The 56,077-nt window shown below is 62.5% G+C and carries 57 protein-coding genes, 1 tRNA gene and 1 pseudogene (2 of these 59 running past the window's edge); 30 read left to right on the top strand and 29 right to left on the bottom strand.

Annotation, left to right across the window (positions count from 1 at the left end; translation table 11 throughout):
- The 8 genes from AC1RM7_RS21885 to flbD all read left to right on the top strand — a co-directional run.
- Window positions 1-989 carry the 3' portion of a flagellar hook-length control protein FliK gene (locus tag AC1RM7_RS21885; protein ID WP_492837332.1) on the top strand. Its footprint begins 556 nt before the window's first position, so only the last 989 of its 1,545 coding nucleotides appear in the window; the start codon falls outside the window, past its left edge; its stop codon occupies window positions 987-989.
- Window positions 990-999: 10 nt separating this feature from the next.
- Window positions 1,000-1,704: a flagellar hook assembly protein FlgD gene (locus AC1RM7_RS21880; protein WP_006018897.1), complete on the top strand. Its 705-nt coding sequence runs from the start codon at window positions 1,000-1,002 to the stop codon at window positions 1,702-1,704.
- A 201-nt stretch (window positions 1,705-1,905) separates the two neighbouring features.
- The gene (sciP, locus tag AC1RM7_RS21875) at window positions 1,906-2,181 is read left to right on the top strand and encodes a CtrA inhibitor SciP (protein ID WP_002714638.1); all 276 of its coding nucleotides are present in this window, start codon (window positions 1,906-1,908) and stop codon (window positions 2,179-2,181) included.
- 173 nt (window positions 2,182-2,354) lie between these two features.
- Window positions 2,355-3,971, top strand: a complete 1,617-nt coding sequence (gene fliF / locus AC1RM7_RS21870; RefSeq protein ID WP_024919477.1) for a flagellar basal-body MS-ring/collar protein FliF — start codon at window positions 2,355-2,357, stop codon at window positions 3,969-3,971.
- 6 nt (window positions 3,972-3,977) lie between these two features.
- Window positions 3,978-5,078, top strand: coding sequence for a flagellar motor switch protein FliG (gene fliG, locus AC1RM7_RS21865; protein ID WP_006018891.1), 1,101 nt, complete (start codon window positions 3,978-3,980; stop codon window positions 5,076-5,078).
- The gene (locus AC1RM7_RS21860) at window positions 5,078-5,725 is read left to right on the top strand and encodes a FliH/SctL family protein (protein ID WP_006018890.1); all 648 of its coding nucleotides are present in this window, start codon (window positions 5,078-5,080) and stop codon (window positions 5,723-5,725) included. Before fliG ends, AC1RM7_RS21860 begins: the two co-directional genes overlap by 1 nt.
- Window positions 5,722-6,075, top strand: a complete 354-nt coding sequence (gene fliN, locus AC1RM7_RS21855; RefSeq protein WP_006018889.1) for a flagellar motor switch protein FliN — start codon at window positions 5,722-5,724, stop codon at window positions 6,073-6,075. Before AC1RM7_RS21860 ends, fliN begins: the two co-directional genes overlap by 4 nt.
- 68 nt (window positions 6,076-6,143) lie before the next feature.
- The gene (flbD, locus tag AC1RM7_RS21850; RefSeq protein WP_024919478.1) at window positions 6,144-7,520 is read left to right on the top strand and encodes a sigma-54-dependent transcriptional regulator FlbD; all 1,377 of its coding nucleotides are present in this window, start codon (window positions 6,144-6,146) and stop codon (window positions 7,518-7,520) included.
- A gap of 166 nt (window positions 7,521-7,686) precedes the next feature.
- On the opposite strand, the gene AC1RM7_RS21845 is transcribed toward flbD, so the two are convergent.
- From AC1RM7_RS21845 to AC1RM7_RS21830, 4 genes and pseudogenes are all read right to left on the bottom strand, one after another.
- Window positions 7,687-8,238 carry an SRPBCC family protein gene (locus AC1RM7_RS21845; protein WP_024919479.1) on the bottom strand — a complete coding sequence of 184 codons (552 nt, stop codon included), beginning with the start codon at window positions 8,236-8,238 and terminating at the stop codon, window positions 7,687-7,689.
- Between the two features lie 5 nt (window positions 8,239-8,243).
- Window positions 8,244-9,483: pseudogene (locus AC1RM7_RS21840) on the bottom strand (aminotransferase-like domain-containing protein).
- A 118-nt stretch (window positions 9,484-9,601) separates the two neighbouring features.
- Window positions 9,602-9,763: a hypothetical protein gene (locus AC1RM7_RS21835; protein WP_006018885.1), complete on the bottom strand. Its 162-nt coding sequence runs from the start codon at window positions 9,761-9,763 to the stop codon at window positions 9,602-9,604.
- Between the two features lie 20 nt (window positions 9,764-9,783).
- Entirely contained in the window at window positions 9,784-10,176 is a 393-nt protein-coding gene (locus AC1RM7_RS21830; RefSeq protein ID WP_024919481.1) for a DUF4345 domain-containing protein, read from the bottom strand.
- 194 nt (window positions 10,177-10,370) lie between these two features.
- Between AC1RM7_RS21830 and AC1RM7_RS21825 the strand changes: the two genes are divergently transcribed.
- The 4 genes from AC1RM7_RS21825 to AC1RM7_RS21810 all read left to right on the top strand — a co-directional run bounded on the left by AC1RM7_RS21825 (window position 10,371) and on the right by AC1RM7_RS21810 (window position 15,373).
- Window positions 10,371-11,480, top strand: a complete 1,110-nt coding sequence (locus AC1RM7_RS21825; protein WP_024919482.1) for an ATP-dependent DNA helicase — start codon at window positions 10,371-10,373, stop codon at window positions 11,478-11,480.
- 144 nt (window positions 11,481-11,624) lie between these two features.
- On the top strand, window positions 11,625-13,310 hold the full coding sequence (locus tag AC1RM7_RS21820; RefSeq protein ID WP_024919483.1) for a hypothetical protein: 1,686 nt from the start codon (window positions 11,625-11,627) through the stop codon (window positions 13,308-13,310).
- A gap of 177 nt (window positions 13,311-13,487) precedes the next feature.
- A complete protein-coding gene (locus AC1RM7_RS21815) occupies window positions 13,488-13,898 on the top strand; it encodes a BA14K family protein (protein WP_006018881.1) in 411 nt (136 codons plus the stop codon).
- A gap of 146 nt (window positions 13,899-14,044) precedes the next feature.
- Window positions 14,045-15,373, top strand: a complete 1,329-nt coding sequence (locus AC1RM7_RS21810; RefSeq protein ID WP_024919484.1) for a serine hydrolase domain-containing protein — start codon at window positions 14,045-14,047, stop codon at window positions 15,371-15,373.
- Window positions 15,374-15,602: 229 nt separating this feature from the next.
- On the opposite strand, the gene AC1RM7_RS21805 is transcribed toward AC1RM7_RS21810, so the two are convergent.
- The 3 genes from AC1RM7_RS21805 to AC1RM7_RS21795 all read right to left on the bottom strand — a co-directional run bounded on the left by AC1RM7_RS21805 (window position 15,603) and on the right by AC1RM7_RS21795 (window position 19,947).
- Window positions 15,603-15,806 (bottom strand): hypothetical protein, encoded by a 204-nt coding sequence (locus AC1RM7_RS21805; protein WP_006018879.1) that lies wholly within the window; start codon window positions 15,804-15,806, stop codon window positions 15,603-15,605.
- A gap of 837 nt (window positions 15,807-16,643) precedes the next feature.
- A complete protein-coding gene (locus tag AC1RM7_RS21800; protein ID WP_024919485.1) occupies window positions 16,644-18,131 on the bottom strand; it encodes a sensor domain-containing diguanylate cyclase in 1,488 nt (495 codons plus the stop codon).
- A gap of 154 nt (window positions 18,132-18,285) precedes the next feature.
- Window positions 18,286-19,947, bottom strand: coding sequence for an outer membrane beta-barrel protein (locus AC1RM7_RS21795; RefSeq protein ID WP_444826143.1), 1,662 nt, complete (start codon window positions 19,945-19,947; stop codon window positions 18,286-18,288).
- Between the two features lie 249 nt (window positions 19,948-20,196).
- On the opposite strand from AC1RM7_RS21795, the gene AC1RM7_RS21790 reads away from it, so the two are divergent.
- Complete coding sequence (locus AC1RM7_RS21790; protein WP_006018875.1) at window positions 20,197-21,210, top strand: KpsF/GutQ family sugar-phosphate isomerase; 1,014 nt, start codon at window positions 20,197-20,199, stop codon at window positions 21,208-21,210.
- 99 nt (window positions 21,211-21,309) lie between these two features.
- Here the strand turns inward: AC1RM7_RS21790 and AC1RM7_RS21785 are convergent, their stop codons facing one another.
- From AC1RM7_RS21785 to AC1RM7_RS21760, 6 genes are all read right to left on the bottom strand, one after another.
- Window positions 21,310-21,753, bottom strand: coding sequence for an NfeD family protein (locus AC1RM7_RS21785; protein WP_024919487.1), 444 nt, complete (start codon window positions 21,751-21,753; stop codon window positions 21,310-21,312).
- Between the two features lie 5 nt (window positions 21,754-21,758).
- Window positions 21,759-22,739 (bottom strand): SPFH domain-containing protein, encoded by a 981-nt coding sequence (locus tag AC1RM7_RS21780; protein WP_006018873.1) that lies wholly within the window; start codon window positions 22,737-22,739, stop codon window positions 21,759-21,761.
- Window positions 22,740-22,917: 178 nt separating this feature from the next.
- The gene (gene hemH / locus AC1RM7_RS21775; protein ID WP_024919488.1) at window positions 22,918-23,955 is read right to left on the bottom strand and encodes a ferrochelatase; all 1,038 of its coding nucleotides are present in this window, start codon (window positions 23,953-23,955) and stop codon (window positions 22,918-22,920) included.
- 49 nt (window positions 23,956-24,004) lie between these two features.
- Window positions 24,005-25,135: a nickel/cobalt transporter gene (locus tag AC1RM7_RS21770; protein WP_024919489.1), complete on the bottom strand. Its 1,131-nt coding sequence runs from the start codon at window positions 25,133-25,135 to the stop codon at window positions 24,005-24,007.
- The gene (locus tag AC1RM7_RS21765; protein ID WP_034459920.1) at window positions 25,135-25,782 is read right to left on the bottom strand and encodes a DUF1007 family protein; all 648 of its coding nucleotides are present in this window, start codon (window positions 25,780-25,782) and stop codon (window positions 25,135-25,137) included. Before AC1RM7_RS21765 ends, AC1RM7_RS21770 begins: the two co-directional genes overlap by 1 nt.
- Before the next feature lie 12 nt (window positions 25,783-25,794).
- A complete protein-coding gene (locus tag AC1RM7_RS21760) occupies window positions 25,795-27,879 on the bottom strand; it encodes a M3 family metallopeptidase (RefSeq protein ID WP_492837340.1) in 2,085 nt (694 codons plus the stop codon).
- A 130-nt stretch (window positions 27,880-28,009) separates the two neighbouring features.
- On the opposite strand from AC1RM7_RS21760, the gene AC1RM7_RS21755 reads away from it, so the two are divergent.
- The 7 genes from AC1RM7_RS21755 (at window position 28,010) to AC1RM7_RS21725 (ending at window position 34,016) form a co-directional block, all read left to right on the top strand.
- Window positions 28,010-28,270, top strand: a complete 261-nt coding sequence (locus tag AC1RM7_RS21755) for a hypothetical protein (protein ID WP_006018868.1) — start codon at window positions 28,010-28,012, stop codon at window positions 28,268-28,270.
- Between the two features lie 633 nt (window positions 28,271-28,903).
- Complete coding sequence (locus AC1RM7_RS21750) at window positions 28,904-30,046, top strand: type III PLP-dependent enzyme (RefSeq protein ID WP_006018867.1); 1,143 nt, start codon at window positions 28,904-28,906, stop codon at window positions 30,044-30,046.
- Between the two features lie 166 nt (window positions 30,047-30,212).
- Entirely contained in the window at window positions 30,213-30,815 is a 603-nt protein-coding gene (locus AC1RM7_RS21745) for a GNAT family N-acetyltransferase (protein ID WP_024919491.1), read from the top strand.
- A gap of 73 nt (window positions 30,816-30,888) precedes the next feature.
- Entirely contained in the window at window positions 30,889-31,275 is a 387-nt protein-coding gene (locus AC1RM7_RS21740) for a RidA family protein (RefSeq protein ID WP_024919492.1), read from the top strand.
- A 290-nt stretch (window positions 31,276-31,565) separates the two neighbouring features.
- Window positions 31,566-32,042, top strand: coding sequence for a GreA/GreB family elongation factor (locus AC1RM7_RS21735; protein WP_492943918.1), 477 nt, complete (start codon window positions 31,566-31,568; stop codon window positions 32,040-32,042).
- An 11-nt stretch (window positions 32,043-32,053) separates the two neighbouring features.
- Window positions 32,054-32,458, top strand: coding sequence for a nucleoside diphosphate kinase regulator (gene rnk / locus AC1RM7_RS21730; protein WP_024919494.1), 405 nt, complete (start codon window positions 32,054-32,056; stop codon window positions 32,456-32,458).
- 163 nt (window positions 32,459-32,621) lie between these two features.
- Window positions 32,622-34,016: a homospermidine synthase gene (locus tag AC1RM7_RS21725; protein ID WP_051054983.1), complete on the top strand. Its 1,395-nt coding sequence runs from the start codon at window positions 32,622-32,624 to the stop codon at window positions 34,014-34,016.
- A 75-nt stretch (window positions 34,017-34,091) separates the two neighbouring features.
- On the opposite strand, the gene AC1RM7_RS21720 is transcribed toward AC1RM7_RS21725, so the two are convergent.
- From AC1RM7_RS21720 to AC1RM7_RS21655, 14 genes are all read right to left on the bottom strand, one after another.
- Window positions 34,092-34,832, bottom strand: a complete 741-nt coding sequence (locus AC1RM7_RS21720) for an acetoacetate decarboxylase (RefSeq protein ID WP_006018861.1) — start codon at window positions 34,830-34,832, stop codon at window positions 34,092-34,094.
- Between the two features lie 108 nt (window positions 34,833-34,940).
- Complete coding sequence (locus tag AC1RM7_RS21715; protein WP_006018860.1) at window positions 34,941-35,273, bottom strand: hypothetical protein; 333 nt, start codon at window positions 35,271-35,273, stop codon at window positions 34,941-34,943.
- A 133-nt stretch (window positions 35,274-35,406) separates the two neighbouring features.
- The gene (locus AC1RM7_RS21710) at window positions 35,407-36,123 is read right to left on the bottom strand and encodes an MgtC/SapB family protein (protein WP_024919495.1); all 717 of its coding nucleotides are present in this window, start codon (window positions 36,121-36,123) and stop codon (window positions 35,407-35,409) included.
- Between the two features lie 16 nt (window positions 36,124-36,139).
- Window positions 36,140-37,159, bottom strand: coding sequence for a WD40 repeat domain-containing protein (locus AC1RM7_RS21705; protein ID WP_024919496.1), 1,020 nt, complete (start codon window positions 37,157-37,159; stop codon window positions 36,140-36,142).
- Window positions 37,159-38,214, bottom strand: a complete 1,056-nt coding sequence (locus AC1RM7_RS21700; protein ID WP_024919497.1) for a CobW family GTP-binding protein — start codon at window positions 38,212-38,214, stop codon at window positions 37,159-37,161. The genes AC1RM7_RS21705 and AC1RM7_RS21700 overlap by 1 nt, the downstream gene beginning before the upstream one ends.
- Window positions 38,215-38,265: 51 nt before the next feature.
- Complete coding sequence (locus AC1RM7_RS21695; protein ID WP_024919498.1) at window positions 38,266-39,168, bottom strand: metal ABC transporter substrate-binding protein; 903 nt, start codon at window positions 39,166-39,168, stop codon at window positions 38,266-38,268.
- A gap of 9 nt (window positions 39,169-39,177) precedes the next feature.
- Window positions 39,178-40,047, bottom strand: coding sequence for a metal ABC transporter permease (locus tag AC1RM7_RS21690; RefSeq protein ID WP_024919499.1), 870 nt, complete (start codon window positions 40,045-40,047; stop codon window positions 39,178-39,180).
- Window positions 40,048-40,054: 7 nt separating this feature from the next.
- The gene (locus AC1RM7_RS21685) at window positions 40,055-40,810 is read right to left on the bottom strand and encodes a metal ABC transporter ATP-binding protein (RefSeq protein ID WP_024919500.1); all 756 of its coding nucleotides are present in this window, start codon (window positions 40,808-40,810) and stop codon (window positions 40,055-40,057) included.
- A gap of 2 nt (window positions 40,811-40,812) precedes the next feature.
- Window positions 40,813-41,010 carry a hypothetical protein gene (locus AC1RM7_RS21680; protein ID WP_034459916.1) on the bottom strand — a complete coding sequence of 66 codons (198 nt, stop codon included), beginning with the start codon at window positions 41,008-41,010 and terminating at the stop codon, window positions 40,813-40,815.
- Window positions 41,011-41,143: 133 nt separating this feature from the next.
- Complete coding sequence (locus AC1RM7_RS21675; RefSeq protein ID WP_024919501.1) at window positions 41,144-41,641, bottom strand: hypothetical protein; 498 nt, start codon at window positions 41,639-41,641, stop codon at window positions 41,144-41,146.
- On the bottom strand, window positions 41,638-42,231 hold the full coding sequence (locus AC1RM7_RS21670) for a permease (protein WP_024919502.1): 594 nt from the start codon (window positions 42,229-42,231) through the stop codon (window positions 41,638-41,640). Before AC1RM7_RS21670 ends, AC1RM7_RS21675 begins: the two co-directional genes overlap by 4 nt.
- A 13-nt stretch (window positions 42,232-42,244) precedes the next feature.
- Window positions 42,245-42,619, bottom strand: coding sequence for a fluoride efflux transporter CrcB (gene crcB, locus AC1RM7_RS21665; protein WP_024919503.1), 375 nt, complete (start codon window positions 42,617-42,619; stop codon window positions 42,245-42,247).
- 75 nt (window positions 42,620-42,694) lie between these two features.
- Window positions 42,695-43,291, bottom strand: coding sequence for a superoxide dismutase (locus tag AC1RM7_RS21660; RefSeq protein ID WP_006018849.1), 597 nt, complete (start codon window positions 43,289-43,291; stop codon window positions 42,695-42,697).
- Window positions 43,292-43,477: 186 nt separating this feature from the next.
- On the bottom strand, window positions 43,478-44,719 hold the full coding sequence (locus AC1RM7_RS21655) for an MFS transporter (RefSeq protein ID WP_006018848.1): 1,242 nt from the start codon (window positions 44,717-44,719) through the stop codon (window positions 43,478-43,480).
- A 107-nt stretch (window positions 44,720-44,826) separates the two neighbouring features.
- Between AC1RM7_RS21655 and AC1RM7_RS21650 the strand changes: the two genes are divergently transcribed.
- The 3 genes from AC1RM7_RS21650 (at window position 44,827) to AC1RM7_RS21640 (ending at window position 47,310) form a co-directional block, all read left to right on the top strand.
- Entirely contained in the window at window positions 44,827-45,351 is a 525-nt protein-coding gene (locus tag AC1RM7_RS21650) for a GNAT family N-acetyltransferase (protein WP_024919504.1), read from the top strand.
- Window positions 45,352-45,461: 110 nt separating this feature from the next.
- Window positions 45,462-45,947 carry a cupin domain-containing protein gene (locus AC1RM7_RS21645; protein ID WP_006018846.1) on the top strand — a complete coding sequence of 162 codons (486 nt, stop codon included), beginning with the start codon at window positions 45,462-45,464 and terminating at the stop codon, window positions 45,945-45,947.
- 301 nt (window positions 45,948-46,248) lie between these two features.
- Window positions 46,249-47,310 (top strand): ketopantoate reductase family protein, encoded by a 1,062-nt coding sequence (locus tag AC1RM7_RS21640; RefSeq protein WP_006018845.1) that lies wholly within the window; start codon window positions 46,249-46,251, stop codon window positions 47,308-47,310.
- 67 nt (window positions 47,311-47,377) lie between these two features.
- Here AC1RM7_RS21640 and AC1RM7_RS21635 read toward each other — a convergent pair.
- Window positions 47,378-47,454 (bottom strand) — tRNA-Met (locus AC1RM7_RS21635).
- A 324-nt stretch (window positions 47,455-47,778) separates the two neighbouring features.
- Between AC1RM7_RS21635 and AC1RM7_RS21630 the strand changes: the two genes are divergently transcribed.
- From AC1RM7_RS21630 to AC1RM7_RS21600, 7 genes are all read left to right on the top strand, one after another.
- The gene (locus AC1RM7_RS21630; RefSeq protein WP_024919505.1) at window positions 47,779-49,209 is read left to right on the top strand and encodes a coniferyl aldehyde dehydrogenase; all 1,431 of its coding nucleotides are present in this window, start codon (window positions 47,779-47,781) and stop codon (window positions 49,207-49,209) included.
- A 63-nt stretch (window positions 49,210-49,272) separates the two neighbouring features.
- The gene (locus AC1RM7_RS21625) at window positions 49,273-50,880 is read left to right on the top strand and encodes a GMC family oxidoreductase (RefSeq protein WP_024919506.1); all 1,608 of its coding nucleotides are present in this window, start codon (window positions 49,273-49,275) and stop codon (window positions 50,878-50,880) included.
- A gap of 111 nt (window positions 50,881-50,991) precedes the next feature.
- Window positions 50,992-51,777 carry an SDR family oxidoreductase gene (locus AC1RM7_RS21620; RefSeq protein ID WP_006018842.1) on the top strand — a complete coding sequence of 262 codons (786 nt, stop codon included), beginning with the start codon at window positions 50,992-50,994 and terminating at the stop codon, window positions 51,775-51,777.
- A gap of 88 nt (window positions 51,778-51,865) precedes the next feature.
- Window positions 51,866-52,723, top strand: a complete 858-nt coding sequence (locus tag AC1RM7_RS21615) for an MBL fold metallo-hydrolase (RefSeq protein WP_024919507.1) — start codon at window positions 51,866-51,868, stop codon at window positions 52,721-52,723.
- 106 nt (window positions 52,724-52,829) lie between these two features.
- On the top strand, window positions 52,830-53,672 hold the full coding sequence (locus tag AC1RM7_RS21610) for a fumarylacetoacetate hydrolase family protein (RefSeq protein WP_024919508.1): 843 nt from the start codon (window positions 52,830-52,832) through the stop codon (window positions 53,670-53,672).
- A 72-nt stretch (window positions 53,673-53,744) separates the two neighbouring features.
- Entirely contained in the window at window positions 53,745-54,362 is a 618-nt protein-coding gene (locus AC1RM7_RS21605; RefSeq protein ID WP_024919509.1) for a glutathione S-transferase family protein, read from the top strand.
- Between the two features lie 13 nt (window positions 54,363-54,375).
- A complete protein-coding gene (locus AC1RM7_RS21600) occupies window positions 54,376-55,467 on the top strand; it encodes a hypothetical protein (protein ID WP_024919510.1) in 1,092 nt (363 codons plus the stop codon).
- Window positions 55,468-55,781: 314 nt separating this feature from the next.
- On the opposite strand, the gene AC1RM7_RS21595 is transcribed toward AC1RM7_RS21600, so the two are convergent.
- On the bottom strand, window positions 55,782-56,077 hold the 3' portion of the coding sequence (locus tag AC1RM7_RS21595; RefSeq protein ID WP_152544121.1) for a DUF5996 family protein. 628 nt of this gene lie beyond the right edge of the window; only the last 296 of its 924 coding nucleotides appear in the window; its start codon lies beyond the right edge, outside the window; it ends in the stop codon at window positions 55,782-55,784.

Raw genomic sequence — 56,077 nt, 5'->3', positions numbered from 1 at the left:
GTACATCGGCCGTTATCACGCCCGCCGACGCATCGGCCGCGCAGGCAGCGGCAGTTGCGGAGGCCGCGATCACCAGTGCAACCACCGCAGCCGATCCGTCAGCTCCAGCGGTCGCCGCCACGCCGGGAGCAACAGCCGCGACCGCTGCGGCAACCACCGTCATCAAGTCCGACGGCGGCAAGACCGAAATCCCGGCAAAGACGACGGAGACCGCGCCCGCAAAGGATGGCAAGGACGGCAAGCGGGCTGCCGATCCATCGGCCAAGCCGGTGCCGGATCAGACCGTCAAGCCGGAGACCGCTGCATCGAATGCAGACGACAAGCCGGCGCAGCATGACAAGGCGGCTGCGGAATCCGGTACGGCCGATGCCGAGCCAACGAAACACGCTGCCAAGGCAACGCCGCAAGCCGAGCACCGCACTGCTGCTTCCGCGCCTCAGCCTGCGCTGCAGACCGAACCTGGTTTGCAGCCACCTATCGCGGGTCAATCGTTGGTTCAGGTCCACGCCGCCAATCTCACGGCGATCCCCGTACCCGCGGCGAATACAACGCTCGCCGACAGCGCGCCGGTGCCGCTGAACGGCCTTGCCGCTGACATCGCGCTGCGCGCGGCGGGCGGCAACAGCCGCTTTGAAATACGTCTCGACCCGGCGGAGCTCGGCCGCATCGATGTGCGCCTCGACGTCGACAAGCACGGCAATGTCACCTCGCACCTGACGGTGGAACGGCCGGCGACGCTCGACATGCTGCGCAACGACGCGCCGAGGCTCCAGCAGGCGCTGGAGGACGCGGGCCTGAAGACCGGCGACTCGGGATTGCAGTTCAGCCTGCGCGACCAGTCGTCCTCAGGCCGCGATGGCGATAACGGCTCCGGCCGCAATTCGCAGCGCGTTGTCATCACCGAAGAAGACGCCGTCCCCGCACAGGTCGCAGGACGAACCTACGGCCGCATGCTCGGAGCGAGCAGCGGCGTCGACATCAGGATTTGAGGAGACCATCATGGCGGTCGATGCAGCAACCATGCCGACGATACCGACGTCGGCGCCCGCGACAAACAATTCGTCCGGTTCGAATTCGAGCAACACCAACAGCAGTTCGACCGGCATCGCGGATAATTTTCAATCCTTTCTGATGCTGCTGACCACGCAGTTGCAGAACCAGAACCCGCTCGATCCGCTGGATACCAACCAGTTCACCCAGCAGCTCGTGCAGTTCGCGCAGGTCGAACAGCAATTGAAGTCGAACAGCCAGCTTGAATCGCTGGTCAAGATCGAACAGAGCGCACAGTCGACGCAGGCGCTGGTGTTCGTCGGCCAGACCGTGGCCGTCGACGGCAGCACCGCGCATTTCGACGGCAACGCGACCTGGAATTTCAACGCGCCGCAGAATTCGAGCGCGACCATCACCATCACCAACTCAGCGGGTCAGACCGCTTACACCGGCAGCTTCGCCATCGGCTCCGGAAATTCCAGCTTCGTCTGGGATGGCAAGGGCAATGACGGCACCAAGTGGCCGGTCGGTGACTACAAGATGACAGTCACCGCCAAGGATGCCGGCGGCAAGGACGTTGCGATCTCGACCGAGGTTCAAGGTACCGTTGATTCCGTCGACCTCACCGCAAGCCCGGCGCTGCTGTCGATCGGCGGCAAGAACTACACGGTCGATCAGATCAAGCGTGTCGTGAAACAGGCCGCGTCGAGCTGACGATGTGACAATCCGCTGACGCGGCGCAATTCCTGACCGAGACTTTTCATATCCACAGGCTGGTCCCTCACGGGACCGGCCTGTCCCGTTTTGGGCAGATCGAAGGAGAATCGTATTGGAGGCTTGGGTTTAGGTAAATTTTAAGCCGCCGGGGGTAGCTTGTTCCCACGAGTTCAGTTGTTTCGAGTTTGTGAGTACACCATGACAGAACCCCACCGCCCGAGGGTGAAGTACGTCATCGGGCCCGATGGCAGTCCGCTGACGATCGCGGATCTCCCCGCGCCCGGTACCAAACGGTGGGTTATCCGCCGTAAGGCCGAGGTTGTGGCCGCGGTCCGCGGAGGTCTCCTCTCCCTTGAGGAAGCCTGCAGCCGTTACACCCTGACAGTTGACGAATTCCTGTCCTGGCAGTTCTCCATCGACCAGCACGGTCTGGCCGGATTGCGCACCACCCGCATCCAGCAGTACCGCCAGTAAGTCTTTCTCCCCGATTTCATCGCAATTTTCCGAAAACCGGCTCCCTTACGGGAAGCCGGTTTTTGGCATTTCCGCTTTTTCTCCTCACCCGTTAACCGTCGTTAACCATATGGAAACCATAGATAGGCAAATTCTGCCCAGTCGGCGTGTGAGCCGAATCTCTGGGGTGGTTCGTGCAGGGTTTGTTTTCCTTCCTGAAAGGTCTGGGCGCAGCGCGAATGGCGGCTATGGCCGCCGTAACGCTGGCTCTCGTCGGTTTCTTCGGCTTTGTCATCATGCGCGTCACCACGCCGCCGATGGCCACCCTCTTCACCGACCTCACCTATGAAGACTCCTCGGCGATCATCAAGGATCTGGAACGCCAAGGCATTCCCTATGAAATGAAGAACGACGGCGCCGTCATCCAGGTGCCGAAGGACAAGATCACCCGGCTGCGCATGAAGCTGGCCGAAGGCGGCCTGCCCAAGGGCGGCGGCATCGGTTACGAGATTTTCGACAAGTCCGACGCCCTCGGCTCCACCAGCTTCGTCCAGAACATCAACCACCTGCGCGCCCTCGAAGGCGAACTGGCCCGCACCATCAAGGCAATCGACCGGATTCAGGCCGCGCGCGTGCATCTGGTGCTGCCGGAGCGGCCGCTGTTCTCCCGCGAAACCCCCGAGCCGTCCGCCTCGATCGTGCTGCGGGTCCGCGGCGCACTCGAACCGCAGCAGGTCCGCGCCATCCGTCATATCGTCGCCTCCGCCGTCAACGGCATGAAGGCGCAGCGGGTCTCCATCGTCGACGAAGCCGGCCAGTTGCTGGCCAACGGCGCCGCCGGCGACGGCGCAGGTGACGGCGGCAGCGGCGACGAGCGCCGCGCGTCGTTCGAGAAGCGCATGCGCGACCAGGTCGAAGCCATCGTCTCCTCGGTGGTCGGCTCCGGCCGCGCCCGCGTCCAGCTCACCGCCGATTTCGACTACAACAAGATCACCCAGACCTCGGACAAGTTCGACCCCGAGGGCCGCGTGCTGCGCTCCAGCCAGTCCCGCGAAGAATCCGCCGCGACTGCGGGCGCCAACGACGGCCAGGTCACTGTCAACAACGAGTTGCCCGGCGCCCAGGGCCAGGGCGGCGGCGCCACCGCGAAAGACCAGAGCAAGAAGAGCGAGGAAATCAACAACTACGAGATTTCCCGCGTCACCAAGACGGAAGTCACCGAAGCCGGCCGGGTCAACCGCATCTCGGTCGCTGTGCTGGTCGACGGCAGCTACAGCAAGAACGACAAGGGCGAGGTGGTTTACGCGGCCCGCGCGAAGGAAGACCTCGACCGCATCGCTGCACTGGTCCGCTCCGCCATCGGCTTCGACCAGAAGCGCGGCGATCAGGTCGAGATCGTCAACCTGCGCTTCGCGGACGTCCCGTCGGTGATCCCGGCCGAGGCTCCGAAGGGCCTGCTCGGCATGTTCCAGTTCACCAAAGATGACATCATGTACTTCGTGGAGCTCGGCGTGATGTTCGTGCTGGGCGTTATCGTGGTGTTCATGGTGGTGCGCCCGCTGCTCAAGCGCGTGCTCGCCGCAGATGCCGCCGCCGCCCATGCTCCGCTCCCGGCCCTGCCGGAAACCCCGCCGGCGCCGACCAATCCGCAGCCGCAGATCGCCAGCAACGCGACCGCGCAGATGATCGACGTCGCGCAGGTGCAGGGCCAGGTCCACGCCCAGTCCGTGCACCGCGTCGGCGAACTCGCCGACCGCAACCCGAACGAAACAGCTTCCATCATTCGTCAGTGGCTTTCAGAACCGGCCTGATCCGACATGGCAAACGCACCCGCGCTCACCAACAACAACGCCCAGAACACCAGCGACATCGCCGGTGTCGTCGCCACCCTGGCCAGCCGCCAGAACGGCCGCGCCAAGACCAAGCCCATGTCGGGACCGAAGCGCGCCGCCATCATGATGCTGGCGCTCGGCGAACAGTACGGCGGCAAGATCTGGTCGATGCTGGACGACGACGAGGTCCGCGAGCTGTCGCTGGTGATGTCGTCGCTCGGCACCGTCGAAGCCGATGTGGTCGAAGACCTGATGCTGGAATTCGTCTCGCGGATGTCGGCATCCGGCGCGCTGATGGGCAACTTCGACGCTACCGAGCGGCTGTTGCAGCAATACCTGCCCTCGGACCGGGTCCACGGCATCATGGACGAGATCCGCGGCCCGGCCGGCCGCAACATGTGGGAGAAGCTCTCCAACGTGCAGGAAGAGGTTCTCGCCAACTACCTCAAGAACGAATACCCGCAGACCATCGCCGTCGTGCTGTCGAAGCTGAAGCCCGAACATGCCGCGCGTGTGCTGGCGATCCTGCCCGAGGACATGGCGCTCGACGTCGTCAACCGCATGCTGAAGATGGAAGCGGTGCAGAAGGAAGTCATCGAACGCGTCGAACAGACCCTGCGCGTCGAATTCATGTCGAACCTGTCGCAAACCCGCCGCCGCGACGCCCATGAGGTGATGGCGGAAATCTTCAACAATTTCGACCGCCAGACCGAAACCCGCTTCATCACCTCGCTCGAAGAAGACAACCGCGAAGCCGCCGAGCGCATCAAGGCGCTGATGTTCACCTTCGACGACCTCGTCAAGCTCGATGCCGGATCGGCCCAGACGCTGATGCGCCATGTCGACAAGGACAAGCTGGGCATCGCGCTCAAGGGCGCCAACGAGACCGTGCGCGACTTCTTCATGGGCAACATGTCGAGCCGCGCCGCAAAGATGCTGCTGGACGACATGGCGGCGGCAGGCCCGGTACGCCTGCGCGACGTCGACGAGGCGCAGGCGCTGCTGGTCAACCTTGCCAAGGATCTCGCGGCCAAGGGCGAAATCATGCTGCAGAAGAACCGTGCTGACGACGAGCTGGTGTACTGATGGGCGCACCCGCAAAATTCCTGTTCGATCTCGACTTCGCCGCACCGGACGTCGCGAAGGAACGCGCGGCCACCGCCGCCGAAGTCGCCCAGCAACTGGCGGACGCGGAAGCACGCGCCTATCGCGCCGGTTATGAGGCTGCGCGGCATGAAGCCAAGGCGGAAAGCGACCGGCGCGCGGCGCTGGCGCTGGAGGAAATCGGAATATCGATCAGGGCCATCGCCGGCCGGTTCTCGACCATTGAGGAGCGGATGGAGACCGAAGCCGTCGATGTCGCGCTGTCGGTCGCCCGCAAGCTGTGCGCGGAGATGATCGCCGCCGAACCGCTCACCGAAGTCATGGCGCTGGTCAGCGACTGCTTCCGGCACCTGACCTCGACCCCGCACATCGTGGTGCGGATCAACGACGCGCTCTACGACGCCGCCCGTGTGCAGATCGAACAACTGGCGAAGCGCAATGGCTTCGAAGGAAAGCTCGTGATCCTGGCCGAGCCGGACATCGCCAGCGGCGACTGCAAGATCGAATGGGCCGACGGCGGCGTGACGCTCGATCGCGCCACCATCGATGCGAAGATCAATGAACTCGTGGGGCGCTATCTCGCGTCCCGCAATCAGGCCGTGCTTCCCGGCCATGAGGACCGACCATGAGCGACACAGACAGCACCGTCCCGCTTCCCGATCTCAACGCCGCCGATACGCCGGTCGCCAATGATCAGAACTATTACGATGACGACGATCATGCCGGGCGAATTGCCGCCGACCTCGAGGCGGTGTTCGACGTTCCGGTTCAGGTGTCCGCCGTGCTCGGCCGCTCCAAGATGGACGTCGCCGATCTGTTGCGGCTCGGCCCCGGCACCGTGCTCGAACTCGACCGCCGCGTCGGCGAATCCATCGATATCTACGTCAACAACCGGCTGGTCGCGCGCGGCGAAGTCGTTCTCGTCGAAGACAAGCTCGGCGTCACCATGACTGAAATCATCAAGGCGGAACGCGCCTGATCCATTTGAGCAAACCGAGGCCGAAAATGGCCCGGACCACTCGCAAGACTTAATAACAGGAGACCACCATGCGGCTTCTCATCGTTGGCACACTCAAGGGCCAGCTTACCACCGCCACCAAGATCGCCATGGACAATGGCGCGACGGTGACCCACGCCGAAGACAGTGAACAGGCGATGCGTGTGGTGCGCGGCGGCAAGGGCGCCGACCTGCTGCTGGTCGATGTCGCTCTCGACATCCGCGATCTCGTGATCCGCCTGGAGGCCGAACATATCCATGTTCCGATCGTCGCCTGCGGCATCACCACCGACGCGCGCGCCGCGGTCGCCGCCATCCATGCCGGTGCGAAAGAGTACATCCCGCTGCCGCCCGATCCGGAACTGATCGCGGCGGTGCTGGCCGCGGTCGCCAACGACTCGCGCGATCTCATCTACCGCGACGACGCCATGGCTCGCGTGGTGAAGCTGGCGCAGCAGATCGCAGGCTCCGACGCTTCGGTGATGATCACCGGCGAATCCGGCACCGGCAAGGAGGTGCTGGCGCGCTATGTCCACACCCGCTCCAACCGCGCCCGGAAGCCTTTCATCTCGATCAACTGCGCCGCGATCCCGGAACACCTTCTGGAGTCCGAACTGTTCGGCCACGAGAAGGGCTCTTTCACTGGAGCGATCGCACGGCGCATCGGAAAGTTCGAGGAAGCCACCGGCGGCACGCTGCTGCTGGACGAAGTCTCGGAAATGGACGTCCGCCTGCAGTCGAAGCTGCTGCGCGCGATTCAGGAGCGCGTCATTGACCGCGTCGGCGGCACTCGCCCCGTGCCGGTGGACATCCGCATCATCGCAACCTCGAACCGCAATCTCGCCGACGCCGTCAAGGAAGGCAAATTCCGCGAGGACCTGCTGTTCCGTCTCAACGTCGTGAACCTGAAAATTCCGGCGCTGCGTGACCGCCCCGCCGATATTCTCGAACTGGCGCAACATTTCGCCAAGAAGTATGCCGACGCCAACGGCGTGCCGCTGCGGCCGATTTCGGCGGAAGCGCGCCGCGTGCTGACCACCAACCGCTGGCAGGGCAACGTCCGCGAGTTGGAGAACACCATGCACCGCGCGGTGCTGATGGCGAGCGGCGACGAGATCGGGCCCGACGCCATTCTCTCGCCGGACGGCGATCGCCTCGACACGGCGAAGACGCCGCCCGCCGTGGCACATGCGACCTTCGCCGCCGAGCAGGTGACCCGCGCGCTGGTCGGCCGCACCGTAGCCGACGTCGAGCGTGACCTGATCCTTGAAACGCTGAAGCATTGCCTCGGCAACCGCACCCATGCCGCTAACATTCTAGGCATCTCGATCCGCACCCTGCGCAACAAGCTCAACGAATACGCCGACGACGGCCAGCCGATCCCGCCGCCGGGCTCCGGCGAACTGCGCGGTGTCGCAGCGGCCTGAATAATCGAAGGATGTCATGCGCGGGCTTGACCCGCGCATCCATCATTCTTCAAAAAAATGCGTCCATAAAGATAGATAGCCGGGTCAAGCCCGGCCATGACGATTCTAAAATGAACCCCGCTTTCGCGGAGACGACGCGGAGGGAAAGCCATTTTGCCGGCGCGGATTAATTCTGCGCCGGCTTTTTCGCGGTCGCTTCCGCGATCCGCTTGATTCCCGCGAGTCCCTTCGCCATCTCGGCGCCCAGCACCTTGTCCATGCTGACAAAGAGACAGATCGCCTTGCCGATAAAATCGTTCTGGCCGGACATGCTCCACGTCAAAGAGGTGCCCTCGCCTTCCCCCTTCAATGTGAAGTCGGAATAACTGGAGCCCACGAACGGCTTCACAAAATCGGTTCTGATTTTCACGAGCGCGCCGGGCTGGCTTTCCACCAGCGTCATGCGTCCCTCGCCGACCTCGTTGTTGCCCGACCAGGCGAACACCGCACCCTTGCCGCTGGCGGGACCGTCGAACCAGACCTTTGCCTTTGGATCGCGCTCCGCCCAGGGCGACCACGCCTGCCAGCGATGGAAATCGTCGATCTGCGCGAAGACATCCTGCGGAGGCGCGGAGATCGTTGTCGCCCGCGTAATCTGGTAGTCTGACGGTTGCAGCAGGATCAGCCCGAGAAACGATCCGATCATCGCAATCAGACCGATCAGAATCTTTTGCATCATGAGAGTTAACTCGTCCGTTCCACATTCGCGCTGCGGCTGGGCACGCCGAATTCCCTGCGGCACACCTCGGCCAGAGCCGCAACGCCGTCGCGGATCTCCCGCACCGACGGACTGGCGAAACACAGCCGCAACCGGCTCTTGCTGTATCCCGCGTTGACCGACCATTCTGTACCCGGATTGATCGCAATGCCCGACGCCAGCGCCGCCTGATAGAGCTTCATCGTATCGACGTTATCGGGCAGCTTGACCCAGAGAAAGATTCCGCCCGGCGGATCGTCGAATTCGGCGGCAGTGCCGAATTGCTCGGCCAGCGCCTCCATCATCGCTTCCAGCTTGACGCGCAGGCCCCGCGCCAACTTCCGCACGTGATCGTTGAAATGCGCCGTGCAGAATTCCGCGAGCACCATCTGCTCAAGCGCGCCGGAGCCCGCATCGGTCTTGATCGGCAGAATGCGCGACAGCACCGCCCAAGGCGCCACAATGTAACCGACACGCAACGCCGGCGCGACCGACTTGGAGAACGAGCCGATATGGATGACGCCGCCGGTCTTGCTCATGGCGTAGAGCGCGGGCGGGCGCTTGCCGTTCCAGATCAGATCGGCGTAGCAATCGTCTTCGAAGACCGGCACGCCGTACTCTTCGGACAGTTTCAGCAGTTCGGCGCGCCGCTGCTCGCTCATGATGGTGCCAGTCGGGTTCTGCACCGTCGGAATGGTGTAGATGTATTTCGGCCGAATGCCTTTCGCTTTCAAATCCGCAAGCGCCGCGGCGACGGCATCGATCCGCATGCCGTCATCATCAAGCGGAATGCCGACGATTGACGCCGCGCCGCACCAGCCGCGTGATCGAACCCTGATAGCACTCCTGCTCGATCAGCACGGTATCGCCCGGCGATGTGAGAAGCGCATTGACCAGATCGAGGCCCTGCAGCGAGCCCGACGTGATCAGGATCTCATCGGCGGTGCAGGTAATGCCCGCATCGCGCCTGAGCTTGCCGACAAGGAATTCACGCAAGGGCCGATAGCCGAGCGGTCCGCTGTTGAGCCCATAGGTCGCGAGTGTCGCACCTTCCCGCGTCAGCACCGCGGTCGATGCCGCCAGCAGCCGGTCGACCGGCACCTGATCGGCGTCATTGTTGCCACCGACGAAATTGTACTTCGGGAAGCCGTTCCATTTCGCAGCCGCAGGCGGCAATCCGCTGGCCAGCAGCGGCGTGAAGTCGAACGAATTTTCAGCAGAACTCATGGCGCGTCTCCCCGTTTATTGTTGTTTCGGGGACACCCCCATCGCCAGCTAGGCGCAGCGTGGCGTTAACTTACAGATATGGACTGTCGGGGCGCAACCGGCATCGCGCCGCAGCGCTTCAGGCGCGGGACGGCCGGTTGGAGCGCTCGTAGATCACCGGCGGCGCGGGATCGTCACCCGCCGTGGATCGGAGATAGAAATTGTAGGCGAACAGACCGAACACCACCGCAACAAATGCGACAACAAGTCCGATAAACACGCGCTTGAAGATTCTCGCCATGTGCGTTCGTTCTGCGCCTGTCAGTGCGCACCCGGTGCAGCGCGTCTGGCGACATGCCGTTGCAGCAGCCACAGCAGCGGCGCGTAAATCAATGACATGAACAGGCCGAACATCGCGCCGACGCTCGGAACGCCGTGCAGCACCACCGCATAAAGCTCCGCCAGACCGCCGAGCATGATCATGAAGGTCAGAATTCCGAACCGCTCGCGATACCGCTCGACATGAGGGATCGAGGCCAGAAGCACGACACCCATTCCGGCCATCATTCCCGAGAGAAGCCGGAAGTAATTATCGACCGTGATGGTGCCGACGCCATGCAGAAACTGAACACCGAGAGCCACCCCGCACAGTCCAAGACCAAGCAGCACCAGCGCGCTGAAAGCGGTGGCAATCTGAAGAAAAAGCCGTTCCATGGCGCACCGGTCGATTTGGGATCTTCAGGCCGAACCATATATGAGAAGCGGCGGCGATGGCGACGGATGTTTCGTCACGAAACGCCGCATAATTTGTCATCATAAGGGCCGCGAGTCAGGTATGCACATCTGCCCCGCCAGCGGTGCCTTATCCGCTTGCGGTTCGTCTTATTTGAAGTATCCAGCACATCACGATGACCTCCTTCACGCCGCATCAGGATCAGGCGCTTCGCGCCGTCGCCGACTGGCTCAAGGCCAAGCCGGGCAAGAACGGCACGCCGCCGGTGTTCCGGCTGTTCGGCTATGCCGGCACCGGCAAGACCACCCTGGCGCGGCATATTGCGGAGGGCGTCAACGGCAATGTGAAATACGCAGCCTTCACCGGCAAGGCCGCGCTGGTGATGCGCAACAAGGGTTGCGACAATGCCTCCACCATTCATTCGCTGATCTACCGCACCCGCGAATCCGGCGAGGAGCAGCCGAGCTTTGAATTGTGGGACGACGCGCCCGCCTCCAAGGCCAAGCTGATCGTGATCGACGAATGCTCGATGGTCGACGCGGAACTCGGCCGCGACCTGATGTCGTTCGATTGCCCCTTGCTGGTGCTGGGCGATCCGGCGCAGTTGCCGCCGATCCAGGGCGGCGGCTTTTTCACCGATGCCGAGCCGGATGCGATGCTCACCGAAGTGCACCGTCAGGCGCAGGACGACCCCATCGTGCGGATGTCGATGGCGGTGCGCGAAGGCCGCAGCCTCGATCTCGGCACCTTTGGCGAAAGCGAGGTCGTGCGGCGCGACGCGCTCGATCCGGACCGCGTCATGGGCGCTGATCAGGTTCTGGTCGGCCGCAACAACACACGGCGCGCGTACAACATGCGCGTTCGGCAGAAGCAGGGCATCGAGGATCCGTTTCCGGTGGCCGACGACAAGCTGGTCTGCCTGCGCAACAACCGCAAGAAGGCGCTGTTCAACGGCGGACTTTGGCGCGTGAAATCGCGCACACCGTCGAAGTCGAAGATTCTCACCATGCGGCTGTCGCCGGACGAGGAATTCGGCGCGAAGGTCACGAAGGTTTCGGTGCGGCAGGACTGCTTCAGCGGCGGGATCGAGGATATCCCGTGGGAACAGCGCCGGCCCTATGACGAGTTCGACTACGGCTATGTGCTGACCGTGCACAAATCCCAGGGCTCGCAGTGGAACGACGTCGTGCTGTTCGACGAAAGCTTCGCCTTCCAGGACAGCCGCGCGCGCTGGCTCTACACCGGCATCACCCGCGCCGCGAAACGGTTAACGGTGGTTGTCTGATACTTTTTTCCGATGCTCCATCTCGCATCGCAAAATGCAATTTTCTTGAGCGGTCCTATCATTAGCACCTATGGTCAACCCAAGCCGGCCACAGACGCCGGCATCGTCATGGGGGCATGGCGAAGGGGCTGAGGACGCAGGGGGATGACCGATTCCGTAAGTGGCGGGCTGGATATTTCCGGCCGCAATCTCGCCGGCGCCGGCCTTGGCGAGCGGCTGAAGCGTTATGCGCTCTGGATCAGCCGCCGCAATGTCTTCGATCTCGCCTCCTGCACGGCACTGACAGCCCTTGTCGTCGTCGCGATCTGGACCTTCCAGGATTACGCGATCTCCAACGACGAAGGCGTGCAGCATCGGTACGGCGAACTGATCATCGCCTATTACAAGAGCGGCTTCACCGATCAGTCGCTGTTCAAGCTCGACAATCTTTATCTCTACGGCGGATTGTTCGATCTCCTGGGGCTTGGCTTAAGCGCCATCATCCCGGTCGATCAGTATGAACTGCGCCATCTGCTGTGTGCGCTGATCGGCATTGGCGGGATCGCCGCCGCGGGCGCCACCACACGGCTGATCGCCGGGCCGCGCGCCGCCTTCTTCGCCATCATTGCGCTTGCGCTGTGCGGCTCATGGTATGGCGCGATGTACAACCACACCAAAGGCATCCCGCTCGCCTCCTTCATGGCCGGCGCGATGTTCTTCCTGATCCGCGCCAGCCGCGACCTGCCGACGCCGCGTATGCGCGACGTGATCGGCTTCGGCATCATGACCGGCGCTGCGCTCGGCATCAGATCGCTCAGCCTGCTGATGGTGGGATATCTCGGCCTTACGATCCTGATCAATCTGCCGCGCCCTGTGATCGGTCACTGGCAGGAGCGCACACGGTTCGCATTGCGCTCGCTGCTCTGGTTCATGCCTGCGCTGGTGATCGCCTATCTCATCATGATCGCGACATGGCCGTGGGCTGCGCTGTCTCCGCTCAATCCGGTCCGCGGGCTGATGTCGTTCGGCGAATTTCACTATCACATCCGCACCATCCTGTTCGGCCAGGTCTACGAGATGGCCGATGTGCCGCGCGCCTACGTGCCGACCTACATCGCCATCCGGCTACCGCTGCTGACGCTCGGTGGCATGCTCCTTACGCTCGCACTGCTGGCGTTGCCGGTGCGGGCCGGCGGTTTCCCGGGCCGCCGGCGCCGTGAGATCGGCATCATCGCTTTCACGGCGTTTTTCCCGGTGGCCTGCCAGGTCGTGGTGGAAGGACCGGCATTCGACGGCTGCCGGCACTTCCTGTTTGTGTTTCCCGCCATCGCCATCCTCGCAGGCATCGGCCTGAGCACATCCATCGGCGCGCTCGCGCGTCTGCATCGCAATGTCCTGATCGTGTGGCTGGCGGTCGTTGCGACCTGTTTCACGTGGACTGCGGGCAAGCTGTATCATCTGCACCCGTACGAATACCTCTATTACAACCAGCTCGTCGGCGGGCTGGAAGGCGCGTCGCGCCGCTTCGTCACCGACTACTGGGTCAACAGCATGCCGGAAGCCGTCGAAGAGCTTCACGACTTCCTCGACCGCACCGAGCCCGCGACCGCGCAGACCAAAACCTATCGCGTCGCCGTATGCGGCGAGCGCGTCTCCTATGAGGAGTATGCGCGGCCGAACCTGCAATGGATCAAGATGAGCGATTGGCGTCTTGCCGATTTCTACATCGCGCCGACGCACATGAACTGCGATCGCATTCTCGCAGGAAAAGTCATCGCCAGGGTCGAGCGCATGGGCGTCACGATCGGTGTCGTGAAGGATCGCCGCCGCATTCGCGAACCGGAAGAATGACCCGTTCGCAGAGAGGGCACACGGACTTGTGTCCGGCCCTCGCCATCGAGGTGCGATGATACGGAACCTTTTGGACCACAAAGGGTTACCATCTCCCACCCCAGAGACAGTCGCGCCTCGCGACGTCGCATTTTCAAATATCCACCTCACCTCCTTACGCGCATTGAAGGAAAATACATGCGAACAACAAAACTTCTCGCAGCCGCACTTCTTGCCGGTTCGGCAGCCCTCGCCGTCGCGCAGCCCGCAGCCGCGGCACCGCTGATGAACAACACGATGCTGTCCGGCGCGGCCTCAGGCAACGTTGAGAACGTTCAGTACTATCCGGTTCGCCGTGGCTACGGCCCGCGTTACGGCTACGGTCCCCGTTATGGCTATCGCGGCGGCTACTATCGGCGCGGCTACGGCAGCACGGCGGCAGGCGTCGGCATCGGCCTCGCCGCGGGTGCGATCATCGGCGGCGCCATTGCGTCGTCGCAGGCGCAGGCCCAGCAGAATGCAGCCTATTGCGCGCAACGCTATCGCTCCTACGATCCCGCATCGGGCACCTATCTCAACAACGACGGCAACCGCTATCCCTGCCCGTAAGTTTTTCGCCCTGAGCGATCACGACCAACCGCGAGACATTCGTCTCGCGGTTTTTTTGTTGCACGCAACGCCCCAATATATGTGGTTTGCGATGAGGTGCTCGGTTAGGCTTCGCCGCCAACAAGAATAACTGCCGGGGAAATGCCATGACCATCCGCACGCACGCCGCACGATATGCCGCCGCCCTGCTCGCGCTCACGGGAGCAGGCACACTGTTTTCGACGGCCCTGAACGCGCAAACCGCCCAGCCGCTTCCGACGGCGGCGCAGACCGATCCGAAAACGCTCGGCCTGATGCAGGGCTTTCCGCCCCCGCCGGACAAGGCCATCCGCTTTATCGATGGGTCGTCGTCACGTTTCCCGAACACGCGCTGGTCGTTCAGCCACTTCCGCGAGCTGGTGCCGACCGCGACAGTGTCGCGCGGCGAAGGACCCGTCGTGCCGCTGCCGCGCGCCGAAAAGGATCTCGGCGCCGTCGCCATCACAACGATGGACGGCAAGGCGATCACCTTCAACGACGCAATGCAGTTGACCTATACCGACGGCATCGTCGTGCTCCACAAGGGCAAGATCGTCTATGAAAAGTATTTCGGTGAAGGCAGCCCGCAACTGCCGCACATCGCGTTCTCGGTGACGAAGTCGTTCGTCGGCACGCTGGCGGCGGTGCTCGCGGCCAACGGCAAGCTCGATCCCGCGGCCCCTGTCACGAAGTATGTGCCCGAACTGAAGGACACCGCCTATGGCGATGCCACCGTGCGCCAGGTGATGGACATGACCATCGGCGTGAAATTCTCGGAGAACTATTCCGATCCGAACGCCGAGGTGTTCGACTATGCCCGCGCCGGCGGCATGATGCCGATCGCGCCCGGCTATCAGGGGCCGCGCAGTTTCTACGACTTCCTCGTCAAGCTGAACAAGGAAGGCGAGCACGGACAGGCTTTCGCCTACAAGACGGCGAACGCCGAAGTGCTGGCCTGGATCGTCAAGCGCGCCTCGGGCCAGTCTCTGGCGGCGCTGCTGTCGTCGGAAATCTGGTCGAAGCTCGGCGCCGAGCAGGACGGCTACTTCATGGTCGACAGCGTCGGAACCGAATCCGGCGGCGGCGGCTACAACACCGCGTTGCGCGACCTCGCGCGTTTCGGCGAAATGATGCGCAACAAGGGCAAGTTCAACGGACAGCAGGTCATTCCTGAAGCCGCCGTCGCCGACGTGACACAGGGCGGCAAGAAGGAGGACTTCGCCAAAGCCGGTTACACGCTGCTGAAGGGCTGGTCCTATCGCGACATGTGGTGGATCACCCACAACGAGCACAACGCCTACACGGCGCGCGGCATCTACGGCCAGAGCATCTATGTCGATCCGACCGCGGAGATGGTGATCGCCCGCTACGCCTCGCATCCGATGGCGGCCAACGCCGCCAACGATCCGGTCTCGCTGCCGATGTACATGGCGCTGGCGAAAGAGCTGATGAAGTAGGCGTCTGTCCTTAAGATCGCCAGTCGCGCAATTCTGCACGCGTCTTGATGCAACAACAGTGTCGTCCCCGCGAAAGCGGGGACCCATAACCATCAAATGCCGAGATCGTGGCGGGATGATCGCTCAGGCATCTCTCGCAAAATGGAAAGCTCAGTGATGATGGATCCCCGCTTTCGCGGGGATGACATCATAATCTTGGATAGCTCCCTCGTTGTCTGCCGGAGCCTTACTAAGCCACTTCCCTACGCGGCATCGCGCTCACGGCATGCGCCTCGACCGCATCCAGCACCTGCCGTAACTCCTCCTCCAGATATTCATTGGCGATGATCAGCGCCTTGAGCGCGCCGCGCAGATCGCCGCCGCAGGTCGCGATCGCACTGTCGACGGCCCGGTCGTAACGGTCGATGTCCTGCTGGGTGGCCGGTGTGAACATGATGGCTCTCCGATGCTGGCAGAGATTCCGCCACACCGGACACATCGCCCGGCGAGTCGCGGTCTGATTTTATGTTCCCTATTTGTTCTTTTGGCGATCGTGATGTCAAGAGCCGGTCCGGTTTACACACCGCTTGACGCGATGGCCGCAACGCATGCGATGAATACGTGAACGCAGCGATGTCCCACCCGTCATTCCGGGATGCGCCACTTGGCGCAGGCCCGGAATCCATGACTGCTTTGAATCACGATATGGACTCCGGGTTCGCGCGAAGCCGCGCGCCCCGGAGCGACGAGTGGGGAAATCCGACCTCGAAACATTTCGTGATGGGGATACGCGTCCCCGTGTTCTGAAGCGCGCTTATGTTCGGCACGTCCTGGTCGTGAGGGGCGCTTCTCGAGGGCGCTTTGAAGCGGAGCAGGATGCGGCGCCTGCGCGCGTGTCTCGCAAACACGCGCCCGGGAGGCTGGGGTCACCGTCCGGGCCAACTATGTGGCTCTGCCGTTCGCCGGCTGGACGCGGAGCGGACGAAGGCGGCGAAAGCCGTCCGGATCAGGGGTCGAGTACCCTCCCCCGTCCGCACCCGGAAGTACGGTCCCCTCGCCCAAAATCGCCGCAATGGAGCGCCGCAAGGCGATGCGCTTCCGGAGACCATCGCCTCGCACGCGATGCCGGAAGCGAAACGATACACAGGTGCGCCTTGCGGCGCTCCATGCCCCTCGTTGTCCGGGGCAACTAACAGATCAACTCGCGCAATGCGCGAGAGCGAATGCGCACGCCTTTCGTTGGCGCGAATGGAGCAAGCCCCACGCGCATGCTGTTTGAAAATTGAATCCGTTACGCGACGCGCGACAGATGCACTCTCGGCGTCACCACCGACTGATTACGGCCGCGCGACTTGGCTTCGTACAGGGCCTTGTCGGCCGCTTCGATCAGGTGCGCCGGCTGCATAGCTTCATTCGGCACGACACTCGCCACACCGACACTGACGGTGGTGGCCCATTTGTCCGCGGACAGCATTTCCACACGGGTGCGGATGTTTTCACCGATCACAAGCGCCATATCGGCCGAAAGCCCCGGCAGCAGCACTGCGAATTCCTCGCCGCCGTAACGCGCGGCGCAATCTCTCGCACGCTCGACCGCGCCCGCTATGCTGGTTGCGATCCGCACCAATACCTGGTCGCCGGCCTGATGCCCGAACATATCGTTGTAGGTCTTGAAGTGGTCGGCGTCGATCATCAGAAGCGCGAGCGGCTCCTGACGGCGCCGCGCCCGCAGCCATTCCTGCTCGATGACCTGATCGAACCTGCGGCGGTTTCTGAGCCCGGTCAGCGCATCGGTGATGGCGAGTTCTGCGAGCTTGTCCTCGGCACGCCCGCGCCGCTTGATTTCCCGTGCCAGCATCATTGTCGCTCCGGCGACGAATGCGATCAGCGCCAGCATGATCACGCCGACCCGCAGCGCCTGGCTGCGCCAGATGGCGAAGATGTCAGTCCAGGATTTGCCGACGATAACGACCAGCGGATGACTGCTGTCGCGCCAAACATAGAGACGCTGGATCGGATCGATCGCGCCGGCCCCTTCAAATGTTCCGCTCTGCTCCTCGAGGACACGTTTGACACCGGGACTCTGGCTCAGGTCCCTGCCGATCACATCCAGATCGAACGGCGTCCTCATGATCACCACGCCATCCCGCCGGACAACGCTGATAACATCCTCCGCTGCAAGGCTGAGGCGCTCGAACAGGTCGTGGAAGTAGCTGAACCGCAACGAGCCAACAACCACGCCGAGAAAGGCGCCGTCCCTGCCTGTGATCCGGCGGCTGAGAACGATCGCGTAAGCACCGCGATGCAGACCTGGCCGGCTGATCAACAGACCGGCATTGGGGTTATCCCGGTGCACCGAGAAATAGTTTTCGTCGGAGCGATTTTCCGGCTTTGGATCGTCCGTCGCGGAATCGTGGAGGAGATTGCCCGCGGCGTCGAACACCTGGATCGCGCCAAAGTGCTTCGCGGTCGCGGCATGGTCGAACAGAATAAGGTTGAGCAACCGCTTGCTGACGCTGGCGAGTTCCGGCTCGATCATGTTGTTCGCGACATTGCGCAGCGACAGATCGTAGAGTTCGATGTTGCGGCTGATATCGGAATCGATCGTCGTGGCGAGGTTTTCCATGGATCGCAGCGCCAGCGCCTGCTCGCTGCGGCGCATGTCGAGCATCATGCTGCCGCAGACCGCCGAGAAGCCGACGATCGTCGCAATCGAGCACCACACCAGCAGCTTGGCCGAACTTCGCCCCGGCTGACCCATTGGTAATCGCAACCGCATCGCACCCTTTCCCTTGAGCGTGTCTGAATGCGCTCAATTCGTTGCGGCGGCCTTTAGATGATTGGTTTCATATTGTTCGGAGTTAACGAAATATTTCCGGATTGCGTCGGAATGGAGCAACCGGACAACGAAGCATATCCGCAGGCGAGTGCCGCTACCGCTGCACGCGGATGCCGAGCATCACCACGGTCGCGGCGGAGCTCGCGCCGATGGCCGAACTGTTCAACCAGTCGTGCCGCACCTGTCCCTTGATCTGGAACGTGCGCGACAGCTTGTAGACCAGATCGCCTTCCACGAAGTAGCGCCGGTCGAAGCGGGTGCCGTCGTAGTCCGACGTCCCGGTGCCGACCTTCGCCGTGCCGATCAGCCAGCGCCGGAATGCGTGATCGACCTGGAGCGAGTAATCGCGGGAGATCACGCCGGAGACGCCCGGCAGCGTGGTCTCGTCGATCGAGGATGTCGCGTCGAACCGCACCGTGGTCAGCCCGGTCGCAGTCCAGATCAGCGACGCGCTGGTGAGCAGGCCTTTCATGTCGGTGAGGCGCGGATCCTGATAGGTGCGCCGCGAATAGCCGATTGCGGCCTCGCCGGTCAGCAGCCGCGAAAACTCGAACGAGGTGCCGGCCTTCACGTAGCCACCGGTCGAATCGCGCTGATAGCCGGAACGATCGGACTTCACGTCGTGAAGACGCGTGTCGGCGGAGAACTCGCCGAACGGCTTGAGGCCCGGCATCAGATCGTAGCTGACGCGCCCAAGTCCGCCGAACTGGTTGAAGTTGCGGTCGTCGTTGGTGAAGGTCGAGCCGTCGGTGAGCTTCGACTGCTCATAGGTCGTTCGGTCCGCGAGGCCGGCGACCGAAACCGTCAGCCGGTTGAAATCGTGTTCGACACCTGCGGTGCCGCCGATATTCGTTGCCAGCGGATATTGCGCCAACCCCGCCTGGATGTTCGGCGAGCCGGGATTGTCGGTGAAGACCCGCATGCGCAGCTCGGTATTGATGCGGGTGTCGCGCGCCGCATCGACGCGGCCCGTGATCTTGCCGTTGAAGGTCGGCGCGTCGATGCTGGTCGGCACCGGCGACGGCCCGCTGGCGGTTGGCGGAAATGTCGCCTCGTAACCGGTGAACGAGCCGCGCAGATCCGCGATCAGCGAATGGCGCTCCCAGTCGGACGCGATCAGCAATTCGGGCGCGACCGTGTAGAACGCCGAGCCCTTCGGCGTGGTTATCCGGCCCGGATTGGTGTTGTAGCCGCCCCAAAGCTCGACCGCGGCCTTGGTGAGAAACGTGCCGGTGTGGAAGCCGACATTGGCGAACGGATCGTCGTCCACCTTCAGGCGGCGGCGTTGCGGCTGGCCGGGGAACGTGCCGGCGACCGATTGCGAAAGAGGCGCAGCGATCTTTGCTTTCGGTGCGGCGGGCGGCGGATTGCCGGGACCGGCGATCTTCGGCTTCGGTGCGCCGGGATAAAGTTTCGGCTTCTTGCGTGTGCGGTTGAGCGAATCGAATCCGACATCCGCCGCCCCTGAAGCGGGCGGGACACCGTACCTCGGAATCGCTCCGATCCGCGACGGCGCCCTGGCACTGCGCTTCGACGTGTCGTCGTCGGCCCCGTTGTCCGCCGTCTTGCGAAGCAGCGACTTGTCCGCCGGCGCAAAACCGCCCTGCGCCGGGTTCATCATGTCAGGGGTCAGCGCCTGCGCGAGCGCCGTTGCAGGGTTCCACAGGATCAGCACGCAGCACACCGGCAGCACGCGCCATCCGGACGCGCGCCAGCGATGATCCCACAACCGGACAGGTTGCTGTGAGCCCTGCACTTTTCACTCTTCTCCCAGCCCCGAAAGCCACTTGGGACCGCGCCGGAAAACGAAACAACTTCAAGCAATTGGCGGCCAAAACGCTGCCGTCCGGCGTTGCTGAACGCCGTTAACAGAGTTAAAACAATTATGGTTAACGGAGCGTTGCGGGCGGCCCTGGCGCGTCGCCTCAGGCGCTTGAATGTGCTAGGAAATGTCCCGGATTGGCGCGCGCGTCGCGCTGCCGTCCCTCTTCAACCGGAACCACGCATGGCCACTTCAAAACCGCGGACGGCGACCCCTTCCGCGACTCGCGCGGCATCTGCCGCCATCGAGTCCGCGCTGCGCACCCTGGATGCCGAGGCGAGCGGCATCACCGCACTTGTGAACGCCCTGCAGTCGGATCTCGGGGCGGCTTTCGATGCCGCCATCGCGCGCGTCCGCGATGCCAAGGGCCGCCTGATCGTGACGGGCCTCGGCAAATCCGGCCACATCGGCAAGAAGATGGCGGCGACCTTCGCCTCCACCGGCACGCCCTCATTCTTCGTCCACGCGGCGGAAGCCAGCCACGGCGATCTCGGCATGATCACGCCCGACGACGTCATCATGGCGCTGTCGTGGTCCGGCGAAACTGCCGAACTGAAGAACCTGATCAACTATTCGCGCCGCTTCCGGATCGGATTGATCGCGGTCACGTCGGAAGCGGACTCCACGCTGGGCGCCGCCGCCGACATCGTGCTGACCTTGCCGAAGGCGCGCGAGGCCTGCCCGCACAATCTCGCCCCGACCACGTCGTCGCTGATGCAGCTTGCGCTCGGCGACGCGCTTGCCGTGGCGCTGCTGGAAAGCCGAGGTTTCACCGCGCTCGATTTCAGCGCCCTGCATCCGTCCGGCAAGCTCGGCGCCATGCTGAAATTTGTGCGCGACCTGATGCACAAGGCAGAGGCGGTGCCGGTGAAGCCGCTCGGCACCAAGATGTCCGACGCGCTGGTGGAGATGACGTCCAAGGGCTTCGGCTGTGTCGGCATCGTCGATGCGCGCGGCGAGATCGCCGGCATCGTGACCGATGGCGATTTACGGCGTCACATGCGGCCCGACCTGATGACGGCAAGCGTCGACGAGGTGATGACGAAGAATCCAAAGACCATCAGCCCGGATCTGCTTGCCAGCGAGGCGCTGGAAATTCTCAACGCATCAAAGATCACCGCGTTGATCGTGACCGAGGGCAGGACGCCTGTCGGGATCGTGCATCTGCACGATATTCTGCGCGCCGGCGTCGCGTAACATCCCTTGCCATCATTGCGAGCGAAGCGAAGCAATACATCTTGTGGATAAAATTGGATTGCTTCGCCGCCATGTTCCTCGCAATGACGGCAATTGAACCTAGGCTGCATCGACTTTCAGACTCGCCCCATCGGCGCTGACGATCTTCACACGGCTGCCGGAAGGCGCATCCGGGCCTGAAACGCGCCAGACCGTATCGTCGATCTTCACCGTGCCGACGCCGTCCACGATCGGTTTTTCGAGCGTGAAGACGCGGCCGACTAGGCCTTCCGCGCGCCTGTTGAGAAACGGCTTGTCGGTCGGCCGGGCATTTCGTCCCGAGTAGTATCGCCACAGCGGCACCATCGCGATCGACAGCGCGGCAAACGCAATGACCTGCGCCTGCCACGACCACGCGATGCCAAATGACAGCAGCCCGACGATCAGCGCCGCAAGGCCGAGCCACAGCATGAACACGCCGGGCGCAAACGTCTCGATCGACATCAGCACCAGGCCGATGATGAGCCAGTTCCACGTCCCGAGTTTCGACAGGAGTTCCACCATATCGATCACGCTTTCGGATTGGTGTTCGGCACGGTGGGCGGACGGCGAACTCCTGCGGCAGCGGACGTCGCGCTCTCGCCAAAGGTCGCCTTTGCGATCTCTCCGATGCCCGCAAGCGACCCGAGCATGCCGGTCGCTTCGATCGGCAGCATGATGATCTTTTGGTTCGGCGACTCCGCAAGCTGGCCAAATGCTTTGATGTACTTGTCCGCGATGAAATAGTTGAGCGAAGCGACATCGCCGCTGGCGATGGCATTGCTGACCATCTCCGTCGCTTTCGCTTCGGCTTCCGCCGCGCGTTCGCGGGCCTCGGCATCACGGAATGCAGCCTCTCGGCGGCCTTCGGCCTGAAGAATCTGCGACTGCTTGGCGCCTTCTGCGCGCAGGATTTCAGACTGCCGCTGGCCCTCGGCCTGAAGAATGTCAGCGCGCTTGACGCGCTCGGCCTTCATTTGCCGGCCCATCGCCTCGACCAGATCGTGCGGCGGCACAATGTCCTTGATCTCGATGCGGTTGACCTTGACGCCCCACGGCGAAACAGCGGCATCGACCACGCGCAGCAGCCGCTCGTTGATTTCATCGCGGTGGGACAGCACCTGATCGAGATCCATCGAGCCCATCACTGAGCGGATATTGGTCATGGTCAGCGTCACGATGGCCTGATTGAGATTGGACACTTCGTAGCTTGCCTTGGCGGCATCAAACACCTGGTAGAAGGTGACGCCATCCACCGTGACGGTGGCATTGTCCTTGGTGATGACCTCCTGCTGCGGAATCTCGATCACCTGCTCCATCATGTTTACCTTACGCCCGACGCGGTCGAAGTAGGGAATGATGATGTTGAGGCCCGGACCCAATGTGCGGGTGTATTTCCCGAACCGTTCGATGGTCCAGTCGTAGCCCTGCGACACCGTTTTCACGCCGGCAAACAGCGTGAAGATCACCAGCAGAACGAACGCGATCGCAAAAATATCGAAACCGGACATTTAAAACTCCCTGCAAATAACCCACGAAGCGCAAAACCTGAGATGCGGGCAGCCTAGCACGGGCACGCGACAACCGCTCTGTCGCTTTAAGCGGGGATGCGGTTCGAAAGAGAGGAAAAGTCGCGCCTTGAAACGAACGGGCGGGGCAATTAAATCGCGGCCGCTCGGGTCCAGCCTTTTAAATCCAGCCTTGTAGCTCGCGCAGCACGACCTGGCGGATCACATCCATGCCCTCGTCGCTGTCGTTCAGACACGGAATGGCCGAGAATTCCTGACCACCCGCCTTGTGGAAGATCTCGGCATTCTCCATCACGATCTCTTCAAGCGTTTCAATGCAGTCGGCCGCGAAGCCCGGCGTGACAACGGCAATCCGCCGCACACCGTCCTTCGCAAGCTGTTCGACAGTCTGGGCGGTATAGGGCTGCAGCCATTTCTCATACCCGAACCGCGACTGGAAGGTGAGCATCAAACTCTTCTCGTCGAGACCCATGCGCTTGCGCAGCGCATTCACCGTCGCAACGCACTGCGCCTGATAGGGGTCGCCCTTGTCGATGTACGACTGCGGCATGCCGTGGAACGACGCCACGATGGTCTCAGGCTTGTAAGATAACGTCGCCAGATGACGCTCGATCGAGACCGCAAGGGCATCGATGTAACCTGGGTCGTCATAATACGGCGGCGTGAACCGCACCGTCGGCTGTGCACGCATGTCCTTGAGCGCGGCGGCAACCTTGTCCACCACCGTCGCCGAGGTCGACGCTGAATATTGCGGATAGAGCGGCATCACCAGAATCCGGTCACAGCCCTGCGCCATCAGCGCATCGATCCGCGACTTGATCGACGGATTGCCGTAGCGCATGCCCCAGTCGACAACGACATGCTTCTGATCCGCAATCGACGCAGCCAGCTTCTCGGCTTGTCCGCGCGTAATCGTCTTGAGCGGAGACTCGTTTTTCTCGGTGTTCCAGATCTTCAGATAATCCTTGGCCTTCTTGGCCGGACGAATCTGCAACACGATGCCGTTGAGAATGATTTGCCAGATCAATCCGTTGTTCTCGATCACGCGCGGATCGGACAGGAACTCGCGCAGATAAACGCGGACACCCTTCGCGTCGGCTGTGTCAGGCGTCCCGAGATTGACCAGCAGCACGCCGACGCGCGACCGCGCCGGTTGCGCGGCGGGCCGATGTGCATCGAGGGGAATGACGGCTGTCATGATTGGTCTGGCATCGCGCGTTGCAGAAATGTTGTCAAGGCGACCGGGATCAGAAACAGGTGACGCGTTCCGCGGCAATGTATCCCAGCAGCAGGCCGACGCCGAACAGCAGCACCAAGGCCGCGGCGCCAAACTCGATCCCGCGCAGCAGGATCGCCCCGCCGCCATCGCGGCCGGCAGCCATCCGGCCGGCGAGCCCCTTGGCCGATACCGCGATGATCGCGATGGCCGAGACGGTGATCGCGGTGCCGAGCCCCATCAGCAGCGTTGCCGCCACGCCGGCCCAGAACAGGCCCTGCGCCAGCGCGAATACCAGCACCAGAATTGCGCCGGAGCACGGCCGGATGCCGACCGTCAGGACCGCGCTCAATCCGCGCGACCAGCCGCCGGGACCGGCCAGCGCGCTCGGCTCCGGGCCATGGGAATGACCGCAGTGCTCATCGTGAACATGATCCGGATGATTGTGATCATGGTCGTGGGCATGTGCGTGATCGTGGTCGTGGGCAACTCGCTCATGCGTATCGTGCGAATGCCCATGATCGTGATGGGCATGATCGTGACCGTGCGCATGCGCCATCACAGGAACGAGCGGCGACGGCGCACCGCGCCATGACCGCAGCGCGCGGACAAATCCGCCGCCTTTGCTCCAGACCAGCCGCGCACCGAACGCCGCGATGAGACCGTAGCTGGCGATTTCGATGACACGCTCAGCGCCGCACATCTGACCGGCTGTCACATTCAAGACGGCTGCGCCGATGCCGACGATGGCAATCGCCATCAGCGCCTGCATCAGGGCGGAGGCGAAGGACAGCACGATGCCACGCCTGGCCGTCTCCTCGTTGGCGACGAGGTAGGACGAGATCACCGCCTTGCCGTGTCCCGGGCCGGCCGCATGAAAAACGCCATAGGCGAAGGAAATGCCGAGCAGCGCCCACACCGCGCTGCCATCGGTCTTGGCCGCACGAATGGTCTTCGAAATCTGGAGATAGAATTCGGATTGCTTGGCGAGCAGCCATCCGATGATGCCGCCGACCTGCGGCTCGGCAACGGCTCCCTTCGGAGCGCCGAACGGGTTCTGCGCCCACGCCGCATGCAGCAGGACATCAACCAGACCCGCGAGAGCCAGCGTCACAACACCGGCCATCGCGATCCGCTTCAGCATGAGACGAGAGATATCCATCAGGGGCAATCCACCGCGATCTTGTTCGCGAACATCGCGCCATAGTTCGAATTATCGCCGTTGAGGAAGGTGTCCTCGTTGAGCTTCTGCGCCTGCGCGCTGCCGTCGGTCGGACGCTGGACCGACAGCTTGCAGGTCGCCGGGGCGCCGACCAGCGTGACCGGGTCCTTTTCGTTCAACTGAAAATCGATGAAGTAGGACGGATCGAACACCTCCAGCGCCAGCGCAGGAGTCTTGACCGGCGTCTTGAACGGCAGCGTGAAGTGCAGCGTCAGCGCCGAGTCCTTGTATTCGAGATAGTAGTCGGTCGGATCGTTGAATTTTTCCTTCTTCTGGCTGCCCGCGCCGCCTGCCTTGGCGAAGGTAAAGAAGGCGTATTCCTTCAGCGACTCGACATTGGTCTGCGCCAGCGGTTTCAGCTCGTCGCGGGTGTAAACGCCTTTGGTCTTGCTCTCGATGCCCTGCAAGGCATAGGTCGAGAACATGTCGTCGAAGGTCCATGCGTGACGTATGCCGGTGATCGATCCGTCCGGCGCGTAGATCACTTCGCTCTTGGCCACGATCCAGACATGCGGATGCGCCTGCGCCGCACCGGCGGTGACTGCCAGCATAGCCATAGCGAAGAAACACTGAATAAGACGACGCATCGTTATCCGGTCCTATGCGGCTTCAGGTTCGTTGAGCAGACCGCGGCGGCGCAGCAGCGCGTCGGGTTCAGGTTTGCGTCCGCGGAAGGCAATGTAGGCATCTTCCGGATCGCGTGATCCGCCCGACGAATAAATGTCGTCATGTAGGCGCTTCGCGACCGCCGGATCGAAGATGTCATGCGCTTCCTCGAACGCGCCGAACGCATCTGCATCCATCACCTCGGACCACATGTAGCTGTAGTAGCCCGACGCATAGTGATCGCCGGAGAAGATATGACCGAACTGCTGCGGCCGGTGGCGCAGAGCGATTTCCGCCGGCATGCCGATTTTCTCAAGTTCCTGCTTCTCGAACGCGCGTACGTCGGTGATCGACGCCGCCGCCTGGGTGTGGAATTCGAGATCCATCAGGGCCGACGACACGAACTCCACCGTGGCAAAGCCCTGATTGAACTTGCGCGCGGCGATGAAGCGCTTGAGCAAATCCTCCGGCAACGGTTCGCCGGTCTGATAGTGCCGCGCAAACTTCTGCAGCACCTCGGGCCGTTCCTGCCAGTGTTCGTAAAGCTGGGACGGCAGCTCGACGAAATCGGTGAACACGCTGGTGCCCGACAGCGACGGGTACATCACGTTCGACAGCATGCCATGCAGCCCGTGGCCGAATTCATGGAACAGCGTACGGGCATCGTCCGGCGACAGCAGCGACGGCTGGCCGTCGGTGCCCTTGGAGAAATTACAGACGTTGATGACCAGCGGCGCGACATCGCCATCAAGTTTCTGCTGGTCGCGCAGCGACGTCATCCACGCACCGGAGCGTTTGGAGGGACGCGCGAAGTAATCGCCATAGAACAGCGCCTTGTGGTTGCCCATGGCGTCCTTGACCTCCCACACCCGCACGTCCGGATGCCAGACCGGGATGTCCTTGCGCTCAACGAAGGTCACCCCGAACAGCCGGGTCGCGACGTCGAAGGCGGCGTCGATCATGTTGTCGAGCGTCAGATACGGCTTGATCGCGGCGTCGTCGAAATTGGCGCGGCGCTGGCGCAGCTTCTCGGCGTAGTAGCGCCAGTCCCATGCGGCCAGCTTGAAGTTGCCGCCCTCCTCGGCGATCAGCGCCTGGAGCGCGTCGCGATCGGCCATGGCGCGGGCACGGGCCGGCTTCCAGACCCGCTCCAACAGGCCACGCACGGCCTCCGGCGTCTTGGCCATGGAATCTTCCAGTCGGTAGGCGGCGAAGCTCGGATAGCCGAGGATCTTCGCCCGCTCCTCGCGCAGCTTGAGCACTTCCAAGATGACGGCATTGTTGTCGTTGGCATTGCCGTTATCGCCGCGCGCGATGAAGGCCTTGTAGACCTTTTCGCGCAGATCGCGGCGGGCGGAATCCTTCAGGAACGGCTCGACGAAGGAGCGCGACAGCGTCACCACCATCTTGCCCGGCATCCCGCGCTCGTCCGCCGCAGCCTTCGTGGCGGCGACGAAGCTGTCCGGCAGGCCTGCCAGATCGTTCGCGCCGAGCTCCATGGTCCACTCCTGCTCGTCGCCGAGCAGATGGTGGCTGAAAGATGTCGCCAGATGCGCCAGCCGCTCGTTGATCTCCGCGGTCCGGGCCTTGGCGGCCTCGCTGAGGCCCGCGCCGGAGCGATGGAAGCTGGTCCAGGTCCGCTCCAGCAGCCGCGCCTGCTCACCCGTCAGATTGAGCGACGCCGCCTTGTCGCGCAGCTTCGAGACGCGGCCAAACAGCGCGGCATCCATGGAGATCGGATTCCAGTGCCGCGCCTGCGTCAGCGCCACTTCGGACTCGATCTTAAGAAGCTCGGGATTGGAGTGGGCCCCCACGAGGTCATAGAACACCGCCGACACCTTGGAGAGCAGCTTGCCGGCGCGCTCCAGCGCGGTGACGGTATTTTCGAACGTCGGCTCGGCCGGGTTCGCCTTGATCGCCTCGATCTCGGCGGAGTGATCGGCAAAAGCCTTGTCGAAGGCCGGCAGGAAGTGCTCGGGACGGATGTCGGCGAAGGGCGGCGTCTGGAACGGTGTCTGCCAGGCCGCCAGCAGCGGGTTGGTATGGGAGTCGACAGCCGTTGAGGACGCTTCTGACATGGTGAGGCCTTATTTCCAGCGATTTCCAAGGCATTCTCTATAGCATCCGGTGGGGCTTTTTTGCGCCCTTGCCGCTTGATTGACGCGCCGATTTCGCAGAGATTGCGGCCCGAAACGGGATCACAAAGTCATGAACGCCAAGAAGCTCGAAGCCAACGCCCGCGAAATCGCGTGGCCCAGCGTCATCACCGTCATCAGCGCCGCCATCCTGATCGGCGCCGAGGTGTTCGGTGCGGCCTTCGCCGGCGGCTGGGCGCTCGCGATCCTGTTCGGCCTCAGCGACACCGCCGCGCACATCGTCCAGATCGTGCTCTTCCTGATCGGCGTCGCGATCATGATCGCCTTCGTGCGCGGCGCTCAGCGCGTCGAGCCCTTCACCCGCAAGATCTGAGATTCCGGCTGCGCCGCAGGCGCTTCTTGCACGCCGAAAAATTAACGCGCATTCATCTTTCTCTCAGTTCGTTAACCCGCGCGCGGCATTTCGATCACGATGCGTGGAAAGTTGTCTCGCGGGCAAAAAAAAACTTGCACCCCCGAGTCAAAACTCATATTTCACCCTTGCCCAATTTCGCACGTGCCTGTGGTCGTGTGTCAGTCGGTAGGTATCCGGACAAGAGGCCGGACAGCCGCCAAGGGACGAAGAAGCCGAGGGTCGCTTAGCTCAGACTAAGAGGCCAGCATCTCTCTCCAGAGATGCCGTTGAAGGTGACTTTGCTCCTTGCAACCGTGACTGGCAGCCGGAGGCGAACCGGCGCACCCCGCTCTCAACGGGGGACGCGACTTAAAGCAACGACGGATCGGGCTTTTTTGGTCTCTACCGGCATTCCACCGCCGGCGCGGGCTACTGAAAAGGCTTGTCCTTCATTGCCAGGTGTGCGGGCGGGAGCTTTCCCAACCAATCCACGGCAGCACAGTTTGGTCTGAGTTTTAGGCTCTGTCGCGCTTCCATCTCGCGACAAAGGCTTATCGCTCATACCGACATCATTTTTGGACGTCCCGTCGCAGGGCCGTTTGGGAGGGTGCTATGACCGATCGTATCCAGGAATTCCTGCGCAACCGCCGCAGCGAGGGCCTCGACACCGAGCCATGTCTCGTCGTCGACCTCGAGGTCGTGCGCGACAACTATCAGACCTTCGCGAAGGCGTTGCCGGACTCCCGCGTGTTCTACGCGGTGAAGGCCAACCCGTCGCCTGAGGTGCTGTCGCTGCTGGCCTCGATGGGCTCGTGCTTCGACACCGCGACCGTCGCCGAAATCGAAATGGCGCTGGCCGCCGGTGCGACGCCTGACCGCGTCTCGTTCGGCAACACGATCAAGAAGGAGCGTGATATCGCGCGCGCCTACGCGCTCGGCATCCGCATGTTCGCGGTCGATTGCTCCGCCGAAGTCGAGAAGATCGCCCGTGCTGCACCCGGCGCGAAGGTGTTCTGCCGCATTCTTTACGATTGCGCAGGCGCCGAATGGCCGCTTTCGCGCAAGTTCGGTTGCGATCCGGAAATGGCTGTCGACGTGCTCGAACTCGCCAAGCGTCTGGGCCTGGAGCCATATGGCATCTCGTTCCATGTCGGCTCGCAGCAGCGCAAGGTGAAGGCGTGGGACCGTGCGCTGGCGATGGCCTCGACGGTGTTCCGTGACTGTGCCGAGCGTGGAATCAACCTGTCCATGGTCAACATGGGCGGCGGATTCCCGACGAAGTACCTCAAGGACGTTCCTCCGGTGGTGCAGTACGGCCGGTCGATCTTCCGTGCGCTTCGCAAGCACTTCGGCAACCAGATCCCGGAGACCATCATCGAGCCGGGCCGCGGCATGGTCGGCAATGCGGGCATCATCGAGACCGAAGTCGTTCTGATCTCGAAGAAGAGCGACGACGACGAGAACCGCTGGGTCTACCTCGACATCGGCAAGTTCGGCGGCCTCGCCGAGACGATGGACGAGTCGATCCGTTACGCGATCCGCACGCCGCATGACGGCGCGGATATGGCTCCGTGCATTCTCGCCGGCCCGACCTGCGACTCCGCAGACGTGCTGTACGAGAAGGTGCCGTACCCGCTGCCCGTCACGCTCGAGATCGGCGACAAGCTGCTGATCGAAGGCACGGGTGCGTATACGTCGACGTACTCGTCGGTGGCTTTCAACGGCATCCCGCCGCTGAAGACCTACCACATCTGATCTAGCCGGATGCGCTAGCAAAAGTGGGGACCGGTTTTGCGCCCGAGCGCATCCGGTTCTTTCGAGAAAACGGGAGCCGGTCCGCCGGCTCCCATCCCGTCACATCGCTATTTTGCTGACAACGCTCCGCGGCTGCCTTGCCATCTGGAGTGGGGACTGACGTGCCATGACTGCTGTTTGGAAAAAGACCACTGCCCTCACCCTCGAAGCCGCTCCGTTCGCGATCCGTGCGGAACGAGCCTCGGACGTCGTTGCGCGTGAAGCGCTGCTGGATGCGAGCTTCGGCGAAGGCCGGTTTGCCCGCACCTGCCAGCGCCTGCGCGACGGACGCGCGCCCGCCGAAGGCCTCGCCTTCACGGCGGTGCGTGAGGGCCGTGTGGTCGGCACCGTGCGGTTGTGGCACGTCAGCGCCGGGGGCATCCCGGCGCTCGTGCTCGGCCCGCTGGCCGTGGATGCGCCGTGCCGCTCGCTCGGCGTCGGCGCGGCGCTGATGGAGCATGCGCTGGCTGCCGCCAAGGCGCGCGGCCATGGCGCGGTGATCCTGCGCGGCGACGCGGCCTACTACGCCCGCTTCGGCTTTTCGGCCGACAAGACCGGCGAGCTTGCGCTGCCCGGCCCGTTCGAGCGCGAGCGGTTGCTCGCCGTCGAACTGCGCCAAGGCGCACTGGACGACGCCTTCGGCATGATTGTCGCCACCGGCGACAAGCTGCGCCGCCCTGCGCCGCGTGCGAACGGCAAGGCGCGAAAGCTTCTCATCCAGGCCGCTTGATTTGAGCGCAAAGACCCGGCATTGCGGGGCCTGAAATGAGCCCCGCAATTCTGCTGTTACAAGGAAACCGCCGATGTCCCGCCGCCTGATTTCATCCGGATCGCCCTTCGAGAAGATCGCCGGCTACAGCCGCGCCGTGGTCGATGGCGACTTCTGTTTCGTCGCCGGCACCACAGGCTATGACCCCGTGACGAAGGTCCTGCCGGACGACGTGGCCGAGCAGACCCGCAACTGCTTCAAGACCATCGGCATCGCGCTGAAGGAAGGCGGCTTCGAGATGGCCGATCTCGTGCGTGCGACCTACTACGTCACCGACGCCAAGGATTTCGACGCGGTGTTCGCCGTGTGCGGCGAAACGCTCGGCGACATCCGGCCGGCCGCAACCATCGTTGCGGTCTCGGCGCTCTACAAGCCGGAAATGAAGGTCGAGATCGAGGTCACCGCGAAGCGCCGTAGCTGATAATCGATAGGGCGCATGACATGTTGGCTTGCATGCGAGCCAACATGTCGCAGTTGGTGCGTTGACTTTCCTGCCGCACGCCATAGCTTAAGACCATCATGTCGAACGTTTGTAACAACCGATTGCTGCTTCACGCAGGTCGCCTTCAAACCCGAAGGTGACCCGGGCGGACGCGCGTCAGCGCCGTCCCGGGTCGTTTATCGTTCGCACTTCCCCCATTCATAGAATTTTGGTCACGGGCATCGCTCGGCACATCCGTGCCGCGCGATTTCATTGTGAGGCACGTCATGATGTCGGCACCTGTTCCTCCGATCAGCATCGCGTCGGAGGACTTTTATCTTCTGAGACAGATCGCGGTTCGGGCACTCGAGGAGCGCCACCCGGTGAGCAGTTTTCTGGTTTCGGAACTGAACCGCGCGGACGTTCACGACACGGCGCCGTTGCGCTGCGTGCGTCTCGATGACTGGGTGACGTTTCGCGCCGACCAAGGAATGCCGCTGGATAGCCGTATGCTGGTTCTGCCTGCGAAATTCCGCAGCAGCCACCTGCATGTCTCGGTGCTGTCGCCGCTGGGCGCAGCGCTGATCGGTCTGCATGCCGGATCGAGCATGCCCTACGTGGAAATCGACGGTGTTCGTCACATCGTCACAGTCGAAAATCTCGACCCGCCGGCCGGCGTCGTTTCGCTGCAGCAGCACCGCGCCATGAAATTCGCGGCACGCGGCGGCGGCAACGATCCCGACCGGCCCGGTCCAACAGCAGCTTGAAGGAGAAGACCATGGTGAGCCACTTGCAGCCCGAACTGCCCCCGATTTCCATGCGCATTTGCGACGCCAATCGGCTTCGCAACATTGCCGAGGCCGCGTCCGAGAAATATCCGCAGACCACCGACTTCTTGGCACGGGAAATCGAGCGAGCAGAAATCCTGCCAGACGCGCGATTGCTGCCCGGTCTTGTCACGATGGATTCAGAGGTGACCTTCCGGGATGACATCAGCATGCAGGAGCGAGCGGTGACGCTGGTCTATCCAGAGGCTGCCGACGTCGATGCCGGCAGGATTTCGATTCTGACCCCGATCGGCGCCGCCCTCATCGGCCTGTCGGTGGGACAGACCATCGAGTTCCAGACACCCGGGGGGCGTTGGCGCTCGCTGACCGTGCTCAGGGTTCAGCAGCCCCGATAACACGGCGTCATAAGACACCTTTATGAAAATCCCGGCGGCAAAGCACCGTTGCCGCCGCGCCTGAGTTGCCGTAGTTCTTCTGCGCGGCAGCATTTCCCTGTGATCCGGAGTTCTGATTTTGAGCAAATTCCCCGTTTACGCGCGCATCACCGGCCCCATCGTCATGGTCGGCTTCGGCTCGATCGGCAAAGGCACGCTGCCGATGATCGAACGGCATCTCGACTACGACAAGTCGCGCATCACGGTGATCGATCCCAAGGATGAAGGCCGCAAGGCGCATTGCGAAAAGCACAATGTGCGCTTCATCCAGCAGGCCGTGACCAAAGACAATTACCGCGAACTGCTGACCCCGCTGCTCACCGAAGGCGGCGGCCAGGGTTTCTGCGTCAATCTCTCGGTCGATACCGGCTCCACCGATATCATGGAGCTCTGCAACGAGCTCGGCGCGCTCTACATCGACACCGTCAATGAGCCTTGGCTGGGCTTCTACTTCGACGCATCGAAGGGCCCGGAAGCGCGCTCCAACTACGCCCTGCGCGAGAACACGCTGGCTGCCAAGCGGGCTCGTCCGCCAGGCTCGACCACGGCCGTCTCCTGCTGTGGCGCCAATCCCGGCATGGTCTCGTTCTTCGTCAAGCAGGCCCTGCTGAACGTCGCCTCCGACCTCAAGCTCAATGCCCCGAAGCCGAAGACCAAGGCTGAATGGGCGGACCTGATGCGCCAGGCCGGCATCAAGGGCATCCACATCGCCGAACGCGACACCCAGCGCTCGAAGAAGCCGAAGGAGCCGGATGTGTTCGTCAACACATGGTCGGTGGAAGGCTTCCTGTCGGAAGGCGTGCAGCCCTCCGAACTCGGCTGGGGCACCCATGAAAAGTGGATGCCGGAAAACGCACACACCCACGAAGCCGGCTGCGGCGCGGCGATCTATCTGATGCAGCCCGGCGCCAACACGCGCGTGCGCACCTGGTGCCCGACCCGCGGCGCGCAATACGGATTCCTCGTCACCCATAACGAGTCGATCTCGATCTCCGACTACTTCACGGTGCGCGACGCATCGGGCACGGTCATGTATCGGCCGACCTGCCACTATGCCTATCATCCCGCGGATGACGCGGTGCTCTCGCTGCACGAAATGTTCGGCCGCGCGGCGAAGATGCAGGAGAAGCATCACATCCTTGATGAAAACGAGATCGTCGACGGCATCGACGAACTCGGCGTGCTGCTGTTCGGCCACGACAACAATGCCTACTGGTACGGCTCGCAGCTCTCCATCGAGGAGACGCGCAAACTCGCACCCTATCAGAACGCCACCGGCCTGCAGGTGACCTCCGCCGTACTCGGCGGCATGGTGTGGGCGCTGGAAAACCCGAACGAAGGCATCGTCGAAGCCGACGAGATGGATTTCGACCGCCTGCTGGAAATCCAGATGCCGTATCTCGGCCCGGTGAAGGGTTACTACACCGACTGGACGCCGCTGACGGATCGGCCGGGTCTCTTTCCGGAAGACATCGACACCAGCGATCCCTGGCAGTTCAAGAACGTTCTGGTCCGGTGAACACCTGACGGATCTGGAATGTTGCAATGGCCGGGCTTGCCCCGGCCATTTGTTCTTGAGCGTCGCGTCTCGCCTTTACTTCGCCAGATAGTCGAACGCGACCGTACCGAGCCCCAGCGTCAGATCGGTCTTGTAGTGAAGCGCGGAGACCACCTCCCGCACCGGCAGGCGCGCGACATCGGCGAGTGCATGGGGAAACAGGCCCAGCGCTCCCGGGCCGGTCCAGGCCTCCTTCAGCGTCACATCTTCCAGATAATAGCGGACCAGCTCGCAGATGCGTGGTGTCCCGTCCACATGCGGAATGATCTTCAGCATGAAGTTCGGCGCTGCCAGCCCCTTCACCAAAGTATCGTGGTCAAACGCGCGGTGCTTGTAGCCCATCGTCGCGCTGGCGCAGAGCACAGAACCGTAGTGGAGCGTACCGACGAGGACATCGGTCTCCACCACGAGCTTTGGTGACGCGAGCTTCTTGGGAAATCCCCATAGTTCGCGTCCGCCCGCGATCGGCGCATCATCGTCGAGATACATCGAATGGACGTAGGCGCCCTCTTCGCCCTTGAAGCGAACCGGAATCACCTGACCAGTTTCGGTGTAGTCGCCGAAGCCGGTGGAGTCGGGCATGCGGATGAATTCATACTTCACCAGATCGCCAGTCACCTCGAGCGGCTCGGGCACGACTGCCCGCAACGCCTCGGGATCGGTGCGATAGGTGATGACAAAAAACTCGCGATTGAAGAAACGATAGGGCCCGGGCGGAAACGAAGGATTGGTGAGCGGCATGGCATAGGCCGTGCGCCTGACGTCATCGATTTTCATCTTTGATGCCCCATATCTGTGCGTCGCATGTGTCGCGGCACAAGTATGGCTGCGGATCCGAGCGCTGGCGAGGCTCAAAAAGCGGCAAAAAGTTTCCGGCGCGATAAACTAGTTCTTGATCGGCTCACCTGTCTTTTCCGCAGGAGCGGGCGGCAGCGCGGGTTTCGCGCCCGCCTTCTGTGCGTCGGCATTCGGCCGCGCTGGTTCTGGCGCAGGCGTTGTCGGCCTTGTGCCGCCCGGCATCGATTCCGCCGGGCCATCACTTTTTCCGGCCGGAACCAAAGGCTGAGATTCCGTCGGCTGCGTTGTTTGCGCCAGATGAATCTCGCCGCGTGATGCCAGTTGCATCAGCGAAATTCCGGACAGCGTCAGACCGGCGGCGATCAGGATCGCGGACAGAATGAGATCGGTTCGATTGGCCCGCTTGTGATCAGGAGTCATCTCGGCACCCATTGATTGCCATTGCAAAGAGCCAACGGATGGTCACAACGATGGTTCCGGGATATGCCCGCGTGCGCGATGTCGCACTCAATGAATTGTGATTGAAAAAAAGGAACCCGGCAGACGCGCGTAATCAGTCCTTGGTGCTGACGTCCCATGTCGCGTGACGAACGCCCGGCCGCCGCGCAAGATCGGCCGTGACCGCATCGAGTTCCTTTGCGTCCACCGCAGTACTCACCAGGGTGGCGACCATCTCCACGACATCTTCCGCGCGCTCGATCACATTGACGTCGCTGACCGGATAATTTGCCGTCTCCAGTCTCTCGACCAGAAGGTCACGCACCGCGTCCATCGATTCAGTATCCACCGTGAGCCTGATTTCGTATGTCGCTTCCGACGCACGCTCGTCCAGCGGGCTGCGGTTGATGGCGTTGACGAGCGGCCGCAGCAGCGTGTTGCCCGCCAGCACGAAGGCCGTGAGCGTCACCGCCTGCGCCAGCATATCGGCCCCCGCGCAGCACCCGACTGCCGCCGACCCCCATAATGTTGCAGCCGTGTTCAGGCCGCGGACATTCATGCCTTCTTTCATGATCACGCCGGCACCGAGAAAGCCGATGCCCGACACCACATAGGCAATCACGCGCACGGCCCCGTCGGCATCGGCGAGCTGCATGGCGAGATCGACAAAAGCCGCCGCGCTCACCGCGACCAGCACATTGGTGCGCAGTCCCGCTGTGCGCAGACGGTACTGACGCTCGGCGCCGATCAGGGTGCCGAGCACGAACGCCGCCGTCAGGCTGACGAGAGTGTCGAGAAAATCAAAAACCTGGAATGTCGTCAGGAACCGCATGACGATTGCTTACTCACTACAGCGTGAGCAGTCCAGCGTCGCCGTCTTCGCTGGCAAAGGCCAGCAGCGATCCCTTTGCATTCCATGCCAGCGCGGCCACCGGCTCGCCCGCATTCCTGCGCACCAGGATTTCCGCGCCGTCCTCGATGCGCACCATCAGGATGGTACCGTCGCTGTAGCCGACTGCGAAAACATCGTCCTTGGGATGGCATGCGACCACCGTCGCCTTGGCCTGCAACGGTGCCAGCATTCCTGGCTCCTTGCCCATCGGGCCGTCCTTGCTGGCGAACGGCCACAGGATCACGCTGTCCGAGCCGGAGGTGGCGAGGAATTTTCCGCTGGCACTCCACGACATCGAACGCACGCGCGCCGGATAGCCGGTCATCCGCATATGGCGGGAATCCGCCAGCCGCCAGCCGTGCAGCGCCGCTTCATGCATCGAGGTGACAAGAAAACGGTTATCCGCGCTGAAGGTGACGCCGAGATGTGAGCCCTTCCATTCCAGAAATTCGGGCTTCGCGCCCATGTTGGGAAACCACAGCGTCACGCCGTTGTAATGTGCGATCGCAAGCCGGACGCCCTTCGGCGCGAAGGCCAGCCCGCCGACGGTCGACGGCACGTCGAGCGATTTCTCGTCGCCCTTCGGCGCTTTCACATAAGCCGTCTTTCCTGCCGACCACGCCACCGCGCCATCGGAATGCAATGCGACGTTATCGATCCAGCGGCGCTTGGCGTCGGTGGCGAGCGTCGCGATGTTCGACTCGGCATCGAGAGAGATCAGCTTGCCGTCATCGCCGCCAATGACGATGCGCTTGCCGTCTGAGGCCGAGCACAGGATGCCGCCGCCGTGCACTGCGACCGGCGTTGCCTCGCCGTCGCTGCCCGCGAAGGTGACGCTCTCTTCCGCACCGACAAACGCTGCGACGTCGCCGAGAAAATGCACGGCAGTCGCAGGCGCATCGAGCTTCACGTTGGTGACGCGATCAGTGACGGAAACGATGGAGGCCGTTTCCGGGGCCGGATTGAAGTCTTTCATCACGCGATGGTTTTCGCGAAGCCGTCACGGATCGCCTGCTCGGGCAATTCGCGGCCGATGAACACCAGACGGCTTTCACGCTTCTCGTCATTGCGCCATTTCCGCTGATGGTCACCCTCCAGCATCATGTGGACGCCCTGGAACACATAACGGTCGTCATCACCCTTGAACGAGAGAATGCCCTTGGAGCGCAAAATCTTCTCGCCATCCTTGGCGACCAGTTCCTGCAGCCACGGCATGAACTTGGTCGGGTCGATCGGCTTGTCGGTCCGCAGCGACAGCGACTGCATGTCCTCGTCATGATAGTGCTTCATGCCGCCGTGGGAATGACCATGGTCGTGATGATGGTCGTGGCCATGGTCATGGTGGTGATGATCGTGGTCGTGGTCGTGACCGCCATCGTCCAGGAATTCCGGTTCGATCTCGAGAATCCGGTCCAGATCGAACGCGCCGCGTTCCAGCACATCCGACAGTTTCACCTGTGCACGTTCGGTCCGGTGCAGCGTCGCATAGGGATTGATCGCACGGATCCGGGCCTCGACTTCGGCCAGTTCCGGCTTGGTCACAAGATCGGTCTTGTTCAGCACGATGACGTCGGCGAAGGCGATCTGGTTCTTGGCTTCCGGCGCATCCTTGAGGCGATCGCTCAGCCACTTGGCGTCGGCCACCGTCACCACGGCATCAAGCATGGTCTTCTCGCGCACGTCTTCATCGACGAAGAAGGTCTGCGCCACCGGCGCCGGGTCGGCGAGACCGGTGGTTTCCAGAATGATAGCGTCGAACTTGCCCTTGCGCTTCATCAGGCCGTCGATGATACGCACGAGGTCGCCGCGCACCGTGCAGCAGACGCACCCGTTGTTCATCTCGAACACTTCCTCGTCCGCGCCGACGATCAGATCGTTGTCGATGCCGATCTCGCCGAATTCGTTGACGATCACGGCGTATTTCTTGCCGTGGTTCTCGGACAGGATGCGATTCAGCAGCGTGGTTTTGCCCGCACCGAGGTAGCCGGTGAGAACGGTCACGGGGATCTTGTTGGCAGCGGCTTCAGACATGGAATCTCCAGGCAAATCAGGAACACGCCCGGCGGCGGGGTGGCCCCTGCCTTAGCTCGAAAGCGCGCTCGTCAGGGCCTTTATATTGTGCCGGACCATATCAATGTAAGTGGGGGCCGGGCCCTTTTCGTCGGTCAAACTGTCCGAATAGAGCGTTCCGCCGATATTGGCACCGGTCTCGGCGGCGATCCGCCGCATCAGGCGAGGATCGCTGACATTTTCCAGAAAAACAGCCGGAATTTTCTGCTTTTTGATCTGGGAAATGATGGCTGCAATGTCGCGGGCGCTGGGCTCGGATTCGGTCGAGACGCCCTGCGGGGCGATGAATTTGATCCCATAGGCGGCGGCAAAATAGCCGAAGGCATCATGGGTCGAGATCACGCTGCGCCGCTCGGTTGGAATTTTTGCCACCGCTTCCCGGACATCACGATCCAGCGCGTCGAGCTTTGACAGATACGAAGCGGCATTGGCGTTGTAGGCCTCCGCTCCCGCCGGGTCCGCGGCGATCAGCGCATCGCGGATGTTGGTGACGTAGGTTTTTGCGTTGACCACCGATTGCCAGGCATGCGGGTCGGCATCGGAAGGATCATGGCTGTGGCCATCCTCGATCTTGCGTGTGGCGATGCCTTTGGTGGCGACAACGGTCGCCGCCTTGCTGCCTGACGATTTGACCAGACGCGGCAGCCAGCCTTCGAGGCCGAGGCCATTGACGATCACCAGCTTGGCGTCGGTGATCTTTTTCGCGTCCGACGGTGTCGGCGTGTAGACGTGAGTGTCGCTGTTGGGTCCAACCAGCGTCGTCACGTTCACGCGCTCGCCGCCGACATTTTTTGCGAAGTCGCCAAGGATCGAAAATGTCGCGACGATGTTCAGGCGTGCGGCATCAGCATTCGCAGAGGCGGGACCTACGAGCGCGACCAGAGCAACAACAAAGATGGATACAAATCGAAGCACAGCTTCTCCTCACGCTTCGAGATGGCGGCCCGGAAAGAGCTGCCGCACCAGACCGCTGACGCTTCCGAACAGGACCGACACGACATAGAGGCCAGCACATACCAGGATAATCGCCGGTCCCGACGGCACCTTGGTGTGGAACGACACCAGCAACCCCGCGAAACCCGACAGCGCCGCGCTTGCGACCGCAATGCCAATCATGCCGGTGATATCGCGTGACCAGAACCGGGCGATGCCTGCGGGCAGGATCATCAAGCCTACTGCAAGGAGCGTTCCCAGCGCGTGAAAGCCGTTGACCAGATTGATGACGACGAGCGCCAGAAACGCCAGATGTGCGGGCGCGCCTGCGCGGCTCACCGTGCGCAGGAACACCGGGTCGACGCACTCGATCACCAGCGGGCGATAGATCACCGCCAGCAAAAGCAGCGTGATGGTGGCGTTGAACGCGATCACCAGCAGGGTCTGGTCGTCCATCGCCAGAATATTGCCGAACAGCACATGCAGCAGATCAATATTCGTGCCCTTGACCGAAACGATGGTGACGCCGAGCGCCAGCGACACCAGATAGAACGCTGCCAGCGAGGCGTCCTCCTTCAGTTCGGTGCTCCGCGCGACAAGGCCCGACAGAAGCGCAACCGCAAAGCCAGCAATCAGGCCACCGAATGTCATCGCGAACAGGTTGAGACCCGACAGCAGAAAGCCGACCGCCGCGCCAGGCAGGATCGCGTGTGCCATGGCGTCGCCGACAAGGCTCATCCGCCGCAGCATCAGGAACACGCCGATCGGCGCGCCGCCGAGCGACAGCGCGATCACGCCGGCCAGCGCGCGGCGCATGAACTCGAATTCGATGAAAGGCGCGATCAGCGCATCATAGATCATGGCAGTCTCACGCCACCCGCGATGGCGCGTGCTCGGCGCACGGCACAGCCGCATCATCGAACGCTTCGCACATGTGACGCGCGGCCAGAAGATTTTCGGCCGTCAGCACATCCGGCGTCGCGCCCCACGCAACGGGTGAGCGCGCCAGCAACAGTGTTTCGGGGAAATTCGCGCGCACCAGTTCCATATCGTGCAATGCCGCCAGGACGGTACGCTTCTCGGTGTGCCAGCGCCGCACCAGCGCAATCAGGTCGGCGGAGGTTTTCGCATCGATGGCGTTGAACGGCTCGTCCAGCACGATCACGCGCGCGTCCTGCAACAGCACGCGGGCAAACAGCATGCGCTGCATCTGCCCACCGGACAGTGTTCCGATCGGACGGTTCTCGAATCCGCTCAATCCCACCGCGGCCAACGCTTCGCGGATTCGATGCTGCTCGTTCTTGCCGAGCCCGCCGAAAATGCCCTTGCGGCGCCAGAGGCCCGCGCCGACGAAATCGTAGACCGAGATCGGGAAACTGCGATCGATGTCGGCGGTCTGCGGCAGATAGGCGATGTCGCGCGGCTTCAGGCTGCCGAGGCCGATGACCCCTGCCAGCGGCTTGAGAATGCCGACAATGCCGCGAAACAGCGTGGACTTGCCGGCGCCATTCGGCCCGACCACCGCCACCAGCGCACCGGCGGCGACCTCGCCGCTCAGATGATGCACGGCGGGATGCCGGTCATAGCCCAGCGTGACGTCGCGGAATGTCAGTTGCGCGGACATGCTCACCTCATCGCCAGCAGCACCACGGCCCACAGGCCGGCACTGATCGCCACGGCGCCTGTCAGGCGTGCCGCCAGCGTCATCCGCAGGATCGACCAATGGACCGGCTGGGCCGGATGCGGCGATGCCGGGCCATGGCTGTGCGGATGAGGACCGTGTGAATGGTGGTGAGAGTGGGAATGCCCGTGCGAATGGGCCATGAGGTCCGCTTTCCAGGTCCAGTGAGGCTGAGAGGCGCTGGACCCCTCAAATTGCTCAGAAATGTTATATTATAACATAACCCGCGTCCACAGGCCCGCAAGACTTCTGGACCTTCACAGAGCCGGTACAGCTTCAAGGCTTACCAACCACCATCACGATGGCGGCAGCCAGGAACGGGAACGGGATCGACACCACGCACCGGAACCAGACAAACCGGGCCGGCATGAAGGGGATTTCCCACAAGATCACCCGCTGGAACGCAAACAGGGCCCAGGCAACGACATAGGCGACCACCTGTGGGGTTCCGCCGCCGCTCTTGAGCGCAACCGCCCCGATCGAAAAGCCGACCACCGGCCCGCCAGGGGTCGCTGCACCGGCAACCACCGCGGTGGCGACGCCAAGCCATCCGGTGTCCGGCCCCAGCCCCCCGACGATCGCTTCCGACGGGATGATCGCGGCAATGAATCCTGACCCGATCACGCCGAGCGCAATGCGCGGCACGATGTTGATGAAATCCATCCCGCCGTTGCGGAGCGCCGAGCTCAGCACCGTCTTGTCCTGCCGCCACGCGATGACGCTCACGCCGATCAGCGAGCCCCACAGCAGGATGTCGATGATCAGCGCGGTCACAGCTTGAACCTGTGCCGCACGCGGACATAGACGAAGCGCCCGAGCGCACCGGCGAGGATCGGCATCGGCAGCGAGATCACGATGCGCCAGAGCGTGAAGTCCGCGCCCATGATCGGCATTTCCCACGCCACCGCGCGGCCGTAGCCGATCAGCGTCCAGCTCACCACCATGGCGATGGTCGCACCGAAATCCGCACCGACTGCCAGCAAGGCGCTGGCGACAGGATAGGCGGTGAACGGTCCGCCGGGCAGAATCGCGCCGAACGCCGTCCCGATCAGCAAACCCTTCAGGCCGGATTCAGGCCCGAGCGATTTCGACACCTTGTCGTGCGGCAGCACGGCGGCGATCAACCCGCCGAGCAGGCAACCGGCGAGGACGCGCGGCATGATCTCGCCGAACAGCGAGACATCGTGGGAAAGGATGGTCCAGACGCCGTCGAGGCCGTCGCGCCGCCACACCAGCGCGGCGCTGATCACCACGAGCGCAGCGATGATGAACGTCGACCAGCCGAACGGTTTGCGCTTGCTGCGCAAGACGGTTTCAGCGCCCTCTTCGTCGTCGGCAGGTTCGGTTTTCGGGAGTTTGGACAAGAAGAACTTTCGCTCAGGCGAAATGCCGGACCAGCGCGAGACCGCCGATGAGTCCCGCAATCGACAGCACCACCGATCCGACCACGTAGAACAGGGCCAGTCCCATTTCGCCGCGCTCATACAGCGTCACCGCATCGAGCGAGAATGCCGAAAACGTGGTGTAGCCGCCGAGAATTCCGGTCATGACGAACAGCCGCCACGGCTGCGATGCCTCACCCTTGAAGGCGAGATAACCGGCGATGAGCCCCATCACCAGCGAGCCGGTGATGTTGATCACGAACGTGCCGTAGGGAAAATTGAGGCCGCATGCACGGGCGCAGCCGACATTGACCGCATGGCGAAGCGACGCGCCCAGACCACCGCCGACAAAGACAAGAAGATAGTTCATGGGAATTCAGGTTCGCCTGAATGGCGTTCTAAAAAAGGGGCCGCAAATTGCGGCCCCTTGAGTTCAATGCGCTGGTTAGGCCTTCTCGAACAGGGACTCGACGTATTCCCAGTTCACGAGGTGATCGACGAACGCCTTGAGATAGTCAGGGCGGCGATTGCGGTAATCGATGTAGTAGGAATGCTCCCACACGTCGACGCCGAGGATCGGCGTCGCGCCATGGACCAGCGGGCTCTCGCCGTTCAGCGTCTTGGAAATTTCGAGCTTGCCGTTCTTCACCGACAGCCACGCCCAGCCCGAGCCGAACTGACCGACACCGGCCGCGATGAAGTCGGTCTTGAACTTCTCAAGACCGCCGAGATCCTCGTCGATCTTCTTGGCGAGCTTGCCGGGAAGCTTGTCGCCGCCGCCGTTGGGCTTCATCCAGTTCCAGAAATGGTTGTGGTTATAGTCCTGGCCGGCGTTGTTGAAGATCGGCGCGTTCTTGCCGAACGAGCCCTTCACGATGTCTTCAAGGGACTTGCCCTCAAACTCGGTGCCCTTGATCAGATTGTTGAGGTTGGTCACGTAAGCCTGGTGATGCTTGTCGTGATGATATTCGAGCGTCTCCTTCGACATGTACGGCTGGAGCGCATCATGAGCGTAAGGCAAATTCGCGAGCGTGAAGGTCATGGGTCAACTTCCGGAAATTGTGGGTGACGAGGTGTCAACGCGGCGCACTATAGAAGGTTTCCCGGAGAGGGAAACAGGGTTGCCGCACTGAATCGCGATGATGACCGGATCGCCCCGCAGAGCGGGTAGTGCCGGACCATCGTTTTTACAAATCGCCTTATTCGGACAGCCTCTTAAGCAGCCTTCTCAAGCAGCCTCGGGCAGCGCTCCGGCCAGTTCGTTCTTGGCCTTCGGCGGCCGCACATTCATCAGCATCTGGAACGACCCCGCGATCAGGCCGATGATAACCGCGCCCTTCCAGGCCAGATCATAGCTGCCGAGACGATCGAAAATCAGGCCGCTGCCCCAGGCGCCGATAAACGATCCCACCTGATGGCTGAGGAAGGCGATACCGGTCAGGGTCGCCATGTAGCGCAGTCCGAACAATTGCGCGACGAGACCGTTCACCAGCGGCACAACGCCGAGCCAGAGCGAGCCCATCACCGCCGCGAAAATCAGCGTCGATGTCGGCGTGGCGGGAAGGAGGAAATACACCGCGATCGCCAGCGAACGCACAATGTAAATGCCGCCGAGCAGCAGTTGCTTGGGATAACGTCCTCCCAGCCAGCCGAACGCGTAGGACCCGAACACATTGAACAGCCCGACCAGCGCCAGCGCCGTTGCGCCGAGCGACGGATCAAGGCCGCAGATCGCAAGATAATTCGGCAGATGTGTCGTGATGAAGACAAGTTGCAGCCCGCACACGAAGAATGCGAGCGCCATGATGACGTAGCCGGAATGTCCGAGCGCCGACTGGACCACCGCGCCAAGCGACTGGTTCACATCGTCCGCCTTGTCGATCTCGATCTTGTCGGCCTTGCCCGCGCTGAAGGCTGACGGAAGCATGACACAGGCCAGACCGATGAAACCGACCAGAGCGATCTGCCAGCCGGATGTCGAAATCAGGGTCTGGGCCAATGGCGAGGCGATCACCAGACCGATCGAACCGGCGGCGGAAATCGCGCCCATGGTGACGCTGCGCTTGGCCGCGGACACCGCCCGCGCCGAGACGGTCATGCTCATGCTCGACGCCGTGCACGACAGCGCGATGCCGACGCAGATGCCACAGCCGAACGTGAAGGCCAGCGCCGTGGTCGCGAAGATCATGGTGACGAGGCCGAGAATGTAGACAAGGACACCGATGAGCATCACGTAACGGGAGCCGTAGCGGTCGGCGAACATGCCGACGAAGGGCTGGGTGATGCCCCACATGATGTTCTGGATCGCGGTGGCCAGCGAGAAATCCGCGCTGGTGATCTGGGTATCATGCAGGATCGAGGGCTGGAAAAGCCCGAAGCTCTGCCGCATACCCATCGACAGGCTCAACATGACGGATGCGCCGATCAGGATCGACCACTTCTGGTAGGAGCTGAGCTGAGAGGCCTGCATTGTAGAAAATTCTCCCCGATATGGCGTTCATAGTCGCATCGGAATCGGCATTTTACATCTGCGCAAAGAACAAGGCTGATGTGCGCGCCCCAAGGACAGGCGATCGGATGAGCATCGAAATCGATATCGCGACCGGTAATACGGCCTGGCCCGCGGTCAAGCCGCTGTTGTCGGCGGTCTGGCCGCCGGAGGTCGTGAAAGCAGCACCTTGGGGCCACATCGTCTTCGCCCATGCCGACCTGCGGGTGATGATCGAACTGGACGGCGATGTCGTCTGCCATGCCGGGATTTATCGCCGCACCGGCACCTGGAACGGCCGCAAGGTCATCATCGGCGGAATCGGCGGCGTGGCGACGCGCGAGGATTGCCGCGGTCGCGGCTACGCGACGCTCGCCATCAACGCGGCGATCCACACCCTGACCGAGGAACGTGCCACCGACTTCGGAATGCTGTTCTGCGAACCGCACAACACTGCATTTTACGAAAAACTCGGCTGGCAGACTTTCAACGGCACCGTGTACGCAGAGCAGCCCGGCGGACGCGCGCCGTTCACGGCGATGGCGCCCTATGTCTTCAAAATCAAGCGCCTGCTGCGCGAAGGCACGATCGACCTCTGCGGCCTGCCCTGGTGAGCGAAGCGAATACGCCTGAAGAGTTTTAAACAGGGGCTCTCTCCATTGCCCGTTCTGAAAGGCCGGGCTAGCCTCCCTTCACAACAAGAAAAGCAAGGGAGCGAACCACCATGAAAAAAATCAGAACTGCTTTGACGATCGCGGGATGTGCCGCTGTCGCGATGATGTTTCAGCCGGCAGCGCAGGCCGAAACAGATGCCGATGGCTTCATTCGAATCAAGCAGGGCGAAGAGCAGTACAAAAATCCGTTCGGTGTCGGCGTCGAGGTGGCGACACTGTTCGGGGATCCCTCCAAGCCCGGCATCTACGTGCTGCGCATCAAGTGGCCACCGGGCATCATGAGCAAGCCGCACAAGCATCCAGAGGACCGACATGTCGTGGTGCTGTCCGGCACCTGGTACACCGGCACAGGCGAAGCGTTCGAGCCGCAGAAGGCAATCCCGCTCAAGACCGGCGCCTACATGATGCATCCGAACGGCAAGGTGCACTGGGACGGCACGCGCGAGGAAGGCGCGATCATCCAGATCACGGGATATGGACCAAGCGGAAACGCCTTCAGCAAACCGGATGAGCCGCAATTCGGCAAAACCAACTGACAAGACCAAATAAAAGCCGCCCCAATCGGGCGGCTTTTTCCTGAGGCAGGCGCACGACAATCCACACGGCCCTCGCGGCCAATAGCCTGCCCAAAGGGCCCAAAACGGGCTGGTATATGATTGTTATGTATACCAACTTGCGTTAGATACGGGCGCCCTTCCACCAGAAGGGCGATTTCCCCTGCGATGTTAAGGATCTGGCCTGCGCCGTTCTTTGCCCCGGCAGGATTTCTGATGTGACAGACACTCTCAGCCCGGTTTGTGTTGAGACGTGATGGCGTAATTTTGAGGACGAGCAAGCATGGCGCGCAACATTCTGATTCTTGGAGCCTCGTACGGCTCGCTGCTGGGAACAAAGCTGCTGATGGCCGGTCACAACGTGACGCTGGTTTGCCGCAAGAACACCGCAGAACTCATCAACCGTGACGGCACCGAAGTCCGCATCCAGCTTCGCGGCGAACCGGCGCACCGCTCGATCTTTTCGCGCGACCTGCCCGGGAAACTGGATGCTACCTCGCCCGACAAGGTCGATCTGTCGCGTTATGATCTCGTCGCTCTTGCCATGCAGGAGCCGCAGTACACCAACCACACGATCCGCGTTCTGATGATCAAGATCGCCGCGGCGAAGCTGCCGTGTCTGTCGATCATGAACATGCCGCCGCTGCCCTATCTCAAGCGGATCGACGCTCTGGCTAGCATGGACCTCGAAGAGGCCTACACCAATGCGCAGGTCTGGGAACGGTTTGAGCCGGGCCTGGTGACGCTCTGCTCGCCCGATCCGCAGGCCTTCCGTCCGCCGGAGGAGCCGGCGAATGTCCTTCATGTCGGCCTGCCGACAAATTTCAAGGCTGCAACATTTGCAGATGACGCGCACAACAAACTGCTGCGCGAACTGGAAGCCGATATCGATGCAGTGACGCTCGACGGCAAGGACGTTCCGGTGAAGCTGAAGGTGTTCGACTCGCTGTTCGTCCCGCTGGCGAAGTGGTCGATGCTGCTGACCGGAAACTATCGCTGCATCACGCCCAACGATCCCCAGCCGATCCGCGAGGCCGTGCATGGCGATCTGAATCTCTCGAAGTCGATCTACAACCATGTCGATGCGGTCGCGCGAAAGCTCGGCGCGGACCCGGAAGATCAGGTGCCGTTCGAGAAATACGCCAAGGCCGCGGAAAGCCTGCTCAAGCCGTCGTCAGCCGCACGCGCGGTGGCCAGCGGCGCGCCTTTTATTGAGCGGGTCGATCTCTTGGTGAAGTTGATCTCGCATCAGCTTGGAATGCCCAATGCCGATATCGATCGCACGGTCGAAGTCGTCGATATGAAACTGGGCGAGAAGATCGTGCCGGGTGGATCCGCAGGATAGCGGCCGCTGCCGTAACCCGGCCAAAGAAAAACCCTTCCAGATCATTGATCTGGAAGGGTTTTTTGTTTGGTTGCGGGGATAGGATTTGAACCTATGACCTTCAGGTTATGAGCCTGACGAGCTACCGGGCTGCTCCACCCCGCGATAAACCGGTGCGCACCTTCACACGACCGACGACAGTTCAACGCCAAAAGCGTCGTTCCAACCCGTCCGGAGGCGAGAGAAGGCTACCAAGGCAAGACGCCCGTGGTGCGAGGCGTATGTACCAACGACACCCCGCTTTGGAAAGGCCTGCGGACGATCTTTTTCACGATTTTATGACGGCCGTCCAAGGGACTGATGCCATGGCGTTTCTGCGGCTTGCGTCGAAGCGGGCTTGCCAACAGGGCCGCGACATATCAGCCTTCGGTCAATCCAAATAAGGCATGGCATCCAAAAGCCGGCCACGAGGAAACCCCGGGGAGACCAATGAATCAGGCCGTCAGGAATCCCGCCGCAGGCGGCATCGAGGATGTGTTCCGCCGCGCCGTGGCGCTGTCGCGTGCGGCAGAACCTTCCCTTGCAGAGCGCCGCGACCGGCTCGCCCGGCTGCGCGCCCTTGTGGTGGAGAATGAAACCCGGTTCGACGAGGTGATCTCGGCAGATTTCGGCAATCGCTCCAGGACGGAGACCCTGATCGCCGAGACGCTGTTCGTCCTCGCGGAGATCAAGCACGCGACCAAAAATCTCGGCCGCTGGATGGCGCCGAAGCATGTCGTGACCGAACTGCAATACTTCCCGGCGAAGAACAAACTGCTGCCGCAGCCGCTCGGCGTGGTCGGCATCATCGCGCCGTGGAATTATCCATTGCAGCTCACACTCGCCCCTGCCGTCGCGGCCATCGCTGCCGGCAACCGCGTGATGATCAAGCCGAGCGAACTGGTGCCGCGGTTTTCCGCGCTGCTACAGAAGCTGATCGCCGAAAAATTCGACGATACCGAGGTGACGGTCACCGGCATCGACGGCGATATATCCGAGCGGTTCGCGGCGCTGCCGTTCGATCATCTGATCTTCACCGGCTCGACCCGCGTCGGGCGGCTGGTGGCGGAAGCCGCGGGCCGCAACCTGACGCCGGTGACGCTCGAACTCGGCGGCAAGTCGCCGGCCATCATCGATCGGTCCGCCGACGTCAACGAAGCCGCCGAGCGGATCGTCTACGGCAAGCTGATGAACGCCGGACAAACCTGCATCGCGCCGGATTACGTCCTGATCGCACGTGGCAACATGGACGAGTTCATCGCCAGGGCGAACAGCGCGGTCGCGCGGATGTTCGGCACCAGCCCCGATAACAAGGATTACACCTCGATCGTTTCGGACAAGCATTACGCCCGGCTCGAAAGCCTTGTGCAGGACGCCGCCGCGCGGGGCGGCAAAATCGTGCAGCCGGCGAGCGCCGACAATCCGGCGTGGAAAGCACAACGGAAATTCCCGCCAACTTTCATCAGCGGCGCCACCACCGACATGAAGGTGATGCAGGAGGAAATCTTCGGGCCGATCCTGCCGGTGTTCGCCTGTGACACCACCGACGCAGCCATCGCTCATATCAACGCCAATGATCGTCCGCTGGCACTGTACTGGTTCGGCAAGGACGACGCCGCGCGGGATCAGGTGCTCGCACGCACCGTCTCCGGCGGTGTCACCATCAATGATTGCCTGTTTCATTTCGTGCAGGCCAATCAGCCGATGGGCGGCGTCGGCGCATCAGGCACCGGCGCCTATCACGGCGAATGGGGCTTCCGCACGTTGAGCAAGATGAAGCCGGTGTTCTATCGCTCACCGTTCAACCGGCTCGCCGACCTGTACCCGCCCTATGGCAGCAGGATCGCGCGCCTGATTAAGCTGCTGCGTTTCATGTCGTAAACTTTTCAGATCAAGACGACCGGCATCAATGCCGGCGTAAACAATGCTGTCAGGGGGAAGATCATGGCGGACACGTTCGATTACGTGGTTGTGGGCGCGGGCTCGGGAGGCTGCGCGGTGGCAAGCCGCCTGTCGGAAGACCCCAATGTCTCGGTCGCGCTGCTGGAAGCCGGCGGCAAGGACGACAACTGGGTCGTGACCACGCCCGGCGCGCTGATTTTCATGGTATCCGGCCCGGTCAACAACTGGGCGTTCGAAACGGTCCCGCAGCCCGGCCTCAACGGCCGCAAAGGCTACCAGCCGCGCGGCAAGGGCCTCGGCGGATCGTCATCGATCAACGCGATGTGCTACATCCGTGGCCACAAGGCCGACTACGATCGCTGGGCCTCGCTCGGCAATACGGGATGGTCGTATGCCGACGTGCTGCCCTACTTCAAGCGGTCCGAAGACAACAGCGAACTGGACGGCTTCTATCACGGCAAGGGCGGTCCGCTCAGCGTCACCAAGCTGCAAACCGACAATCCGGTTCAGGACATCTACCTGCAGGCAGCGCGCGAGGCACAGTTCCGGATTAACGAGGACTTCAATGGCGAGGAACAGGAAGGGCTCGGCGTTTATCAGGTCACGCAGAAGAACGGCGAACGCTGGAGTGCCGCGCGCGGCTACATCCATCCGTTCATGGATACACGCAAGAACCTGCATGTGATCACCGGCGCGCATGCCACGCGCATCCTGTTCGACGGCAAGCGTGCGACCGGCATCGCGTATCGCCGGGGCAAGGAGACGAAGCAGGTCAAGGCGCGGCGCGAAATCGTCCTCGGCCTCGGCGCTTTCCAGACCCCGCAACTGCTGATGCTGTCCGGCGTCGGCGATCAATCCGAACTCGCCAGGCACGGCATCGCGCCGGTGCATCATTTGCCCGGCGTCGGCAAGAACCTGCACGATCACCCGGACTTCGTGTTCGGCTTCCGCTCGGACAATCCGAACTTCACCGGATTGACGCTTCCGGGCATCAAACGCATCATCAAATCGATCTTCCAGTACCGCCGCGAGCGCCGCGGCCCGATGACATCGAACATCGCCGAATGCGGCGGGTTTCTCAAAACCCGGCCCGATCTCGACTTGCCGGACATTCAACTGCACTTCTGCATGGCGGTGGTGAACAACCATGGCCGCACGCCGTTCTTCGGCAGCGGCTTTTCCTGCCACGTCTGCCTGCTGCGGCCGAAAAGCCGCGGCAGCGTCTGGCTGCAAAGCGCCGATCCATTGCAGCCACCCGCCATCGACCCGAATTTCTTTGGCGATCCCGAAGATCTCGAGGCGATGGTCGCAGGCTTCAAGACAACCAAGCGCCTGCTCGATGCGCCCGCGCTGAAAGCCCTTCAAATGTCCGATCCGTTCACCGCCGGCGTGGAATCCGACGACCAGATTCGCGAGGCTTTGCGTGCGCGGACCGACACGGTCTATCACCCGGTCGGCACCTGCAAGATGGGCGTCAATGATCCGATGGCCGTGGTCGATCCAAGGCTCAAGGTCTACGGCATCGAGGGCCTGCGCATCGCGGACGCATCGATCATGCCCGAGGTGATCGGCGGCAATACCAATGCCCCCACCATCATGATCGGCGAGAAGGCGGCCGACATGATCAAGGCAGAGATGCGCGCCTCTTGATTGCGCGCGCCGCATAGATCAGGCATGACGGCTTATCTACCCAATACCGCCGACAGTTCCGTGACCGGTTTGCGGCGGAGACAAGAAACCCAGCAAAAACGGGAGTAACCAGTGGATCTCGGAATTTCAGGACGGCGCGCGATTGTGTGCGCAGCAAGCAAGGGTCTGGGCCGCGCCTGCGCGATCGCGCTGGCGAATGAAGGCGTGCATGTCACGATCACGGCGCGCGGCGCGGAAGCCCTCGCCAGGACCGCAGCGGACATTCGCAAAGCCAGCCCCAAGGTGACGGTGACGGAAGTCGTCGGCGACATCACCACACCGGCCGGACGCGAAGCCGCGCTGAAGGCTTGTCCCGATCCGGACATCCTGATCAACAATGCCGGCGGGCCGCCGCCGGGCGATTTTCGCGACTGGTCCCGCGACGACTGGATCAAGGCGCTCGACGCCAACATGCTGACGCCGATCGAACTGATCAAGGCGACGGTCGACGGCATGATGGCGCGCAAGTTCGGCCGCATCGTCAATATCACGTCCGCCGCGGTGAAGGCGCCGATCGACGTGCTGGGATTGTCGAACGGCGCGCGCAGCGGTCTCACCGGTTTCGTCGCCGGCATCGCGCGCAAGACCGTGATCGCCAATGTCACCATCAACGGCCTGCTGCCGGGACCGTTCGACACCGACCGCATTCGCGGGCCGATCGCGCAGAAGGCCGCGGATGCGCAAGGCATTTCCGTCGAGGATCTGCTGAAGCAGCGCGCCAAGCAGAATCCGGCCGGACGCTTCGGCGATCCGGAGGAGTTCGGTCTTGCCTGCGCGTTCCTGTGCGGCGCGAAGTCCGGCTTCATCACCGGCCAGAACATCCTGCTCGATGGCGGCGCCTATCCGGGCACGATGTAAGCGCCCCACGCGATCAACGCAGAACAAACCCTCGGGTTGAAAACCCGAGGGTGAAAACAATACGCCGAAGCGACCGGGAGCAGGCTTGATGCAATGGACCGTGGGCTGCGTCAAAATCACCAACGTCGTGGAAATCGGAGCGACGGGCGGCACGCGATTCATTCTTCCGCAGGCCACACCTGAAGAAGCCCGGAAGCTACCATGGCTGGTGCCGCATTATGCGAACGCCGAAGGCCGGCTCAGGCTCAACGTGCAGTCGTGGATCGTGGAGACGCCGACGAACAAAATCATTGTCGACACCTGCATCGGCAACAACAAGACAGGCCGATCCGTACCGGTGTGGAATAATCTCGACAGGCCGTTCCTGAATGACCTCGCTGCCGCAGGTTATCCGGCGGACGCGATCGATACGGTTCTCTGCACCCATCTTCATGTCGATCATGTGGGCTGGAATACGAAGCTTGTCGACGGCAAGTGGGTGCCGACGTTTGCCAATGCCCGCTATCTGTTCGGCAGAACCGAATACGATTACTGGGCCGCGCACAGTCCTGCTGGCGAACACAAAGCGGTGTTCGAGGATTCTGTGCAACCGATCGTCGATGCCGGACGCGCCGACCTGATCGGTAGCGATCATCGCATCGGCGGCGAGGTATCGCTGATCGCAACCCCCGGACACAGCCCCGGCCACATGAGTGTTCTCGTCACATCCGAGGGCCAGCAGGCGCTGCTGACCGGCGACGTCGCCCACCATCCCTGCCAGATGGCGCACCTCGACTGGTCTTCGACGGCGGATTCCGATCCGATCCAGTCCATTGAGGCCCGGAAAATGCTGTTTTCGCGCTTTGCGGACACGCCTACGCTGGTATTCGGCGGTCACTACGACCCCGGCCACATCGTGCGCGACGGCGATGCCTTCAGGCTGATTGCGGCCCAGAAAGCACCCTGAAAATGAGGGCGCTGCACAACGCCTCTAAAGGTTGAATTTCCCCGCGCCGTGTCGCATGAAACATCCGACGAATGAATTATCGGACGAAAACAAAGAGGAACTGCCTATGAAATTGGTTCGTTATGGCGCCATGGGCCAGGAGAAGCCCGGTTTGCTCGACCGCTCGGGCCGCATTCGCGACCTGTCGGCTCTGGTCAAGGATATCAATGGCGATGCGCTCTCGCCCGCCGCCCTTGCCAAGATCGCCGCTGTCGATCCGGCGTCGCTGCCGCTGGTGGATGGCAATCCGCGCCTCGGTTCGCCGGTCACGGGCATCACCAAATTCGTCGCCATCGGCCTCAACTACGCCGACCACGCCGCCGAAGCCGGCATGGCGATTCCGTCCGAGCCGATCGTTTTCATCAAGGCCAACACCAGCCTGTGCGGACCGAACGACAACGTCGAGAAGCCGCGCGAGTCCACCAAGCTGGACTGGGAAGTCGAACTCGCCATTATCATCGGCACCAAGGCCAAGTATGTCACCGAAGCCGACGCGCTGAAGCATGTCGCAGGCTACGCGGTCTGCAACGACGTGTCAGAGCGTTATTTCCAGATCGAGCGCGGCGGACAGTGGACCAAGGGCAAGTCGCACGACACCTTCGGACCGGTCGGCCCGTGGCTGGTGACCACGGATGAAATCGCGGACGTGCACAAGCTCGGCATGTGGCTCGACGTCAACGGCACGCGTTGCCAGACCGGCTCGACAGCGACCATGATCTTCAATGTGCCGAAGATCATCTCCTATGTCTCCGGGCTGATGACGCTGTATCCCGGCGACATCATCACCACCGGCACGCCGCCCGGCGTCGGCATGGGCATGAAGCCGCAGAAATTCCTCAACGTCGGCGACGTCGTCACCCTCGGCATCGATGGCCTCGGCGCGCAGCGTCAGGAAATCGTCGCGGCCTGATCGCCAACACGTTCATGGCTCCGGCGTGCGCGCCGGAGCCCGCTGCTCATTTCTCGAATTCAGGGACGCTCCATGAAGCTTGCCTATTCGCCGGCATCGCCGTTCGCACGCAAGATCCGCATCGCCGCCATGGAGCTTGGGCTGTTCGACAGGATCGAGTTTATCGTTCCGATCAAGGCGATCCCGGTCACCGAGAACGAAGAATACGCACGCAACGTCTCGCCGCTGCGCAAGATCCCGGCGCTGATCCTCGACAGTGGTCAGGTCATCGTCGATTCCTACGTGATCGCCGAGTATCTCGACGAACTCGGCGGCGGCAAGCTGATCCCCGCGTCGGGACCCGCGAAGTGGCAGGTCAAGACCGACCACTCCATCCTGCAGGGCATGCTCGATGCGCTGCTGCTGTGCCGCTACGAGAGAATGCTGCGGCCGAAGGAATTGCTCTGGGCCGGATGGGCGGACGATCAGTTCAAGCGCGCATGGGATGGTCTGGCGCGCTACGAGGCGCATCCCGACGTGCTGAACCGCCCGCTGGACATCGTACAGATCGGCATCGTCTGCGTGCTCGGCTATCTCGACTTCCGATTTCCCGATTGCGGCTGGCGCAAAACCTTTCCGAAGCTCGACGCGTTCCATGAAAAAATGATGCAGCGAGACTCGGTGAAGAACACCGTTCCGCCGCCGGCCTGATCAAGGACAGGCGATGAGCGACCGCGCAGACGAGAGCGAGTTCAAATCTTGGCACGCGGTCGCCGATCTCTACCACGCCTATTTCACCGGGCTGATCATGTCGCTGGTGACACGGCGCAGCACCGCCGACGCCGCGGAGTTTGTGTTCCGCGTTTTCCGGCGCCAGCACCACGAGCGCTTTCTTGCCGGCATTGAGAAGTTCGGCCTGAGCAAGGCGCCGCATGCGGTGGCCGCCGCGCAGTATCATTATCTCAGCAACCAGATCGGCGGCGTGAACGTCGAATATATGCGCGAGTCCGATCGCAAGGCCTGGATCCGCTATCCGCCGCCGCGCTGGGTCTGGCGCGGCACCGCGATCTGCGCAATTCCCGGCGAAGTTTCGGCCGCGATGCTGCGCGGCTGGCACGCCCATAACGGCGTCTCGTTCAAAAATCCGCGGATGGGTTTCGTCTGCACCAAGCAGACCGTCGACGGCCAGAACGGCCTCGAAGGCTTCTATTACGAATACGACCGCGATCTTTTGCCTGATGAGCGGCTGGTGTTCGCGCGGCATCTCGAAGCCCCGCTGTTCGATCCGGCTGTTGCGCCGAAGCTCGCGACCGACACATGGCCGCGCGCGCGGCTGGAAAAGGCCTATCGCAACTATGCGATGGAATATGTCCGTTCCGCGCTGCCGGTGATCGTCAACCAGTTCAGCCCCTCCGATGCGGGTCATTTGTTATATCTGACCGGCAAGCTGGTCGGCATGCAGTTCTATCCCGACATCGCTGCGAGTTTCCCCGCAGCACATGACGCCGGTCCGCAAGGCTTCGGCGCCTTCCTGCTCGAATTCCTGCGCGCCGAAGGCGACGAGGCCGATCTCGCTCAGACGCGTGGCGGAATCACGGTCTCACAGAGGCAATGGGGACTGATCGCGGGCGTTCCCGATTATCATCCGATGTGCCTGCGCGCGCTGAGCGGATTGATCGAAGGCCTGATGACTGCACGTGACCGCCGCCTGTCGCTGGATTTCTCGGCCGATTCAGATCGCGCGCCGGGTCCGCTGACATGGACCATCACACAGAAGCCGCTTGCAGCGACCGATGACGGACGGTTTCCGGCGTAGCGTCTTTCCGCTCGTTCTCGCGCAAGCGCACGTTCCAACGACATCGCTCTCGCGGCGCAAATCAATGCGTCCGAGCCTTGCTCATCCCGCCAAGCGGGCGGTGGAGCGGCGGGAGGCGCCAAGGTGCTTGCGAGGCACCTTTGGCGAACCCTTGCGATCGGGCTCGCCGCGCAGCCTTGCGAGGGCCGCGCGCGCCTGATGCGACAGGCGCTGCGCCTCCCGGCGCTCCACCGTCGTCCCTCAGGGCCAAACCGCGGTGCTCATGAAACATCGCGGCCTGTATTTAATAGGAATATAATCTCAGGTAAAAGAAGTCAAGCCCGCTCCAGCGCGGCGCGATCCCATTTGCCGGCATTGGCGGCCGCCTTATAGGTGCTCTGGAAAAACGCGAGCAGCATTGCATCGGGATCGGCGGACATCCGCACCGCGTCGTAATCCAGAACGAACTCCTGAAGATTCGGATCGAACGATGCCTGCGGCGGCCGCAGCGGCGCGGCGGCAAATCCTTCCGGCGCAGGATAGGCGTAAGAGTAGAACGCCGCCTTGCCGAAGCCGCCATTGCCGGGCCAGAAACCGCAGCTCGAGACTTCGTGCGAATAGGCCTCGACCG

Source organism: Afipia sp. GW822-FHT03D08, assembly GCF_058801645.1.
The sequence above is the reverse complement of the archived record's forward strand: the minus strand, read 5'-3'. Positions and strand labels throughout refer to the sequence as shown.

Excerpts from the sequence above, each read along its gene's own strand:
- hemH (WP_024919488.1), bottom strand. The coding sequence starts at position 23,955 with ATGACAGCCGTCATTCCCCTCGATGCACATCGGCCCGCCGCGCAACCG.
- AC1RM7_RS21880 (WP_006018897.1), top strand. The coding sequence starts at position 1,000 with ATGGCGGTCGATGCAGCAACCATGCCGACGATACCGACGTCGGCGCCC.
- AC1RM7_RS21610 (WP_024919508.1), top strand. The coding sequence starts at position 52,830 with ATGAAATTGGTTCGTTATGGCGCCATGGGCCAGGAGAAGCCCGGTTTG.
- AC1RM7_RS21725 (WP_051054983.1), top strand. The coding sequence starts at position 32,622 with ATGGTCGGCTTCGGCTCGATCGGCAAAGGCACGCTGCCGATGATCGAA.
- rnk (WP_024919494.1), top strand. The coding sequence starts at position 32,054 with ATGGTGAGCCACTTGCAGCCCGAACTGCCCCCGATTTCCATGCGCATT.
- AC1RM7_RS21760 (WP_492837340.1), bottom strand. The coding sequence starts at position 27,879 with ATGTCAGAAGCGTCCTCAACGGCTGTCGACTCCCATACCAACCCGCTG.
- AC1RM7_RS21650 (WP_024919504.1), top strand. The coding sequence starts at position 44,827 with ATGAGCATCGAAATCGATATCGCGACCGGTAATACGGCCTGGCCCGCG.
- AC1RM7_RS21810 (WP_024919484.1), top strand. The coding sequence starts at position 14,045 with ATGACCATCCGCACGCACGCCGCACGATATGCCGCCGCCCTGCTCGCG.
- AC1RM7_RS21790 (WP_006018875.1), top strand. The coding sequence starts at position 20,197 with ATGGCCACTTCAAAACCGCGGACGGCGACCCCTTCCGCGACTCGCGCG.
- AC1RM7_RS21825 (WP_024919482.1), top strand. The coding sequence starts at position 10,371 with ATGACCTCCTTCACGCCGCATCAGGATCAGGCGCTTCGCGCCGTCGCC.
- AC1RM7_RS21785 (WP_024919487.1), bottom strand. The coding sequence starts at position 21,753 with ATGGTGGAACTCCTGTCGAAACTCGGGACGTGGAACTGGCTCATCATC.
- AC1RM7_RS21735 (WP_492943918.1), top strand. The coding sequence starts at position 31,566 with ATGTCGGCACCTGTTCCTCCGATCAGCATCGCGTCGGAGGACTTTTAT.
- AC1RM7_RS21765 (WP_034459920.1), bottom strand. The coding sequence starts at position 25,782 with ATGCGTCGTCTTATTCAGTGTTTCTTCGCTATGGCTATGCTGGCAGTC.
- AC1RM7_RS21815 (WP_006018881.1), top strand. The coding sequence starts at position 13,488 with ATGCGAACAACAAAACTTCTCGCAGCCGCACTTCTTGCCGGTTCGGCA.
- AC1RM7_RS21710 (WP_024919495.1), bottom strand. The coding sequence starts at position 36,123 with ATGCGGTTCCTGACGACATTCCAGGTTTTTGATTTTCTCGACACTCTC.
- AC1RM7_RS21805 (WP_006018879.1), bottom strand. The coding sequence starts at position 15,806 with ATGTTCACACCGGCCACCCAGCAGGACATCGACCGTTACGACCGGGCC.
- AC1RM7_RS21685 (WP_024919500.1), bottom strand. The coding sequence starts at position 40,810 with ATGTCCGCGCAACTGACATTCCGCGACGTCACGCTGGGCTATGACCGG.
- AC1RM7_RS21770 (WP_024919489.1), bottom strand. The coding sequence starts at position 25,135 with ATGGATATCTCTCGTCTCATGCTGAAGCGGATCGCGATGGCCGGTGTT.
- AC1RM7_RS21640 (WP_006018845.1), top strand. The coding sequence starts at position 46,249 with ATGGCGCGCAACATTCTGATTCTTGGAGCCTCGTACGGCTCGCTGCTG.
- AC1RM7_RS21680 (WP_034459916.1), bottom strand. The coding sequence starts at position 41,010 with ATGGCCCATTCGCACGGGCATTCCCACTCTCACCACCATTCACACGGT.
- AC1RM7_RS21845 (WP_024919479.1), bottom strand. The coding sequence starts at position 8,238 with ATGATGCAAAAGATTCTGATCGGTCTGATTGCGATGATCGGATCGTTT.
- AC1RM7_RS21750 (WP_006018867.1), top strand. The coding sequence starts at position 28,904 with ATGACCGATCGTATCCAGGAATTCCTGCGCAACCGCCGCAGCGAGGGC.
- fliN (WP_006018889.1), top strand. The coding sequence starts at position 5,722 with ATGAGCGACACAGACAGCACCGTCCCGCTTCCCGATCTCAACGCCGCC.
- AC1RM7_RS21705 (WP_024919496.1), bottom strand. The coding sequence starts at position 37,159 with ATGAAAGACTTCAATCCGGCCCCGGAAACGGCCTCCATCGTTTCCGTC.
- AC1RM7_RS21600 (WP_024919510.1), top strand. The coding sequence starts at position 54,376 with ATGAGCGACCGCGCAGACGAGAGCGAGTTCAAATCTTGGCACGCGGTC.
- AC1RM7_RS21860 (WP_006018890.1), top strand. The coding sequence starts at position 5,078 with ATGGGCGCACCCGCAAAATTCCTGTTCGATCTCGACTTCGCCGCACCG.
- AC1RM7_RS21820 (WP_024919483.1), top strand. The coding sequence starts at position 11,625 with ATGACCGATTCCGTAAGTGGCGGGCTGGATATTTCCGGCCGCAATCTC.
- AC1RM7_RS21605 (WP_024919509.1), top strand. The coding sequence starts at position 53,745 with ATGAAGCTTGCCTATTCGCCGGCATCGCCGTTCGCACGCAAGATCCGC.
- AC1RM7_RS21755 (WP_006018868.1), top strand. The coding sequence starts at position 28,010 with ATGAACGCCAAGAAGCTCGAAGCCAACGCCCGCGAAATCGCGTGGCCC.
- AC1RM7_RS21690 (WP_024919499.1), bottom strand. The coding sequence starts at position 40,047 with ATGATCTATGATGCGCTGATCGCGCCTTTCATCGAATTCGAGTTCATG.
- AC1RM7_RS21780 (WP_006018873.1), bottom strand. The coding sequence starts at position 22,739 with ATGTCCGGTTTCGATATTTTTGCGATCGCGTTCGTTCTGCTGGTGATC.
- AC1RM7_RS21660 (WP_006018849.1), bottom strand. The coding sequence starts at position 43,291 with ATGACCTTCACGCTCGCGAATTTGCCTTACGCTCATGATGCGCTCCAG.
- AC1RM7_RS21835 (WP_006018885.1), bottom strand. The coding sequence starts at position 9,763 with ATGGCGAGAATCTTCAAGCGCGTGTTTATCGGACTTGTTGTCGCATTT.
- AC1RM7_RS21745 (WP_024919491.1), top strand. The coding sequence starts at position 30,213 with ATGACTGCTGTTTGGAAAAAGACCACTGCCCTCACCCTCGAAGCCGCT.
- AC1RM7_RS21645 (WP_006018846.1), top strand. The coding sequence starts at position 45,462 with ATGAAAAAAATCAGAACTGCTTTGACGATCGCGGGATGTGCCGCTGTC.
- AC1RM7_RS21740 (WP_024919492.1), top strand. The coding sequence starts at position 30,889 with ATGTCCCGCCGCCTGATTTCATCCGGATCGCCCTTCGAGAAGATCGCC.
- AC1RM7_RS21720 (WP_006018861.1), bottom strand. The coding sequence starts at position 34,832 with ATGAAAATCGATGACGTCAGGCGCACGGCCTATGCCATGCCGCTCACC.
- flbD (WP_024919478.1), top strand. The coding sequence starts at position 6,144 with ATGCGGCTTCTCATCGTTGGCACACTCAAGGGCCAGCTTACCACCGCC.
- AC1RM7_RS21625 (WP_024919506.1), top strand. The coding sequence starts at position 49,273 with ATGGCGGACACGTTCGATTACGTGGTTGTGGGCGCGGGCTCGGGAGGC.
- sciP (WP_002714638.1), top strand. The coding sequence starts at position 1,906 with ATGACAGAACCCCACCGCCCGAGGGTGAAGTACGTCATCGGGCCCGAT.
- crcB (WP_024919503.1), bottom strand. The coding sequence starts at position 42,619 with ATGAACTATCTTCTTGTCTTTGTCGGCGGTGGTCTGGGCGCGTCGCTT.
- AC1RM7_RS21700 (WP_024919497.1), bottom strand. The coding sequence starts at position 38,214 with ATGTCTGAAGCCGCTGCCAACAAGATCCCCGTGACCGTTCTCACCGGC.
- AC1RM7_RS21715 (WP_006018860.1), bottom strand. The coding sequence starts at position 35,273 with ATGACTCCTGATCACAAGCGGGCCAATCGAACCGATCTCATTCTGTCC.
- AC1RM7_RS21800 (WP_024919485.1), bottom strand. The coding sequence starts at position 18,131 with ATGCGGTTGCGATTACCAATGGGTCAGCCGGGGCGAAGTTCGGCCAAG.
- AC1RM7_RS21655 (WP_006018848.1), bottom strand. The coding sequence starts at position 44,719 with ATGCAGGCCTCTCAGCTCAGCTCCTACCAGAAGTGGTCGATCCTGATC.
- AC1RM7_RS21830 (WP_024919481.1), bottom strand. The coding sequence starts at position 10,176 with ATGGAACGGCTTTTTCTTCAGATTGCCACCGCTTTCAGCGCGCTGGTG.
- AC1RM7_RS21630 (WP_024919505.1), top strand. The coding sequence starts at position 47,779 with ATGAATCAGGCCGTCAGGAATCCCGCCGCAGGCGGCATCGAGGATGTG.
- AC1RM7_RS21615 (WP_024919507.1), top strand. The coding sequence starts at position 51,866 with ATGCAATGGACCGTGGGCTGCGTCAAAATCACCAACGTCGTGGAAATC.
- fliG (WP_006018891.1), top strand. The coding sequence starts at position 3,978 with ATGGCAAACGCACCCGCGCTCACCAACAACAACGCCCAGAACACCAGC.